Source organism: Rhodococcus sp. I2R (genome assembly GCF_020889545.1).
Classification (GTDB): Bacteria; Actinomycetota; Actinomycetes; order Mycobacteriales; family Mycobacteriaceae; genus Rhodococcoides.
The window spans coordinates 1-56,978 of sequence record NZ_JAHUTG010000023.1; the positions used below are offsets into that span (position 1 = coordinate 1).

The window sequence follows — 56,978 nt, forward strand, 5'->3', positions numbered from 1 at the left end:
GCTCTGGCCAAGCAATGGCGAGCGCTGGCCACCCGCTACGACAAACTCGCGATCACCTACCGCGCCGCCGTCACCCTCTGCGCAATTCTCACCTGGCTACGCCGATTGGGAGACACGCCCTAGTCGGGAGCGGCTGGCGGGAGACGACCCGTGGTCCAATCGGGGTCTCCCAACCCCCTTACCCAACATAGTTAAAGCCCCTACATAATGGCGCTCAGCAACGCCTGGCAGACGGGTGCGCAGCAACTCGACCAGGCCACCAGGGCGAACTTCGCCAACGACCCGCGCAATCTGCAGGCCGTCGACGGCCCCGCCAACCAACAGAAAAGCGACGGCGACGCCGCAACGTGGCTGCCCAGCAACAAGGCCTACCGATGCACCTACGTCGCTCGGCAGGTCGCGGTCAAAGCGGCCTACGGGCTGTGGGTCACCCCGCCCGAGCACGATGCCATCGTTCGAGTCCTCAGAGACTGCGGCGCAACCGCTGCTGTCGAGACCGCGGCACCGTCACCTGTACCGGCGTCGGCAGCACCAGCTCCGAAGCCAGCTCCCGCACCGAACCCGGCTCCGTCGGATGTGGTCTACAAGAATTGCAACGAGGTTCGTGCAGCTGGAGCCGCTCCCATCCGGACCGGAGAACCCGGATTCAGCACCAGGTTCGACGGTGACGGCGACGGCGTCGGCTGCGAATAGCGCCGACGGTGTGCATTGGGTCAAAGCTGTTGAGCGCGCCAGAGATTGCCATCTCGAGGGTGCTCCGGGACTCTCGTGGGCCACAGTCAAAGGTCGTACGATGACGTCATGATCGCGTTGTGGCGTACTTCCCAGCACTATTGTGAACGCGATTCGATTCCGGACATCGCGGCCGATGATGTCGAGGAGCTTGCTGCTGTTCGGCACACAGTGCCCAGGGTCGGACGATTCCCTTGCCTAATGGCGGAGACTCTTGGCGGTGCGAGGAAGACGCTGGGATTGATGGCCCCGTCGACCGGCGAGTTGACGAAACAGCGCAACGACCCCGACAGGTACGACAGTGGGCGCGTCAACGGTGTTCCCGAAGGGTCGTGGCCGGGCACAGTATTGGGCGACAAAGAGCATCCCAATTCAACGCGGTGGGTGGGTAAACAGGCTCCATAAACCTGATGCCAGGCCGTCACAGTCCAGGCAATCGCCGCTGGACTCGACCGCCACGTTGGGTCGGCTCACGGGTCCACCGAATAGTCGATTCCTCCTTCGGGTGTCATCGCCGATCGCCGAAGATTGCGCTGAGGCTTGTGGCGCGCCGACGCCGCCACATCCGGACCGGACAACCGAAATTCAGCACCGGATTCGACGACGTCGGCTGCGATCAGCACTCAGGTCAACACGGTGAGTTCGGTGTCGTCGACCTGGGACACTTCACCGATGACAACACCGAACCCGGCTGGTACACCGACCCCGACCAGTCCAACGCCGGTGGACAACGACACTGGGACGGCGGCCAGTGGACCCAACACTCCGCACCCGGCACGCCCCGCCCGACACGGCAACCCACCCCGGGACAGCCTGCAAGTCAGGGTGGCGGCAACCGAGGACTCAAGATCGTGCTGGCAATCGCGGCCGTTCTGATTCTCGCAGTCGGCTTCGGATCGATATTTGGCTCGGACGAGGGCAATGGCGAGCCTGATCCGGCTTCGGCGACTTCGTCGGACTTGCTGACCGCGACGACAACCACCCGTACCGGCTGTGGTCCCCTCGATCGCGCCGCGCACACCGGTGCGCCCGCTCCGACGACAGCTGAGGCGACGCCGGCGGCCGGCTGTCTCGACGTCCCAGGCGACGTCCTCTCGGCCCTCAACGCATCACTCGAGCCGAGCGGGTACGAGCTGGGATCGCCCGCGGCGTACGACGACGGCGACACCCTCTATATCGCCGGTGAAATCGTCGAGCTGCAGGACGGCGGGATCCGCTCACGCGACGACGTGGTCGCCCAGCAAGGACCGATACTGACTCCGGTGACGGTCACAGCGCGCAACGAATACACTCTGCTCGACAGACATGACCAGCTCGAACTCGAATTTTCGGATCCAGCGTCGCTCTTACATCTGCCCGACGCGTCTCCTGCTCACTCCGGTGCTTCTTTCCCGAGCAGGAGAAACGCTAGAACTGTCATCCTCACCACGATCGACCGCGCCGCCCTCACACTGACTTCGTTGCCGTCGGACCCGGCGCAGTCGCACGAGATGTGGTCCACGCTGTCCCCGGCCGACAAGGATGCGCTGTTCGCTCACGGCAACTACATCGGCAACCGCGACGGCCTACCCGTCATCGATCGTGATCACTACAACCGAATCAAGCTCGACGACGAGTTGTCTCGCGCCGAGGCCTGCGGCCTGACCGTGTCTGATCGGCTCGTGGACCTACAGGCCGTCCGTCGAGAAAGATCCCAACCGGATGCTGATGCTCAGTGTGCGCACAAACCCACGCGGCAGTAGCCGTCGGCAACCCAGACACCGCTGGGACATCGGATCTAGTTTTAGACGTTGACCAAAACCGACCGTCGTGCAGGATCCGGCGGCGAGACTTCCTGCGACAAAGTCAGATTCACACCTAGAGCATGCCCGTTTGAAAGCCTCCGAGCCACTAGATACAAACAGAAATACAGACCAGCTGGTTGCTAGCGCGGCTGTCGACCGTTCGTTACTGTGCCTAGTTACCAAGGGCAGCGAGTTGTGGGAGGCGAGGTTAGATGCCAGGGGAATGGAGAGCGGCGGTCACCGGCGCAGGTTCTGGAGTCGGCCGTGAAATTGCGTTGCAGCTCGCGGGCCAGAACTGGTCACTTGCTCTCGCGGACTACAATTATGATGCACTGCTGGACACACAGTCCCGATGTGCTGCTATGAACGCAGTCGCGCGCGCGACTCAAGTCGACGTGGCCAACCGGGCCGAAATCAGTTCGTGGGCAGCAACTTCTCGCTCAGCATTGGGCGGTATCGATGCAGTCTTCAACGTCGCAGGCGTTCTCTATAGCGGCGATGTCATCAACACTCCCCCAGCTGACTTCGATCTGGTGATGGCGACCAACTTCGAGAGCGTCGTCAACAGCTCTCGCGCCTTTCTACCTGATATCTTGAAGTCACATCGAGGTCGAATCATCAACGTGTCGTCCGCATTTGGGGTCATGTCCGCACCCGGCTATTCGGCGTACAACTCTTCCAAATTTGCCGTTCGCGGCTTCACCGAGGCCCTGAACCAAGAATTGCGCCTAGCGTCACGGACCGCGCGTGCGACATGTGTGATCCCTGGTGGACTCAAAACGTCAATCGCACGGACCGCGAGGGCCGCACCCGGCGTCGATCGTGCGCGGACTGCCGATTTTTTCGACAGCCGCATAGCCCGAACCACCCCTAAAGTGGCCGCCCAAAAGATCATTGCGGGTGCGTGGAAGGGAAAATCACAGGTGACGGTGGGCAACGACGCACGCCTCGTCGACGTGACCGCGCGCGTGCTCGGACCTCATTACCAACATCTACTGCCTGCGCTCCAAGCACTGCGGCGACTCTGACAATCCGAAACCTATAGACAATCCACTCAACAGACCTGCGGGGGTCGGTCAACTATGTCGAATAGCTGGATCCTGATAGAGACGTTCGGAGACGAAGAGCCGTCGGTCATCGGAGTTGGGTCTTCGCCCAAGTCCTTTGTCTCACCTCGTAATGTTCTCCGCAGCTCTGGCAGCCGCAACGAGGCACTGACCGCGGTAGCGGAGGCGCTTTCCACAGGAGCCGTGGTGGATCGGCTGTGCAAAGACCGCTACAGGCGGGTACTGGCCGAACCACTGCGAACCTTCGCGGGTCGCACACATGGTGTGTGGGTGTGGCTCGGCCAGCGCGACGAGACTCCACCTCGACGAGACGCCGCTGGGGCGTGGCAGTTCAACCTCACCAAGAGCACGGCAAGCGGGAGCGGCGATCTACTCGACCTTTACCGCGTTCCGCAAGACGAGCGAGAGACCCAGCGTGCACTCGCCGGAGCGTTCACCCGACTGGTCACCAACCGCGACGAGAGCGAAGCGATGGCCAAGATCGTGCAATCAGCCCCGGGCACCACTCATCAGGCGGTTTGGACCGTGAGGCGGGACGACGGTGAACTTCGAGCAGCGCACTTCTCGTGCCGGATGATTGCCGAAGACGGGGTTTCGGGCACCGAAGTTATCTTGAGGGGTATCACCCACGACATCGGCCCCGCAGGGGACATCAATATCGCTCCCCCACCTACGATTCTCGAACATCGCGTTCTGGAGGCTTCGACCAAGGAGGGCGAGTACCGCGCACTGGTCAACCTCAGAACACTCAACTTGTTGCGCTGGTACAACTCTGACCCCGCACCGAATATCTGCTGGGAAAACCTTCCTGACGAACCGGTACCGGCGATTCATCCGGACGACGTTCCAATTGCGAAACGAATGTCGAACGCACTCGCACGCGAACGCACCCACGGTGTGCTTCGCTTCCGAACTCTCGACGGAAATTGGAAACCGATGACGATCGACGCGGTATTAGTCTCGCTCAATCAGCACACTACGGCCGCACTCGTCACTCTGACCGAATTGTCCGAGGAGTAAATAAGTTCGCGGATCCATACGGATCCACACAGCCCATTGCGGACTGAGTGCAGTTGACGCGCGAACGCTGGAAGTGCGTTTAATAGTTGCGTTGTCTACAAGGACCGCGCGCGTGTCGTGCGGGCATCACGCGTTCGACTCCACGCAGCCGCCACCGTCCGAGTCGATACGCCATACGCTTTGGAAAACGACTCGATGCGCTCCTCGTTCTCGGGCTTGCGCCCACGTTCGATGTCGGCGAGAACGGTGGTCGACATCCCGAGCAGCTGCGCAGCGTCACCCTGGGACAGCGCGGCGTGCACCCTCAAGTCGGACAATTTGAGCTGAGACTCCGGGATCGGAACCAGCGCCGCGACCGACGTATGCAGGGCGTTCGCGATCCGACCAAGCGTCGCAGGCGGTGGCGTTGAGCGCCCCGTCTCCCAGGTCGATACTGCCTGTCTGGTCGCGCCCACTTTCGCCGCGAGGTCGTCAGCACTGAACCCCGCACGTACCCGTAGCTCCCGCAACCGGTCGGCGCGAAACCCACGAACTCCGCTTCGCGGCACTATCCCAACTCCCTGTCGACCCTTCAAGACAGTCCCATCTTCCTCGATCGACGATGCCCATGAACTCTTGTGCGTTTTATAGTTGCGCGCTATTGTTGCACTCATGCGCCAATACGAGTCGAGTTCCGCGAAGCTGAACCGATTGCGCGGTGCACCTAACCTGTTCTACAGTCCTGATGCGCGCCCAAAAGGGAATCCTCGGTGCTTGTCTATCTCGGCACTGCTTGTAGCGCGGGACATCAGGTCGGTCTGTTCACAGGGTCCGTCCGATCATTCCTGTCGGGAGTTCTACATGTTCGCGTCGCTCGCCCTTGCCGCATCGCAGTTGCCGTCGACGACTGAAACCAGCATTTACCACGCTCGAAGTTCAGCGTTGGGCCATCACGGACGGGGTGCGACGGCAGGTGCATTCACCCGACATCGCCGCTTTCGCCTCGGTTACGGGGGCAAATCGAAGTGAGTGCCGCACGGGATGCAATAGCACCAAATCTCCTCTCACTGAATCAGTTCTGCGCATCAATCGTCGTAAATCGGACACATGGTGACTTGATTGCGTGCTCGCTCGACCACGAGCATTCCGGTCGCCACCAATACATCGGTGACGACGGAGCCCTGCTAGCCGAGTGGGGTCCATCCAGTTCCTGTAATGAGCGGTCCATTCTTACCCGCAAGCCGTAGGCCTGGCAGTTCGGACTGCAACCCGACCCGAGTGGGCTGTCGCTGATAGTCCCACTCGTGCGCTGCAGGAGCTCCCCCGCGCGCCCTGCAGCTCGACCGGTGGACCGGTGGACCGGCGCGAGGGTCGCGCAGTGAGCGCATTTCATCATGTTCAGCGCTGCGCGGCCCCGCCGGGACATCACACCTCGGACTCACACCCGTTCGCACAGAAAGGATTCCGATACCCGATGTGGATTTTCCAGCAGCCATGGTTTTGGTCGGTTGCCTTCGGCTGGCTCTGAGCCTCTAGCACGTGATGGGTGCGTGCGACTGGCCCACAACCTATGGATCGCACGCACCCATCCACTTCTGTCGACCGACTTACCTAAAACCAATTGTCGCCAGAACGGTTGCTCCGCAATCGCATTCACCAGCACGACCCGATCGCCGGGTCGCACCAGGAAGGGATCGACACCAATGCCAGCACCACAGGACACAGGACACCACCGCTCATCAAAGAAGCGAGGGCGGGTGATCACATCGCTGCCCGCCGTGGCCGCGGTGACGATCGCCGGCCTGACCATGCAGGCCGCTCCTGCTCAGGCTGCACCATCGCAGCCGGGAGTGACCAGTCCTCGAGGATCACAACCGGGGGTCACGAGCACACCGCAGACGGCACCGGCCACCCTGCCGCCTCCAGCGCCGGAACCGCGCGTGTATTTGGACGGCTACCAGCCCTCACCTCGGGTGCAGCAAACCCCGTCACGTAGCTACGACGACTACCTGGCCGGTAATCAGCAGTCCTCGAATTACCAGAACACCTACTACGAGCCCACTCCCGCGCCGCAGGCCGCTCCGAGCGACGCTCCCCCGGCGTTGCAGGCGACTCCGCCGCCCCCGCCGCCGGTCCCGACGGTGCAGCGCAGGGTCATTGCACCGATCGAGGCACCGCCCGGAACGTTCATCGCCGGCGGCACGTTGGTGCCGGTCGATACCAAGATCGTCGACCAGAATCTGCTCACTCGAATCAACAACACGTTGCAGGCTGTGCAGGCGGATGGCGGAAACTGGCTCGTGGACAACGGGTTCGCCGATTCTCCCCGTGCCGACCGCATCGCAGCGGGTACCGCGACCGGCGTCATCGCAGGCGGAGCGACCGGTCTCGCGGCATCGGTGGTCCCGGCCGCGGTGATCACCGGAACCGCAGCCGCTATCGGCGGCGGACTCGGTGTCGCCGCCTCCACAGGCACCGGTGCTGTCGTCTGGGGAGGACCAGTGGGTTGGGTCTTCATCCCTGGAGCGGCAGCACTCGCGGGAGCCGGCGTCGGCGCAACACTGTCGGCACCGATCGTGCTGGGCCTGACCGGTGCTGGCGCTGTCATCGGCGGCATCCTCTGTGCCACCGTTCTCGGCGGCGAGCAGCAGATCATCGAAGAGCCGGCCCCTGCCCCGGCGGTTGTTCCCCCGGCGGCCGACAGCGTCCCGACGATCCCTCCTGCCGCAACCGTCGATCTCCCCGGACCCGTCGGGCAGGTTCGCGACACTCTCGCGTCCGACCCGAACGGCCGCCAGGTGCTCGCGGCGGCCGACACAGCCGTTCAGAACGCGGCTCCGATCGTCGACAAGGCCGTCAGCGATGCGTCGGTGTGGACCGCACCGGCGGCCTCGGCAGTGCAGGGCTTCACCTCGAAGGCCCTCGAACAGCCGCAGGTGGCGCAGACCGTCGAGACGGTGCAGGCGGCTGCAGCTCCTCTGGTCGATCAGGCCACTGCCGCTCTCGGCGGCTTACAGGCGGCGTTCGCACCCGCCTGAATCGCCCTACAGCCAGCTAGTTGAACCAGCCAGGAAGGACATATCCAAATGATTCGCCGTTCGACGACATCTCCGATTGCCAGTGCCACCGGTCCAGCACGATCAGGGGTGCCGTCGAGCTCTCCCCGTGTGCCGCGATCGCGCCGACGCGCGGTCGCGGCAGCCGGGGCTGCTGTGGTGTCCGTGGCGGTCGCCGCCGCTGTGTTGTTCAGCGGTGGCGACTCCGAGCCGGACACGACAGCCACCGATACGACCGTCTCTTCCTCGGTCGCGCCGACAACTGTTGCCGCCGGGCCGGATTGCTCAATGCCGACCGGTGATCAGAACAGCGGCCCCGGGGTCATTGCCGCGTTCGAGCACGCCTACTACGTCCAGAGATCGGGCGCGGCCGCGCACGCTCTGGTCTCACCGAACGCCCCGGCGAGTGCCCCGTTCACCGTCGAAGCGAACCTCGACGCAGGTATCGCCACCGCGCCGGCCGGCACCACCTACTGCCTCGATATCGACCCGCTGCGCACCGGTTCCTACACCCTCACCCTGACCGAGAGTGGCCCGAACGGGCCTGGGACGCAGTACCGCCAGCGGATCACCACCGATCAGGTCGACGGTCGCTACGTCATCGCCGCCATCGAGCAAGCGTGATCACCCACCGCCGCCACAGCGCGAGATCGCCGCAGCACCGCGGCGAACAGCCACCACGAAAGGAACGCCAGGACATGAGCGATGCAGCGAGCGAATGGGCCGAGGCCGCCACCGCAGTACGACAGGCACGCGAGACCCTCGAGGCGTCGACCGCGAGCGAGATCCGCGCCTGGGCCGAAAAATCGGGGCTGACCGACTGGTCGATGTGGCAAAAGATCAAACGAGAGCTCTACAAGCAGCTCGACCTCGACTACGACGGATTGCGCGCCAACGAAGCCGAGCAGGTCACCGACGCGGTCGCCTCTGCGGCGTCGGCCGCACCACTGGTCGAGCTCTACGCCGCAGGCGATGAGCGCGGCAGCTTCGCCGTGGTCGGCGACGGTGACGAAACAGCCTGGTACGGAACATTTCACGCTAAGGACGCGGTGTTCCGGCAGGGCGATCAGACCTCGGCCGACGACTCGGCGGCCGGCAAGGCAGCCTTTCTCGCCGGCAAGCTACGCGAAGAGCTCGACGCCCCCGCGATCCGGCTGATACTGCATATCTCCAACCCGCACCTCGACGGCGCGCGGCTCGCCGCTCTCGCCGCGCGATACGGAGTGCACCTCGAACGCCTCGACATCGACGACGAGAACCCGGCCACCGTGTGGTGCGAGGTTCCCGGGCACCGTCCGTGGCAGGCCATCCGGCTCTCCGATCTGCTCGTCGACGATCAAGCGGAGGTCGGCTGATGGCCGAACAGCACCCGCGCCCGGACGACGACAACCCCGTCGCGGGCTACGAAGCCGAGGACACCGTCAACCTCCGCGCTCAGCGCCTGCGCCGACCCGAATCCGAACCGGACGAACAGCCTGTAGAGGAGTCGGCCGACGACACCGCACCGGACCCGTACGGGGTCGGGCAGGACGCACTGGCCGCGGTCGAGACACCCGATGTCGACCCCTCAGCGTTCTACCGCGCACGACTGTTCGACCGCCAGGAAGAAGACCCGACCGCCGAGCCCGCCGAAGCAGGCCTGCGGGGCCGGATCAACGCCGCCCTGGGAACTCATCTCAAGCCCAAGCCCACATCGGCCGAAGTCAGACTGCGTCAGTCGATTCGCGTTGTGCAGCAGCCACTTCCTGGATGCTCGGTGGTCTCGGTCATCAATCCGAAGGGCGGAGCGGGCAAAACTCCGACATCGGTGATGCTCGGTTCGACGTTCGGCAAGCACCGTGGCCACGGGGTGACGGTCTTCGACGCGAGCGAATCACTCGGCAGTCTCGGCGATCGCGCCGCCCGCACCACCGATCCGGAGCTCACGGTGTGGGATCTGCTCGACCATGCACACGAGCTGGCGTCCTCGTCGGCGGTGTCGGGATCGCTCACTGCGTTCCTGCGGCGTCAACCGACGATGGAAGACATTCTCGCAGCAGATAATTCGGCCGACCGTGAGCGCAACCTGGGGTGGGACGAATGCGCCGCGGTGATGGCAGTGCTGCGCCGACACCGGGACCTGATCGTCATCGACACCGCCGCCAATCCCTTGGCCGAGAGCTGGCAGTGGGCCGTGCAGCATTCCGATGCCCTGGTCGTTCCGCTCCCGCTACGCCTCGACATCGCCCGGCAGGTCTATCAGATGCTCGAGGGCATCATCGCCCGCGGCTACGGACACTTGCTGGCGTCGACGATCGTCGTGACCTGTGCAACACCGGATTCCAACCCGCAGTTGGCGTCGGCGGTCTTCGAGGACCTGCGCAATCTCGGTGTCCAGGAAAGCAATTTCATTCAGGCCCCGTACGAATCAGCTCTCGCCCGCGGCGATCGGATCGTCTACAGGGGCCTCCCGCCCGCCACGATCGAGGCCTACACCAACGTCACCGCCCTGGTCGCCGACAACATCGCCGCGGCACGAGCCGGCGTCGCCTACCAATTCACCGATCCGTATTCCCCGCAGCCGGTGAACCGCCAGCCCGACAGCGCACCACCCCCACAGCTCTCGCAGTGGGAGCGGCGCAGCCGCGACCGTCGCGGAGCCTGACCCGTCCCCACCCCGCTCGACGCACACGAGGAGAAACACCATGACCGGCCAGAGAACGCACACCACCCCGCGGCGACGACAACGCCGGACACTGTCGGCGCTGACCGTCGTCGTCTCCGCGGTGGTCCTGGCCGCGGGCACCGTCCCCGCACACGCCGCACCGGCAGCGACGGCGGCGACCTCGTGCGCGAAGTACGTCGCGATCATGGCCCCGGGAACGTGGGAGACCAACGCCGCCGCGAACCCGACCGCCCCGGTCGGGATGCTCGCCACCGTCGGCAACGCCCTGAAACAGAAGTACGGCAACGATATCGAGGTCTACTACCCGGCGTACGCGGCGTCGGCGTTCGACAAGGGCCGCACCTACGCCGACAGCAAGGAAACCGGCAAGAGCGCCATCAACAACATCCTCACCTCGGCATGCGCGACGTCGAAGTTCCTGCTCTCGGGCTACTCCCAAGGCGCGGACGCCGCCGGCGACATCGCCGCCGAGATCGGCAACGGTCGCGGCGTCGTTCCCGCGGCCCGGATTCTCGGCGTCGGTCTGGTCGCCGATCCGCACCAGGGCACCGCCGGCGGCACCGTCGTCGGGCCGAAGATCGACGGTCAGGGCATCGGCGGGGTCCGGCCCGAAGGCTTCGGCTCTCTCGCCCCGGTGGTCAGGCAGCTCTGCAATCCCACGGACCTGTACTGCTCGACGAACGCCGGCAAGGACGGTCTGCTCGCGGGCCTGGGCAAGGTCCTGGCGAACAAGCCCGTCGACCCGGGCGAACAGGCCGGAACCGGGTCGACCCCAGCAGCGTCGAATACCGCGGTTCCGTCGACGACCGCGCAGGGCGGCGTCACCGGTGCCGAGACACAGCCCGGCACGACGCCGACACAGGCCGGAGGGGTCAGCGATTTCTCGTCGTCGCTGGTCTCTGACTTCTCCCGCGTCGATCTGGCGGGCGCCGCGAACACCGCATCGACTCTCGGGGAGCGGGTGGCCACCCTGCCCGACTCGGTGGGAACCAACCGCACTCAGTCACAGGTCGCCAGCGTCGGGGCCTCGGCGACATCGCTGCTCAACACCCTCGAACCGGTCGCCGACGTGCAATCGGTGATCGCCGCGAACCCCGGCATCCGCTCGACCCTCGACACCGCACCGGAAGGATCCCCGGAAGCGAAGACGTCCACGGTTCTCGACGCACTCGACCAGATCGACATTCCCGCAGTGCTCAGCACCGCGACCTCGATCGCCGACACCGCATCATCGGTGCTGGGCGGCACCGGCACCACCGCAGGCCTGACCGATACGGCCGCAACGCTCAGCGGGCAGGTCGCACCGCTGCAGTCCGTGTCCCCGGACGCGCTGACCTCGGCAACGCAGGTGCTCTCGCTGCTCAAGCCGAAGACCGTGGTCAACCAGGTCGTCAACGTCGCGACCGGCTTCACGAGCCTGGACTACCAAGGCATCGTCGACAACCTGATCGCGCTGCCGCAGAAGGTCGCCGCACTCGACGTCGCGGGATCGCACAAGATCGCCGGGGACCTCAACAACCAGTTCGAACCGATCGTGAAAATGGCCGCAGGAGTGGACCTGCACACCCTCGCAGCATTGGTGGCGATGATCCCCGACCCCAGCGGATCGGCGCAGATCGCCTCCCTGGTGCTGAGCTTGCTCGGCAACGTCGACGTGATCCGCCTGGCCAACGATGTCGGCGCGATCCAGGAAGTCGCGTGGAAGATCCTCGAAACCGGCAACCTCGCGGCCGCCGCCGAACTGCTACCCATCGGGCTCGACCTCGCCTCGGTCGCGGTCGGAGTGCTCACCGGATCCTCCAAGACCAGCCCCGACCAGCTCGGCGCGCAGACCCAGGTCACCGGACAGTCCGCCGCGATCGGCCAGCAAGCCTCCACCGGCGATTTCGCCGGTCTGGCAGGCAGTCTCATCTCACTGGCCTCGTCACCGAGTGCAGGCGATGCCGCCGAGCTGGTCGGTGCCGGTATCGACGCCGCGACGTTCTTCGCCTCCGGTGCGCACCAGTCCTATGGCGACTTCAAGGTCGACTCCACCGGCCGCAGCGCACTGCAATGGCTCATCGACTTCTTCACCCAGAAGATCGGGGGCTGACCGGCGGCCACCGATCGGGCTCTGCAGCCGGGCGGGCATGACGCAGAGCAGCCGAAAACTACAGCACCACAAACGAACTACGCGTACCACCACAGGTGTCCGGGCGGGCACTGATCATCTTTTCGATTCGTGAGGACATGCACCGATGGCAGCATCACAGCAGGGCACCAAGGGCAGTGCGGGCGCACTGAGCCTGTTGCTGATCGCCGCCGTCGCTGCGATCGGCATGTTCGGTGTCCTCTCGGGCGATCGCACACCGCCGGTCGACGAAGGCACGTGCCTGCCTGCCGGCGCGGCCGTGGTGGCTCCGCACTCGGGCACGGTGGTGATGCCGCTGAGTGAGGGCACATACCAAGCCACGAGCGGTTTCGGTGCCCGCACGAACCCGGTGACCGGCGAGGCCGAGGGACACCAGGGCCAGGACTATTCCGCCCCAATCGGGACCCCGATCTACGCGGCGACCGACGGCACGGTCGTCAAGGCCGAACACGCCAGCGGGTTCGGCAACTGGATCATCATCGACACCACCGTCGACGGACAGTCGCTCTCGACGGTCTACGGCCACATGAACGACGACGGCGTCGGGGTCACCGCTGGCCAGACCGTCAAAGCCGGTGACCCGATCGGTGCCGTCGGCAACGCCGGACAGTCCACCGGGCCGCACCTGCATTTCGAGGTCTGGCCCGGGACTCGTCTCGCGTCCGGATCGAGCCCGGTCGATCCCGTGGCCTGGCTCGCCGCCGCCGGTGCCACCGCCCCAACCGCGAGCGCGGACGTTCTCGCGGCGGGACCGGCCGGCACCTCCGCCGCGATCCCGACCACCAGCACCAGCGGTGTATCGAGTCGATCGGTGAAACTCGCCGCCGCGATCAAACCCGGCTGCGGAGTCCCGGCCGGGTCGACCGGGCTGCGACCGGGGTCGGTGCCGGCGGACTTCGAGCCGTGGATCGTCAAGGCCGGCACCGTGTGCGCTGAGGTCACTGCTCCGGTCGTCGCCGCGCAGCTCGAACAAGAGGGCGGCTTCGACGTCAACGCCCACAACGCAGGATCGGGCGCGGACGGACCGGCACAGTTCATGCCTGCCACGTGGGCGGCGAAAGGCGTCGACGGTGATGGAGACGGCCGCAAGGACACCCGCAGCATCGCCGACGCGGTGATGAGCCAAGCCGCCTACGACTGCGAGCTGGCCGGCATCGCCAAGGACTCCCTCGCCGCCGGCAAGGTCAGCGGCGACCTGACCGAGCTGTACCTGTCGATGTACAACTGCGGCCCCGGCGCGACCCTCTCGCAGGGCCGGGTGTGCCAGAACGCCGAAACCCTCGACTACGTCGCAAAGATTCCCCGCCGCGCAGCAGAAGCGTTCTCCGTCGCCGTCCCCCAGGCCACACCGGGCATCGTCCCCGGTGGCCCCTTCGGGCAGAACGTCGTCGCGGCCGCGATGCGCTGGCTCGGCACCACCTACGCCTGGGGCGGAGGCGACCGCAACGGTCCCACCCGCGGGGTCAGCGACGGCGGCGGCCGCGCGGACATGATCGGCGACTTCGACAAGGTCGGCTTCGACTGCTCCGGACTGGTCCTCTACGCCGTCGCACAAGCCTCCGGCGGCGCGATCGTGCTCCCCCACCAGGATTCGGCGCAGATCGCCGACAGCCGCGGCCGCGTGATCGCCACCCCCGGCGAGCTCGCACCCGGCGACATCATCCAACCCCACTCGGGCCACATCTTCATCTGGCTCGGCGGAAACAAGGTCGTCGAGGCCCCGCAGTCCGGCGACGTGGTGAAGGTATCGGACTGGACCCCGCCCGCGAGTGGACTGACAGCACGGAGATTCGGATGAAAACCAACAGACGTACCGCCGTGGCCATAATCCTGACCGCTGCAACAATTCTCACTGCCTGCGGTGATGAAAGCACCGACAACGGCAGTGACGTCCCGTCGATCCCGGCGCAGCAGTGGACACCGGGTACGCCTCCACCGAGCGGCAGCGATCCCACCCGTACCCCGCCTCCGGCCGCGACCACGCTGCCCGACATCGCTGCAGGGGTGGACCGGCAGGATCCGGACTCGGTGGCCACCGCGGCGTTGACGGTCTGGTTCACCTGGAACACCGCCGTCGACGCCGGACCCAACGATGCCGCAGCCCGCACCGCACCGCTGCTCACCTCCGAGTACGCGCGCGAGATCACCTCCACCACAGCGCAATCGAGTCCCGGTGCGCAGTGGCTGGACTGGGCCGCCGACGGCGCGGTCCTGACCCCCGACCTCGTCGCCGACGACGAACCCGTTCCCCCGCAGACCGATTCGACGGCCTACCGCTCCTACCGCGTCACCCAACGCATCGACGGTGTGCCGGTGAGCGAGAGGGTCGTCGCGATGATCCTGCGGCGCGGCCCCGGCGGCTGGGAGGTGAGCCGCATTCAAGACAAATAGCTCCGCCTCATCTATCCGCTGGCACTGCAGAACACCATGTTTCGGAAAGGAACCCCCGATGGACACAGAATCCGTCACCATACCCACGACCCGCACCGCACGCCGAGCTCGTCGTGTGCTCGGCGTCCTCGCCCTCACCGCCGCGCTGACCGTCCTGGCCGGCGGAGTCGCCTCCGCTCAGGCGGTCAACCCGTTCGACGGGGTCAACCCGGATATCGGATTGTTCGGGCCCGCTCTGAACCAGACGTGGAAGCGCCTGCTCGCGGCGATCTGGGGAGCCAGCATCGCCCTCGCCGGCCTGTGGGTGCTGACCTCGTTCCTCAGCTCCCGGAAGGCGCGTAAACGCAACATGTCCAGCGATCTGAGCGAAGCGGGCGAGGATCTCAAGCTCTCCCTCATCATCTTGGGCGGTGTGGCCGCTGTCTCTCCGATCGTCGGCGCGGTCCTGCTCCTCGTCCAGCCCGGCGCGTAGCCGACCCGGCTCTACCCTCCATTTTCTTTGCCCCGACGCGGCACTGTCCGCAGAATTGAGCACTCATCATGGCCATCGACTACCGCAATGTCGGTTCCGAACCCCCCAGCTCCCCCAACACCGGCACTGTCTCCGGTGATCAGCACTCCGACAGCAAGTCCGGGTCCAAGCGTTGGATCGTCCTCGGTGCCATCGCACTGGCGATCGTCGCCGTCGTCTCGGTGATCGTGGTCGGTCTGTCGGGCGGCTCCGACGAGACCGGCGGCAGCGATGCCATCCGCGCAGTACACGGGCCCACGACGGTGAACAACGGTGTCCCCAGCGGATACACCCGCGACACCCAAGGCGCATCGACGGCCGCGGTGAACGTGCTCCAGGCGTTCGATCAGGCCAGCCAGGGCCGCATCGACATGAACGATGTCCGCTCGACGATGATCGCCGCCGACCCCGGTGCCGAACTGGCCCGCGAGATCGAACTCGGCAGCAACCGGGACGAGAGCAGCGACGTGATGAACACCCTGCCGGCCGCGGTGCACGTGTCCTCGTTCTCCGCCGACGCCGCGCAGATCTCGGTGTGGTCGATGACCACCACCCAGTCCGACATCAACAACACCGGCACCGTCGCTGTGAGCACTCTGTGGGCGACCACCGACATCTCGTTGATCTGGCAGGACGGGGACTGGAAGGCCAAGGACTGGTCCTACCGCCAGGGCCCGCGACCGGAGGACGCCTCCTACCCGGCCGCTGATTCCGCGCTCGGCGGTCAACTGACCGCAGGGTACTACACCTTCTACATCGACTAGGAGAGAACATGATTCGCCGTCTCGTTCTCATCGCGGTCACCGCCGCACTGGTGGCACTGTTCGGATCACCCGCTGTTGCGCTCGCCCAGCCTTCCGCCGTTCCCGCCCCCGCACCGGGTGCGGTCACCGCCCAACAACCGGCATCGAGGCTGCCCGCGCACTTCCCGGACGATCTCAAGAAATTCATCGGCGGCACCGAGGAATTTCGGAGCGGGCCCTGGTTCACGGGGAACTGCGCAGACCACGGCGGCGACCTGGGAACCTATATCTCCCAAGCACTCACGAACGAAAACCGGCTCCTGTACTGGACGGCATCGGACGAGAACAAAGCCGTCATGCTCGGCGATGCGAGCGCAGTCGGCTCCGACCCGCAGGCCCAGGCCACTGCCGAGATCACCCGTCAGGCCGTCGCCGACGGGACCGAACCACCCGCCGACGCTCTGCCGACCGTATTCCCGGCCGGGGACACCAGCTTTCACCCACCGACCGGAACCTGCGCCGAGGACCTCGCCCGGTGGGGCACCAAGGAATGGGGAACGTGGGGCTTCGCCTGGGCGCAGAGCCCGGACGCGGACTCGCTGACCGCGATCAAGGCACTGCCCGGTGCCGACAAGGTGCCCGACGCCGCCTGGTCGGACCCCTGCTCGCAGGGCTCGGGCGACCAGTACTGCATGCACGCCTTCTTCGTCGACTGCTCGAAAGCCGAACGGGCAGATGCCAGCCGCTGCCAGGACTGGAACCTCTCGATCGGACGATTGTTCGCCGGCACCGCAAACTGGATCGACAAGAACACCTCGTTCACCGAACGCCTCGAGGACACCCTCGGCAAAGTCATCGCGGCCACCCCGCAGTACAAGCTCGGCAAGGCCTACCTGCAGGCATTCTCCTGGATCTCGGGGGCCGCGAACGACGTCGTCGACTTCGTCACCGATCCGACCACCGTCATCGACGACTGGGTCAACGCCACCAAGAGCGGGGCCCTCTCCCTCACCGACGCCGTGCTCCGTGGGTTGACCTCGACCGGCGACTTCGATCCCACCCAGCAATGGTTCGTGACCTATTACGCCGGATCGACGGGTCTGGGAATCATGGTCATGTCGCTGGCGGTCCTGCTGGCGATCATGCGATCACGGCACAAGGGCTCACCGTCGGAGCTGGTGGCCAACGTCTTCGGCTACATGCCCGCCGGGGTGGTGATGATGCTGTTCTCCCTCGCCCTGGCCCAACTGGTGATCGAGTTCGCGTCAGTGCTCACCGAGGGCATTGCCAGTTTCAGCGGCTCCACGATCACCGAGATGGTGCAGAACATCTACGCCACGATGGGCACGCTGAACAAGGACACCGTCGTCGGCGGCTCGATCGTCGGCCTGGTCTTCTTCGGCATCCTGCTGCTCGGCGCGATGTCGGTCTACCTGGGGCTGCTCATGCACCAGATCGGGCTTCCGCTGACCGCTTGCGTCGCCGGAATCGGCTACGGCATGTGGGTGCACCCGACGTGGCGGACCAAAGCTCTGCGGCCACTGTTCACGTTCGTCGGCATCGTGCTCAGCAAGCCGATGCTGTTCCTGCTCATCGCGATCGTGCTCGCCGGGGCCAACAACGCTCTGCTCTCGGGCGGCGGCGGCTCGGGAGATCTCACCTCGCTCGGCGCTCTCGTGCTCGTCGGTGCCTCGATGGTCGTCGTCGGCCTGGCACCGTGGGCGATGCTCAAGTGGGCACCGATCCTGCCGACCAAAGCCGACTCCGAAGGATTCGGCGGCGGCGGTGGCTCCGTCGCCGGTGGTGTCATCGGAGGCGTGGGCAGCTCGGCCCTGTTCCGCAGCCGCAGCGGCGGAGGTGGTGGCGGCGGGTCGACCGTCACACCGCGCTCGACCCGCTCCGGCGACGGCGTCGACAAGGCCACCCGATCCACGCATTCGACGCCATCGACCAACTCCACCCCCGGCCACACCAGCGCGGCCGCCCACAGCGGCGGCGCCGACAAGGGCGGGGCGTCGACACCGAAGCGCTCGACCATGGGAATGGCCGGCCGACTCGGCGGAAAGCTCGCGACGGGATCGGCCGCGACGGTCGCCTCGGCCGGGGCAGCGGCGGTGCCGATCGCCGCGCAGTCCGCAGCGGCGGCGATGAACAAAGCCAAATCCAGTGCCGAGTCCGCACCGTCCGAAGCCGAAGGCAGGTAAGCGATGTCGACCGAGACCGTCGAGCACGACAGCGAGCAGAGAACCTCCATCCTGGGCGGTGAGATCGCGCGCCGCGGCATGACCGGGATCTCGGCACCGGTGCTCATCACCTGGACCGCCGCTCTGATCATCGGCATCGTGTACTACTTCGCGGCCGGTGGCGGCGCGATGACCGTCGGGCTCGTGGCCGTGTTCTACGTCGGGGTGTTCGCCTCGACGTACGAATTCGGCGACGCTTCCCTGGCGGCGCGGCAGTTGCACCGGTTGCGGAACTGGTCGCGGATGCGGCGCGGGGAGCACGTCTACCGCAACGCCGACGACTCTGCCTACGGGATCACCGAGCTCGACCCCGGCTGGGAGTACCCGGTGCCGCTCGGGCGGACCGCCCCGCTCGACGTCGCCGGCACCGGCCTGGACGAGATGTTCATCGTCCGCACCGCCAACCCCGGCGAGCGGGCCTATTACACGGTCGTACTGTCCGTGCAGGGCCTGGCAGGGGGGCTGCGCACCGACGCGGCCTGGGCGACGACATCGGAGAAATTCGGTCTGTTCAGCGCCTCGATGGCCCGCAAGACCTCGCTCATCCGCGGAGTGCAGCTGATCCACCGCTCCATTCCCGCGGATCTGACCATGCACGAGGACTGGGTCGAGCGGGAGGTCGAAAAGCTCGGCGACATGCGTCTGCGGGCACCGGTGGAGTCCTACGGCGACCTCATCGACACCATCCGGCCGCACTCGGAAGAGCACCGGGCGTACGTGGTGCTCAAATTCCCCCAGACCGACCACTTCGAGGCCGAAGCCGCGCGGGCTGCAGGCGGGAAAGGTGCCCGATTCGAAGGCGGTGTCGCCCAAGTGATCCGCGACGAGACGATGCGTGCTGTGAGCAAACTCGTCGCCGCCGGCATGGGCCGCGTCCAGGTCCTCGGTGAGCAGCGCACCTGCGCGCTGATCCGCGCGTTCGTCGACCCGTCGAACCCACTCGATCGCCACCAAGGGGCGCGGTGGTCGAACTGCTGGCCCTCCTACGTCGGTGGCCACGACTCGGTGGTGGTGTCCGGCCGCTGGCACACCCGTGTCGGGTTCCTCCCGCCGGCGAGTATCGAACCCATTCCGCTGGGCCCGCTGTGGCTTGCGCCGCTGCTGACCGGGGTCGCCCCCGACATCGGCGACGACGAGAACCCGCCCTCACCGACGATCCGAACAGTCAGTGTCCGAGTCGATTTCGTGCCCGACGCCGTCGCCCGGGAAGCGGCCAGTCAGGACTTCACCCAGGACCGGGCCTCGCAGGAAAGTGCCGCACGCAAAGGCATCACCGGCGACGGCTCGGCCGAAGTGATGGCCACCGCGTCCGGGCGTCGACGCACCGATCTGATGCCGGGCTCGGGCCATCACGGCACCATCTACTCCCTCGCGGTCGCGGTCACCGGCCGCGACGAAGACGACCTCGAGCGGGCCTGCATGCGCGTGGAGGAAGCCGCCGACGAATCGGCAATCAAAACCATCACCTGGCAGGACGACACGCACGACGTCGCCCTGTTCACCACCCTGCCCTTCGCTCGCGGTCTCGCCGTGACGCGCTACACCAAGTAGCCCAGGAGATTTCGATGCCGCAACACACCACCCGTCGTCCGTCCACCCGACCGGCCGCGACCGAGCAACCGGTACGCCCGCGGTTGCTCGGCGGCGATCGCGAACGACTCGGCGACGCCGTCCTCGAGGCCGCGCAGGCGGTCCCGAAGCGGATTGCCCGCCGTAAGCCACCTCGGCGGTTCGCGCTCCTCGACCGCTACGGCTGGTACGAACCCCGCTCTGAAGGCGCGTGGAGCACGACCAGGCAGTCCGAAGCGCTGAACCTGGCCATCAGCCGCCGCAGTGCCCGCCACCAGGGAGCGGTGACCGGCCTGAACCGGATCTCCCAGGATCTGGTGATCACCGATCCGTTCGAGCTCTACGGCACCGACATCTCCAACATCAACGTCTGCGTCGTCGGGGACATCGGCAAGGGCAAGTCCTCGATGATCAAGACCGCATTTCTGTGGCGGCAGATCATCTTCGGCCGACAGGTGGTGGTCATCGACAAGAAACGCCAGGGCAGCGAAGGCGAGTACTCCGTCTTCGCCCGCACCCTCGAGGTGGAATCGGTCCGGTTCAAAACCGGTGGCGGCGGCGCCAGACTGAACCTGCTCGACCCGGCGATCACCACCGGCGGTGAACACGCCGGCGGCCTCGACGGTGTCACCCCAGCCGGTCAGGAAGCCCTCGTGCTCGCCGTCCTCGCCGACACGATGGAACGCCCGCTGACCACCCCGGAGAAGAGCGCCGTCGGCCGAGCGTTGGAGCTGGTCAACGCCGACGCCGCCGCCACCGGTCGCGCACCGGTACTCAAGGATCTCGCCCGCCGCCTCGTCGAGCCGTCCACCGACGACGGCACGTACTTCGGTGACCGCTGGTCCGAGCGCTCCCTCGAATGGGGCTACGAGCCGGGCCTGGCCCTGCTGCGTCTGGTCGACCGGGACCTCAAGGGCCTCGTCGACGCAGAAACCTCCCCGGAGGTCCGCGCCGCGCTCGAGCACCCGTTCGCGCACTTCGACGTCTCCGCGCTGCCGACCGAAGGGCCTGCGCTGCGGGTGGTGATGACCGTGATCAACACCTGGCTGGCGAACCTGCTCGCGGCACGCTCGTCGGTGTCCAAGCAGACCATCCTCATCGTCGAGGAAGGCTGGCACGTCGCCGAAGGATCGACCGGCGCGGTGTTCCGGTCGAACATGAAACTCTCCCGCGGACTGGGCCTGTCGACCGTCTCGGCCTTCCATCACCCCTCCGACATGTCCCACGACTCCCCCGCCCGTGCCCTGATGCAGGAAGCGGGAATCGTGTTCCTGTTCGCGCAGGAACGCTTCGACGACGCCCGCGAGACAGCCGAGATGTATCACCTCCCGCCCGGGTCCATCGACATCATCATGGGCCTGGGACAGGGCGAATGCCTGGTCAAGATCGGCTCGTCCGATCCGATCCTGATGGAACACGTCCGCTCCCCGCAGGAGATCGCCCTCACCGACACCGACGCCGCCGTCAAAGGAGTCAAGCCAGCATGAGCACCTCATCGCCCTCACCGTCAGCGGCCCGGCGTTCCCGCACCATCGACGTGTACGTGAGCTCGCCGGCCCCGATCGGGTACGACGACACCTGCGCGAGCGGGGAGAGGCGGTTCGTATCCCTTTCGGCCGCAACACGATTCGCCGTCAGCCATGCCGCCGCCATCGACGCCGGTGTCCCCGGGATCACCGTCACCATCGCTGCCGAGGGACACGACGACGTCTGTGTGTCCGGCACCCCCCGGCGAGATCACCTGCGCACTCGCCACCATCCCGGCCTACACCGCCGGCGTCCGCACAGCGCGGATACCGGCACCGGGCTACCTGCGTGCCGCCGTCGACGAGGTCACCCTGCCGATCCAGTGGCAGGGCAGCGTGGGAGTGGAGGCCGGCGTCGATGTGCGCGTGCTCTCGACCCGGCCCGACCCGCTGCCGAACTCGACACTGCTGCTCGGACAATGGGCACCGGACCTCGCGCACCGCCTCGCGCACGACCTCGCCCGCTCGATCACCGAGCGCAGTGGCCAACGGAGCCCGGCCACCGTGACATACCTCCCCGACCAGGGGCGGTACGAGATCACCCATCCCGCCCCGATCTCCGATACCGACGCCGCCGCGGTGGCCCGCTACATCCGGATCACCCGACTTCGAGCCAACCTCGCCGCCCTCGACCCGGTCGCCGACGCGGACTGCGCCGTCGGTCTCGCCGCCGAGCTGCACGTGCTCGAAAGCTACTCCCGCCGTGTCCCTTTTACCGACGACAGGACAGTTCGATGAGTGCGATGCAATCCCCTCCCCGTAGGCCCAGCGATCCGTTCGTTCCGTCCGAGGTCTGGGTCGGTGCCGCTCTGATCGTGGGTCTGGTGTTCGCTGTCGCCGGCGGCGGCATGGTCTCCTCGCTGGTCTCGGGCACGGTGATCGCGATGCCCACCAGCTTCGGTGAGCTGTTCTCGATCTTCCGCGGGTTGGCCACGAACCCGTCGGACCCCGCGGCCGCGTGGCCGGCGACCGCGCAGCCGGGTCCGGCGTGGGTGACCTGGGTGTGCATTCTGGTGCTCGGTGCGCTGTATACCGCCGTGGCCCTGTGGATCAGCTCCGAGATCGACGACTGGCAGCACCACCGCGGTCAGGCGCAACGTGGTTTCGCCGGCCGACATGAGCTCGCCCGGGCAGGCATCGACGAGAAGAGTGTCCGCACCGCTGCCGTCGCCACCCGTTCCTCGTTGAAGGGCACGCGGGCCTCGAAGCTGGACGCGAGCGAGGTCGCGATCGCGTTGGGCCGCAACATGGTCGACCCCGACAGGGTCGTCTACATCAAACAGAACGACTGCATGCTCGTCGAGGGCGTCACCGGCTCGGGCAAGACCTGGCGCGTGGCGTATCAGCGCTGCATGGACGCACCCGGTGCACTGCTGGTGACCTCGACGAAAGTGGACCTGATCTCGGCGACGTACGAGCACCGCGCCGCGCTCGGCCGAGTATCGATCTTCGATCCGGACAACATCACCGGATGGCCCGACCCGATCCGCTGGTCGATCCTCTCCGGATGCCAGGATCCGGACGTGGCCATCCGCCGCGCACAGAGCTTGGTGTCGGCAATGCCTATGGGAGACACCAAGAACGGCGGCTACTGGGAAGACAAAGCAGTGGTTCTGCTGCGCTGCTACCTGCACGCGGCCGCGATCAGCGGCGCGAACCTGGCCACGCTGCGCGTGTGGGTGAACTCGCGTAAAGGCCGCGAACCACGCGAGATCCTCATGCGGACGATGCCCGGCTGGGAAGCCGAACTCGGCCAAATCCTCGACTCCGGATCGGACTCCTCCGACGACATGATCGGCGCGGCCAGCAGACTCCTCGCCCCGCTCGCCTCCCCCGCACTGCTTAGAGCCGTCGACGTCCCGATGCGCGAGTCGTTCGACATCGACGAGTTCATTCGATCCGGCACGGACACGCTGTATCTGGTGTCCAAGGGCAAAGACAATTCTGCGGCACCATTCATCGCAGCCCTGGCCAGCGAAGTGCACTACCTAGCCGACCGCCACTCACAGTCCCTGCCCGGTGGCCGCTTCGATCCCCCGATCCGATTCGAGCTCGACGAAGTCAACAACGTCGCCCCGATTCCCGGACTGCCGGATCTCATGTCGGACTCGGGCGGCCGCGGCATCACCATCCACGCCTACGCCCACAACGAAGAGCAGAACAAGCTCCGCTGGGGCGCGGTCGCCGGCAAGATGTTCGCCGACAACTCCCCCGCCCGCCTGATCCTTCCCGGCCTCAAAGGCGACGAGCTGCAAGCGATCTCGAAGATGCTCGGCGACCGATACGAGTGGCAGCCCTCCGGCAACGCCCAGTCCGGCCCGACGCTGCGAGAGGTACCGGTGATGTCGCCGGCGCAGATCCGCCAGATGGACCCCGACCAGGGTCTGTTGATCTACCGGACCGCGCCGCCGATCCTGGTGCATCTACCGACGGTGTGGGACGAAAAACCATCACGTGCCGCGGTGCTGCGCTCGCAGAAGGTGTTCGACGAGATCGTGGCATCGGGCACCGCGCCTTGTACCAAGGTCCGGTCCGGCGCGGTGGTGCTCGACAAGGTCAGTGACGGGACGACGCTATCGTGACCGCACCGGGGGCAGAGCAGGAAGAATTGGTGCCGTCGCGGTTCACCTGGCGCTACCTCGATGCCGAGCAGGCGCGGGCCCTGTGGTCGGAGCTGATCGACTGGACCACGTGGCTGCGCGAGCGCTACGAGCTCGGCACCAAGATCCCGCCGTGCTGGTACCGCCACGATCCCGTCGTCGAGGAACTGAGCGCCCTGATGGCGGCATGGACCGATGCCTACTACCGCGGTGACGAGTACCGGGACGACCTCACCGCCTGGCACACCCAGTGGTTCCGGCCGCTCATGGCGCGTGTCCGTGACATCTCGGACTTCGACAGTTGCACCCACGATCGGTGTGCGCACCGGCCGTCGCCGCCGGCCACGCTCGCCGGCATCGAGGAGTTCGTCGACGCCGACGTCGACGCCCGCCCCGAACCATCACCAGCCCCGCCGGCACCGGTCGTCGACGTCACCGCGGCCGAGGAAGTGCGCACCATCCCCGCCGACGACATGGACATGGCCATCGACTCCGGCCTCGCCGAACCGCTCGACCCCGCCGACCCCGACAGCCCCGTGAGCTTCGAGGGCATCGAATGGACCTTCAACGCCCGCATGGGTGCCTGGGTTCCTTACACCTGACCTCATCCCCTTATGAAGCTGCGGACCTACATCGCTCGATCGGCCACTCGTCCGTACATCCCGCCCGGATACGGCAGGGTCGGTGCACGATCACTGTGGGTCTGCCGAGCCCGACCACCGATTACACGTCAACCCGCCCGGCGTGTAGTCGGTGGTCAGGGTGAGTGGTTCCGGTTCAGGCGAGAGAACTCGGATTGTCCGCTCGCTCCGAGCGTCAGGTCGCGCACTTCTTGTCGACCGAGACGTTAATTCGACGAATAGCACTGTCCATGAGCGGGGCGTTACGCATGTGAAGACTCGCTTCAATCTTAAGTTCACTGAGGCCACACGGAAGCAGATACGTTCGGATACCCAGTTCCGTCCCGGCTTCTGCGACGGTGTCTCCGTGCGCCCAGCCGACCTTCATGTTGGCGCCGAACTTCCACGGCTGGATGGGCCCCGAGTTCTCGACTACTGGCGAGACCCACCACCCTTTTTTGGTCGGCAGGTCCCAGATCCTCTCCACGTCACGGTCGGCCTCAAGGGCATAGACCGTCTGCGGAGGGTCGCCCGGCTTCCTCTGAAAGACCTCCACATTGGCGCTGAGTTCGATCGGTGGGAGCCCTGGGTTCTCTTCAACTGCCGTCGCCGATGCTGGTGGCGCGTGAAAGATGATGCGGATTGGAACGATGCCGCCCTCGTGTCCGTCCTGGGTGAGGTTCGCACTGGCGTCGACCTGAAGATTGAGGACAGGAGCTTCATCGTCCTGGTCGGCGATGACCGAGAAGCCGATGTCGTCCACCGTGAACGGATCCGTCGCGGGATCGTCGCCCTCCCTCGGAAACGCGACCAAAGCGACGTTACCGAGGCCGGGGTCGTAAAGCCCCGGGCCGGGTGCCGAGGCGGCGGTGCGAGAGGACCCTAGTTCAGTCCATGTGTACTGCGCCAGCGCTACGGCCAGCACCAGCACCATCGCAATGAACATCGCCGCGATGACCCGCGGCGGACCGCCAAAACCGAAAATAGAGACACTGAAGGTTGGTCCCTCGGGCTCGATGATGTCCGGCTCGCGGGCTTCCCGGAGTCGCGCGTAGATAGCGTCTGTACCAGCTTCCGTCGCTTTACTTCCGGACGCCCCGGTGAGGCCCATCATGAACGATGTCTGCGCCTCGTCGGCCCGGAGTCCGGTACAGAGGTCGCGCATGAGACTGGGCTCCATCGCTTCGATCCCGTCGATGTAGGCCCCGATCTGTGCCGATGTCTTTTCGAGCGTTCGATAACCGGCCGACTTACTGGTGGTCTCCTTGAGTGCGTCGGCGAGGGTGGAGCCCTCGGGCATGTGCGCTAGGTACCACCAGACCGCCATATGCTTGGGGCCGGGATATCTCCTGTGCGCTAATGCCTTCGAGTCCGTGAAATTGTACGGCGAACGCCTTTTGTCCGCGAATCCCTCCTGAAGAGTCGAGTGAAATTCCAATCGGAGATATGCAAGAAATAGCTCATTATTCTTATCCACCCGAACCTCCTGGCAAATACGCCGCTGTCGGCGCATTGTCGATAGAGCGATTATGCCAGTGTTTCGATCGCTAGTCACGAAAGGGCAGGTTGGAACAGTCCGGTAGTCCCATCTACCGCCAGTATCAGGCACTACCGGCCACCATCCGGCAGTGCCGATCATTTCGGTAGTTCCCGACAGTGCCAGTAGCCGCCTATACCGAGCACTTACAACCCCTGAAATCCTTTCGCTGCAATTACTCGATCCACTACAAAGGAATAAGGCAACCAACGGCGGTCAGCCTGAAATCCTCTTCGAACGAGCCTCGACTTTCGGACCTATCGGAATATCGGGAAAGTACGGAGAATAATTCGCACTCGAAAGGACATTTCCATGGAGAACACGCCTGTGAACCGTCACGACAATTGCAGTGCATGTGGCGGTGGTGGTGGTGAGATCGCCCTGTCGCCGGCGCAGACGGCTGAGGTAGTCGACCGACGTACGTTGGCCATCGACGAGGCACTTCGCCTCCGTCTCGTCAAGCGAGTCGAACAGGACTACGAGTTCAACGCTCGCGTATCCTCGGAGATCCAGGGTGAGCACCGGACCGCGGTGGCGGAACGGATCGTGCACCAGACGATCGGATTCCTGACGCTGGTTGCGAAGAACCCCGGAATCGGGTTCTCGCCCAGTTCGCTCGTCGACATCGGTTGGCACAACTTCATCCTGTACACACGTGAATACACCGCGTGGTGCCAGGAGACCGGTGGCCGCTATATCCATCACGCGCCGTTCGACGAGGCCGGAGTCGACTACGGCACCGGTCATTCGCACCGGACAGTCGATGCTCTGCGTGAGTTCGGATGGCTCGTGGACGAGGAGTTGTGGGCGAGCAAGTTCGTCTACGACTGCGGTACCTGCAACGTCGGCGGCTACGACTGCACGTCGACCGATGGCGGGAATGTCCCCCCACACGCCCCGCATTCGGTGGCGCTGCGAGCACCGAACAACGGCAATTGCGGTAGCCAGGACTGCAGCGACGCGTGCGGAGGTCCCGACGGTCTCGTTGGGCGCGCGCGGGCTGCCCTGGCCGCGCCGAACAACGGCAGCTGCGGTAGCCAGGACTGCAGCGATGCGTGTGGAGGGGGCAGCACGGACTGACCGCGCGACGTCGGCTCCGCTGCTGGACGGCCCTGACCACCATTCCTATGGAGTGGTGGTCAGGGCCATCTTCTGTTCGGACAACCTATTCAGATGCGTGGGCCGCGGGTCGGTCCGGGTCGCCGGGCCTGTTGTCGTAGTTGTTCGCGGCGTTGGGCTTTGTGTTGCTCGGCGAGGCGGCGTTGTTCTGCCGCGCGTTGCTCGGCGGCCTCTCGTCGCGCGCGGTCCGTGTCGACGATCGGATCGGGCCTCGCGGGTTGCAGGGACGGTGCCGGCTGCTGTCCGGGGCCTGCGTGTGCGGGCACCGCTACGGGCGCGGTGACTGTCTTGATGCGGGCGTTGACCTGATCCCACGCGCGGGCCGCTTCCCCGTGTTCGGGTCGGTCTCCGATAAGAGTGCGATCGGTGTCGATGCCGAATTGTTCTCGATAGGCCCCGACTTGACCGGCAGTGACCTGCCAGCGCAGTCGGGCACCGCCGGAGTCGGGAACCTCGCCGAGGTGGCGGGTCCAGGCGGGTTGTTCGTCGATGGCGTGCTGTCCGAGCTCGCGGGTGCGTTCGGCGATCTCGGTGTAGCGGCGGCGGCTCCAAGCGACGAGTTCGGGGTCGATTCCCTCGCGGTCCTGCATCGGCGGCAGCACCCAGCTCGGGGCACTGTGGTCGCGTGCCTCTCGGCCGAAGGGCCAGCGCCGTTCGGCTTCGTCGAGCAGATCCGCTGCACTCGGGTCGGGGTCGGTGACACCGCGCCGCAGTTCCACGATCGCGGCGTGGGGGTCTTTGCCTGCGCGTTCGGCATTGCGTAGATGGGCGGCGAGGTCGGGCCACGCCCCATCGTCGCCGAGGATGGTCTCGGCGTGCTCACCGAACTGTGTCCGCAGCGCCGGTTCGATGCTCTGCGTCCACGCGTGCATCTCGTCCGCGCCGTTCTCGATGTGCTTTTCGAGTCGCCAGTGCATGACGGCGGAGACGGAGTCTGCGCTGGCGAGTTCTCGCTCCGAGCGTGCGGCGGCGAGGGTGTGGGCGGCGCCGAGGCCGAGCTGCTCGGCGCGGCGGTATTGGTGGACGAAGGTGTCCCATTCGGCTTCGGCGATCATCGTGTTCGCCAACTCCGGACCCATGTTCTCGCGGACGATCGCTTCGATGCGGTGCGCGTCGATGAGCTCTCCCGCGTACTCGTATCCGCCTACGTTGTAGTCGAGCTTGCGGTGCGCGACTGCGGCGTCGCGTTGCTGTTCGGTCGCCGAGACGTCCGCGCCGTCGCGGCCGATGATGGTCCGCACGACTTCGTCGGCGATCTTTTTGTCCGGATGCACGTGGATCAGGTGCGGGTCGACGATCCGGTCGATGGGCACGTACAGCTGACTCCTCTCGCGGCCGCGGGTGAGGGCGACGTAGAGGGCTTGACGGTTCATGGTGTCGTCGACGAGAACATGGACCTGGTCGACGGTCATGCCTTGCGACCGGTGGATGGTGGCGGCGTAACCGAGCTCGCAGTGCTCTTTGACGTAGTCTGCCGGCAGTCGGATGCGCCCGCCGTGTTCGAGGTGGCGCACGGTCAGCGATCCGTCGCGGTGCGCGGTCTTGACCGTCCACAGGTCGCCGTTGCGCACGCGTTCCCCGCGGGTTCCGGTCACGCGCAGGCTGGTGTCGTTGCGGCGGGTGACGATGAGATCCCCTGCGCTGGCGCGAAGTCCGTCGGAGAGGTCGTTACCGCCTTTCTTGACCAGTCCCTTGGCGAGTCGTTCGGTGCGGGCCCGGTCGTTGAGGTCGCGGACGGCGTGGTTGCTGTTGGCGATCATCAGCGACGTCGTGTCGGTGTCCGAGGTCTTCGCCCAGGCGATGAAGACTTTCTCGGCGAGGTCGTCGGCCATGCCGTGCTGCACGCGGTCTTTCGCGGCGTACCAGGCGGCGACGGAGGTGTCACCGTCACGTAGACGCAGGGAGATCTCGGCTTCTTCCTTGTCGCGGAAGCGGTGGACGTCGACCAGCTCCGGTGCCGCGCTCGATCGGGCGACCAGGCGCAGTGCGCCGCCCGTATCGACGGCGGCGAGCTGCTGTGGGTCGCCGAGCAGGCGGACCACTGCGCCGTGCTCGGCGGCGATATAGGTCAGCCGGTCCAAAATGTGTGTCGAGGCCATGCCTGCTTCGTCGACGAGGATCATCGCGCCCGGGGTGATGCCGGTGTCGAGTTCGTTCTCGTAGCGGGTGAGGACGTCGTCGATGGTGCGGCCGGTGACCCCGAGTTCGGTGCCCAGGACGTCGGCGGCTTTCGCGGACGGTCCGAGGGCGATCACGTCGTATCCGGTACTACGCCAAGCGTCGACGACGACGCGCATGGCGGTGGTCTTGCCGGTTCCGGCCGGACCGACGCCGGCGGCCAGGAGGGCCCCGGAGAACAGGAAGTGCTCCACGAGTGCCTTCTTGTCCGCGCCGACGTCCCAGCCCTTGCGTTGGGTGTGCGCGGCGAGGGCTGCGGTGTAGGCGTGGGCGGGTGCCAGCACCGCGGTCGGGGTGCGGGCGGCACCGACGAGGCGGTGTTCGGCGGCGAGGATCGCTGCGCTGGTGTACGTTTCGTTGCCGTGAACGGTCAGGATCGACGCACCGTCGCTGCGCTGCAGCGCTGCCGGGATCGCGTCGACCTGGCGAGTCAATCGGATGGACTCTGCGCCGAGGGCGGCTTCGGTGACCTTCTCGGCGACCGCGTCACGCTCGGCCGCGGTGCCGAACACCAGTGGCCGCAGTTGTCGTTGGACTTCGGCTTGGATGTGCCAGCGGTTCCAGCTCGAGCGTTGCTGTGCGATGCGTGCGACTGCGGTGCGGGCGATCTCGCGGTGGTCGATCGAGGCGGCTTCGGTGACGGTGATCGTGTTCCCGGTGCTCTTCTTCAGGGCGGAGTTCAGGGCGCGTCGGCCGACGACGTCGAGTGCGCGTACGCGCCATTCCGCGCGTTGGGCACCGAGCGATTTCGGGGGTGCTTTCTCGTTGCGGGTTTCCAGAGTCGCTTGGTCGGCGAGTCGCATCTGCGTCGCGGTCGAGGGGTCTTTGCCGTGGGTCTTGCGGTAGTCCGAGACGAGCTTTTCCATGCGTGACTCGATGGCGTCGCGGCGGGAGAACTCGCTGAGCAGTGCAGTGGGGATGCCTTCTATTTCGCGGACGGCGCGTTTGTTGATTCCGGTGCCGGGCCGGTTGGCGAACACGGTGCCGAGCTCGCGGGTGACGTACTCCTCGATGAGGGTGTTGTAGCGCTCGGATGCGGCGACGGCGAGCTTGTGCAGCACGCGGCCATCCAGGCTGCGCCATTTGCCGTCGACGCCGTGCACTTTGGTGGAGATCGCGACGTGGGTGTGCAGGTTCGGGTCACCGTTGCGATTGTCGCGGTGATCGAACCGGGTGTACATCAGGCCGGTCGATTCGATCTGTCCGACACCGGCTTTGCCGACCCGGGTGTAGGAGGCGTTGTCCTCGACCCAGCCGATGGCGTCGCTCACCGCGGCGCTGTGTGCGCGCTCGATCGCGACGCGGGTGTCGTCGTCGCCCAGGCCCCAGAGAACGGACACCGATTTCTGTGGAGTGAACACGCAGTCGTAGCCGGCGACGGGTTGGCGTTCGCGGCGCTGCTGCGAGGCGATGTAGCGGACGAGCTCTGCTTCGCTGGCCGGTGATCGCCCGACTTCGCGGTGGAATTCGTCGGCTCCGACGCGGTAGCGGATCTGCTGGCACTGGTCGGCGGTGAGCGGTTTTCCGCCGGCGGCGCGGTCGTTGTCGATCTCGGCGCGGATGCGTTTCATCAGCGGCACCTCGTTGCGGAAGCTCGCGAACTTGCGGCCGAGCCGCACGCTCTCGATGGCCGCGTTCGCCTTCGTGCCGTCGAGGACGGCGGCCTCGATCAACGCTTGGGCTTCAGGGTGCAGGCCCTCACCGAACAGCGCTTTCATCTGGTCCTCGCGGACGTACCCGGACACCCCGAGCTCGGCCGAGGCCCGCCCTCCCCAGATGCCCGGCTCGGTGCCTTCGGCCGCGTAGTAGTCGGTGAGGTCCTGGCCGCGTTCGCGGCGAATGTCATCGCTGGCGACCTCGCGGGTGAGGTAGGTGTAGCCGTCGCCCGCGTGCAGCGCGTGAACAGTCATCATCGCGGGCACTGCCGACGAAGAGGTGGTGTGCGACGAGATCTCACGGGCCGATCTCGCTCGAAATCTGCTTCTGAATCGCGCGGCACAGTCGCGATAGTACGCAGATTCCGCCCATGGACACTAATAGTGCAAGAGGTGTGTAGCGTTTAGTTTGTTATTTCGCAAACGGTTACAGAAAATCCGAAGTTGACAGCATCTGCATTCCGGACGAATTAGAACGTGCATGGACGGTGAGGGACGAAAGTTGTAGCGAGACAGCTCGATCAGGGCGACGCTGGGTGCGTATGACCCTTTCGCCGGCCATCATGTTGGCAGTAGCCTGTCTCGTATGACTCCCTCGAACAATGGACCGGTCAGTGCTCGGGAACGGGCTCGGCGAGCGAATGCGCAGCGGCTGTCAGAGGCACAGTTGTGTTTGAAGAATCAGGAGCAAGATTTGATTTCATATTTCGATGCCACCCGCGACGAACAAAGGATCAACGACGATGTGACCTCGAGGATCGAGCGGTTGCAGCGGGACGCGGAAGCCAAACTTGCTGCGGCGTATGAGAGACGCGCTGGAGCACTCGCGAAGCTCAAGAACCGCGGTGAAACATACGCCAGTATCGCTGCCTTGGTGGATCTCTCGGTGCCGGAGGCGACGCGGTTGGTCAAGTCGACGATGGTGTCACGTGCGACCGCCATGCCCGATGTTCATCCGGATGCAGAGGATGACGCGAGTGGATCGCGTAGCACCGAGGAGAATGTCGAAGGCCGTCGCGATTCTGCACCAACTGCGACTGTAGAGCTGTCGGTGGATGGAGACGCGGGGGCGGATGGAGAGGGCGCGCGCAGCATCGCCTGACAAACGAGCGGAGCTCACGCCGCAGGCTTCACGCCTGCACACATCGAAGGTTCTAACTCAGTGCCACACAACGGTTGTTCGAGAACGCCATGAGAACGCGCGCCCACTGCACATCGTTACGGCGGAATATTTATGTCGTTGTCTTGGTGTTGAAATCGACTCGAGGTAGGAGGTGAACGATCGTGATCGCACTTATTATCATCGGCTTGATCGTCGTAGGAGCGCTGTGGCGCGCTGGGAAGTCCGAGTCAGGTTGGCGGTTCGCTCCCCTGCGGGCAACGGGAGTCATCGCCAGCGGCGTGTTTCGCATCGGCTTGTTTATTGCGTCGATCATGTTTGCCGTAGTCGTTACTGTTGCCATCGGCGTGTTGCGCAGCACCTCCCAATAGATCGTCGAAGCTTCATCACGTGGCGAGCTTGCGGCATGATCTGACTGTTTCTCGACCCGCCTTCAAAGCTCCGCGCCATCTCAGCCTCGTAGCGTCTGCGCAGATGCGCGTTTGGTGTTCTACGGTCGAGCTGTGGCGTGCGTGTCAGCTCGGAAGGCCATCCGTTCAGGCGCACGCCAAGCGAAGCAACGCAGGTGCGCGAAACGGTGCCGTAGCCAATTGCCGTGTCGCTGAAGAGCGCGGATATCGGCGCTGGTTACGCTCATAGATAAGAATGCGGTTGCGCATTGCGAATGTGTCGATGAAAGGTTTTTCGGCTGTGGCAAGACGAGTGACAACCCAATTGGTGGACGATATCGACGGGTCGGTCATCGACGACGAGTCCGGCGAAACGATCGAATTCGCGATCAACGGCGTCGAGTACTCGATCGACCTGAAGGCGAAGAACGCGAACGAGTTTCACAGGAAGCTCGACTACTACGTCGGACACGCGACGCGAGTCGGTGGCCGCAAGCGCAAGCCCACCCCCGCTGCCGCGTCGGCCGCGACAGCGGCCGGCGGATCGGGCAAGCGTGATCCGGAGCAGACGCGGGCGATTCGGCAGTGGGCATTCGATCAGGGCTACGAGATCAGCGAACGCGGCCGCATCCCGGCCGACATCGAAGAGGCGTACAACGCCGCACACTGACAGGCGGGTGAGCCGCCTGCGTCGACGTGAGCGGGCGGCTCCCTGTTCGCTCTGATTTGCCGCGAGTGCGGCGCGCTGCGCAGCACCCGTTGACAACTCGTCGAAGTTTCGGCGAGAGGCCGAGTTTGCGGCGCGGGCCGAACGTTGCTCGGTGCACGGGTGCGCTCTGCTTCAGCGACGTAGCAAGTTCGCTTCGATCTGTGCCGGTCGATCTATACCCTGAATTCAGACCAGCAGTTCATGTGCCCACTCGTACACCCAGTGCGGCAACGCGGGTGCGTCGAACGGTGCGGTAGCGAATTCTGATTCGGTGCGAACTGCGCACTCGGGAATCGCGTCGACGGTGCGGGAGCCGAAGGATCGAGCAGCGACGATCCACTGTCCACGGTGATGCACTCGGATTGCAGTCGACACTGTGCACCGCCCGCCGGAGTATCCGGCGGTCAGCTTGTGGCAGTCCCATTCGACGTGCTGGTTCTGTCCGAAGAAGTGTGTCAACGTCTCGGCGAAGGATGGCCCGTAGAGGGTCCCTCGGTCTGTGTCGATGCGGATGAAGTTCATGGTGGCGGCCTCTTCGAGTCATAGCGGCAATGCGAGGTGTGCGTGGAAAGTTGCTCAGAACAGGGGATTCTGGTTGCGCGCCGCGAGAATCTCGCGGAACGCTCGGAACTTGCCTAAAAGGTCTGAGGCGACGGCCTCGGTGTAACCGATGGACAGCGCGACGTCACTCAGTGTGTTGCCGGCGGCCAGCGCGTCCTCTACCTCACGCCCGACAGCGAGGTCCTCGACTGCGTCTGGATCCAGATGCTCGACATCGACGGCGGCCAATCGTGCAGAAGCGACAGCAGCTCGACGCCGCTCTTCGCCCGACTCTGGCCCTTCCCGCGCGGTCATCGTGTGCTGCCGCTGCGGAAGGCGTTCAGGCGGTTCGTCGCTTCACGTTGCGCCCTTCCGATTTCGACGAGCTGGTCGAACAGGAATTCCTCCGGCGCTTCCTCGGCGAGCTGCTGAATTCTGATTCCGGCGTCGAAGAAGCTACGTCGGTAGCTTTCCGACAGGACCATGCCGGCGTATTCGTTTGCCGATGCTCCGCATGCGTTCGCTGCGGTGACGTCGGTCAGTGTTCGACGCAGCCGTGCACCGCGGTGTCCGCTGGCACCTGACCGGACAAGGACGCCCAGAACACTCGCGGGGTCGTGTGGGAGGTTGTCGATGATCAGCTCCTGCACGATGCCGTACAGCTCGCGATAGACGGGATCGTGGAAATCGTTGGCCTGCAATGTTGCTGAAATGCGGGCAGCCTCTTCGGTGTCCTGCAGCCACATCAGTGCGCAGATGACCAGTGCTTCCGGTGCCGTCTCCGGATGGTCCGTCAGATCAGCGTGATCTTCGTCGTCGGCGGGTTCGACTGCTCTCAACGGGGTCATCTGTTTGCCTCGTTTCTCTTTGCGGGTCTGTTGCGGGAGAACTGGATTCGATAGTCCGGTGGCGCTTTGCTTGGTCCTGCCGCGTTCATCGTCATTTTGCGGAGGTGTAGGTCAGATGTAGAGAAGGTTCGGTGGCGCAGAGCCGTCGAACTGCTCGAGGCTGTCGAGGACGGCGTTGTAGTTCTCGGGCCTGCAGCTTCCGAGTCCGATGATGAGGGCACAGGTTCCGTCGAGTGTGACGAGGTAGGACGGCGGGCTGCCGTTGTCGGACGATGCGTGCTCGCGTGCGTCGAGGAGGGCGATACGGACGGCATCGGCGGCGGCGCGTTTCGCAACTTCGAGGTTGGGTTCCGCTCCGGTTGCGGTAAGGATCTCGGGGTTGTCCTCGGGGTGTGTGGTGACTGTCCAGGTGATCATCGTTGGTTCCTTGTCGCTCGTGCCGGCCCAGTTGCTTGTCGTCGAGCGTCACACGAGGTCCGCAACGATTCGTTCGATGCGGAGACCGATCAGGCGAGGCTGTGGATAACTGTGGCGTCGAGTCAGCCTGTGGATAAACGACGTTCGGCCCCGGGGTTGGGGCCGAACGTGTGGTATCAGACGTCGTCGAAGACATCGAGGAGTTTGGCGGGGTCGCGGCGGTAGCGTCCGCCGTCGAGAAAGACACCAACGGCAGCACGGTGAACGCGTCGGAGTTCGGCCATCAGGGTGTCGTAGCCGACGCGGTCGGTGATGCGCCAGGTCACAGGTCCCATATGCAGGTCTACCCAGTGGATGGTACGACGTTGTTCGGAGCTGTAGCGGTGGTGCGGCACCGCAGTGTGTTCGGGGCTGTCGAGCCACAGGACAGAGATCGCGGCGGCGCCGAATTCTGCGCCTGGTTGGGCGGGATGGGGGGCTTGTCCATCGGCTCCGGCAAGTGCGGCGCGGACGGTGGCGAACCCGGTGATGACCGCGGAAACTGTTTCGGCACTTCGGAAAGTCATCATGACGTGACCGAGTGCGACGATCATCTGCGCTTCGTCGGTGGCCGCGGAGGTAGCGGTGATAGTGGCCTGCTGGGGTCCGGCGACCAAAACCGTGGTGTGGGTGACAATTCCGGTAGTCCGGGCATTGTGTGCGGCAGTGGTCCGTCGTCCTGTGCTGGAAGCGTTCTGCGGCATGTCGGGCTCACTTTCTGTTGCGGGACCGGCTCCCCCGGCCTTTTCGCTCTGCCAATTTCTTTCGCCGTCATCTGGCTCGAAGGAGAGAAGGCGGCGCACTGGACCGGCGTCCTGGCCCTGATCCGCAAAGTTTTCAGCCGCAGGCGCTTTGAAAAGTTTTCGGAGCCCACCGGGCCGGAGCAACGCGGAGTCAGGGTTGGGTAAGACGGGTCAGGGTGTTGCAAGCTCGACCGGAGCCAGATGTGCGAAAGAAATAGTTCTTTCTGCAGGGCGAAGCGCAGCAAAGCTCAATCCGGAGACCGCCGGAGGTGGTCCCAGGGCAGCACACGTTTCGACGCACGCTGAACCACCCGAGGCGACAACCTCCCAGCCATCAACAGTCTGGGGCGATTGTGCGGGAGCAACGGAGAGCAACAAGGCTCGATGTCGCGGCAGCACTTCTATTCTGCAAACATGCGATCACGCTCGCTGGCTGGCTTGTCACCCAGCTCGGATTCCCCGTCCTGGCGGCCCTCGACGATCCCGGCGGTGACTTCTTCCCACTTCCGATATCGGCGCATCGCGGTCGATGCAACGGAGCCGTCGGTTTCTCTACCGATTCGTGCCCACGACCATTCACGGTGTGCGTGTCGAAGCCGCGCTGTCTCTGCAACTTCCGGGGTGAGGGCGTCTACTGGTCGTCGGTGCGTGTCCGCCGCGTCGACCTGTTCTCCCCACGAGCCGTCTTCGCCCTCTGAATTATCCCCGCTCAGGCTGTGGCCTTCGTGACTGAACTCTGCATCTGTCCAATCCACCACTTCTGTTGCAGCACTTAGCCCGGACTCCTCCCCTGCGGCCCCGCGAGGCGCACGAAGGATGACAGCCAACACTTCAGTCATGGCAAGGAGCGCGATAGGTGCAATGGTGGCAATACCCGCCGAGACCACGGCCGGAAGCAATGTCGCAGTCAACACCGCGTGGTACGAGTTACCCGCAATCGACGCCGATGCGGCAACACGCAAGATCGTGACGACGAAGCGACGGCCCTTGATCGTGCGGTGGTCCGTGTGATTCGACAGCGCAATGGCTGTCACTGTTGTCGAGACGATTGCGCCGTCCAGCACGATCGGAATCACCCAGGCTTCACCGGGACCTATCCCTGCCATCACCGCGAGATCACGCAACACAGCGAAACTGAGCCAGAAGGACGCCCCGGCGATGCCAACTGTCAACGCAACGGCTGTTGCGAGAGCCCACTGCAGAATCGCTGGATGTAGCGCAACGACCTCTGACGGCTTCGTTGTCAACGGGGTTGCCGCGGAGTGTGATCGGCTCATCGGATTCTCGGTCCTCGTGCGAGGGGGCCCGTTCGTTGCGGGAACGGCGCACCGTCGTTGAATCTGTTGCGCAACGACTCCAAGTAGTCTTCGATTGCCGCATTGACGAGATCCGACGGGCCCCGCGGCGCGCCGGGCGTTGCGGACAGCGCTTCGGCCGCGTTGAGAAGATCGTCGACGGTGGACTGGTAGAGGTAGTACGAGCGCTTCTGTTTTGTGTTGTCCGGTGACGGTTGCGCACCGGTCTCGGCCGACGAAACAGTGTCGTGGGGCTGCCGCGAGTTCTCCGGCGGATCGACCGGGCTCGATCCGGCGAGTGCGCTCTTCATACGTTCGGGCCGGGCCATCACAGGTGTCCCTTCGTGAGCAGCGTAAGAGTGTCGCGATAGATCGTGGACAGGCTGCGAGATTGTGTGGTCCCCCAGTCGAACAGGCTGGTTTGGGCCTCCATCGAGTCTTTGATGACAACCCGCTTGGGAACGGCGTCACCGAGGACGTTGATGCTCGCGGCGATCTCGACCAATTGTTCTCGGCCGCTGATCGTCGCGATCTCGTGGAGGTTGACGATCGCACCGAGCATGTCGAGGTCCGGGTTGTAGCTGCGCTTGACTGAATCGATGGTGCGCAGTAACCGCGCGAGTCCATTGGCTGAGAACAGCGCGGACTGAGTCACGACGACGGCTGCGCGCGCCGCAACAAGGGCGTTGATGGTCAGCAGATCGAGGCTGGGTGGGTAATCGATGAGGACCACGTCGTACACGCCCCGTACGACGTCGATTGCGTCGCGAAGCCGCCGTTCTCGGCCAGCGCCGGCGACGACCAATTGATCGCGGACATAGGCCAGGGACTCGTTTCCAGGCACCGTGGGTACCAGGTCTACGCCAGGCCAGATGGTGGGGACGACAGCGTCGGCGATGGTCGCGTTCGACGACTCGGCGAGAACGTCGGCAACACCGACATCGTCGCTCTCGAGCTCGGTCCTGGTCAGGACTGTGCTGGCGTTGCCTTGCGGATCCACGTCGACAACGAGCGCGCGCTTCCCCGCTTGGGCGACGGCGTAGGCGAGGTGAAAGACGGTGGTGGTCTTGCCCACCCCGCCTTTCTGGTTGCAGAACGCAAAGATGTCAGCGGGCATGGTGGGTCTCACTTTCCATGGATGAATAGGACGAACTGGCGGTATAGCGGGAATGGGATGCAATGCACGCCTTGGAACCGAGGGATGAGTCGCACCCTGTAAAAGTGTTGGGTGAATTACAGGTAAGGGGCGCGATGCGTGAGTCGCGTGCCATAAGCGAAAGACGCTCCATAGTGGCATGAAAAGCATTTACCAACAACACATCCCGAGCTTGACTCTCATCCTTTGCAGGCATTGGAGGTATGGCCACTGCGGGATGTTTGACGCCCGTCGCCAGCGAGTCATCTGAGGCACTCTTTGCGGGTAATTCAGGCATGGGACTGGCGGGCAACGCCGCCGTACCGCTAGCGGGAGCGGCCTGCACCGGCGGGCTGTTGCGCTCGTGCCCAAGCAACCAAGTGTGTTGCTGTGGTTGCATCTTCGAGCATTTTGCGTACACAACGGATACGAGCAAGAGCGCGGCAAGGATTGAAAAATCGAGGTCTGAATGACGGTTCGCCATGCCAGGCAACTCAGTGATGTCAGCATTGCAGATGGATCGAAAGCTCAACTGATACCTCCATAGTGGTGACGTATGAAAGACAAGGGACTTCGTTCGTTCCCTTCGGACCCCCCATGGCCCCTGAGCCAATTTCCGCACCCACGTTGTCCGCTCCACGCCCGATAGCCCCGCGCCTCGGCGGGCGCGTGGCTAATCGGTATCGCCACCTGTTCGATGATCAGTCGAGCTGGTGGTGCCTCGGGGCCGGTCTCCGAGGATTTACAAAGGGTGCACAGGCCGGCGGCAGGCTGGTGTTACGTCGGGCTCTGCCAGAAAACGACGCTGCTTCGGCACATCAGGCCTTGCTAGGAAGCTCCGTAGCCAAGGTTTATGCGGCGCGAGCAGAAGAACTCGACCGCGCTGTCGCGGGTCGAGACATGCGTCATCGCCCGCTTGGCCCCTGACCGAAATCGAGGGCGGAGAACGGTGACTCGGCGAAATGTCTTGAATGACTTATCAAGACGCTCTATGATCGGTGACGAAGCTCCTTCCTCACGGGTTGTGGTTTCGACGCCCTCGGCCTCAGTGCTGGTAACACTGAGATCTTCCGGGGGCGTTTCATTTTCCTGAGGGACAATTGGCTCTGGGCCTCACGCGACGCCTGAGCTGGCATCGGATTGTGCCTCGAGACCTTCGATGTACTCGTCGATGGCCGTATCCGGGATCAGCCGGCGCTTGCCGACCTTCACGCTCCGGATTTCTCCCGACGCGATCTTGTTGAAGAAGTTGGAACGTCCAAGTCCCGTGCAAGCCATAGCCTCCGGGACAGACAGCAACCGTCTGGGCATCTTCAGCACCTCCACTGAATTGTGTAGTAGAGCCACATTATGCAGGACATTTCTGGTCAGTCCACGTGGTTCCACCACAGAGTAACAAGTACGTAGCCATCCCACAACGGGGAGCCATTCTCCGCTAGACTGCGTAACCATGACGCAGTCGTGGGCGGAATCGATCGTTGCCCGGGTCGCCTCGGAAGTGCGCCGACTTCGAGGTAAAGACCACTCCGCTCTGTCCGCAGCAAAGCTTGCCGACAGGACGGTTGACTTCGGGTGGGGGATCTCGCGATCTGTAGTCGCGGACTTGGAGACCGGACGCAAGAAGAGCTTGGACGTCTCGGAACTCTTGATTTTGGCTGCGGCACTGGGAGTCTCACCAGCACAACTGGTCTATCCGGACCTCCCCAAGGGAAGAGTCGAAGTACTCCCAGGGCTCCAGCAGGAGTCTCACGATGCCCTTCGCTGGTTCAGCGGGGAGGCTGGGCTGATGCGGCCGAGCTCCGAGTGGACCGAGGAGGAATCCGACGCTCCTTTCGGGATGTGGGTACGTGACACCTTCGACCCGAAGAACGATCGCGTTGGGATCACTCGTGAATGGCTTGATGCGTTGAAGGCGATGCGGCGTGCTCGGGTGCAGCTCCGAAACGGCCTTTCCAAGAATGAATCAGCTGAGCACATCGAGTCGATGCAATACCTGTACGAGGATGCTCGACGGCGTTCGGAAGAGCTCTTTAGACGGATGACCGAACTGGGCATGAACACGCAGGACGAAGAGGATGGCTAGGCAGCAACTGCCGCCACAGATCAAGAAGATCTACGTCACCAATCGGTCTACAGGCAGTACCGAGTTGCGGTATCAAATGACCGTCGACGCTGGTGGTGCCGACGCCACCGGCACCCGGGCGTCGAAGCGGACGCAGTTGCGTCGTCGATTTCTTACGGAGAAGGACGCTCGCGCAGCCCTGTCCAAGGTGCTCGAGGAAGTCTCGAAGGGGACATTCGTTCCCTCCTCGACCACCACGGTCGAGGAGGCTTGCGCTGAGTGGCTTGCCGGACGACGCGTACGAGAGTCCACTAAAGCCGCGTACACCCATGCCCTTCAACCGCTGCGCGATACTTACGGCGCGCTAGCGGTGCAGAAGTTGACCAAAGGTCACTTGGACGCTCTGGTGAACGATCTGTTAGCCGGCAGCTCGGTCAAGCCCGATGGCCAACTGCGACGTCCGTGGAAGGCCACTTCGATCAATCCGATGCTTAACCTTGTAAGCGCAGTCCTCACCGGGCTGATGCGAGAAGGGCGATTGGTACGAGACGTTGCCGCGCTCGTCGACCGCGCGCCCCGTGTGCACGTCGAGATGCAGACATTCACGGAGGACGAAGTGCAACGCCTCCTGGAAGCATCGGCGTGCGATCGGAACGGCCACGCTTGGCTGCTTGCTCTGAGCGGCCTCCGACGCGGTGAGCTATGCGGGCTTCGATGGAACGATGTCGATCTTCACGCCGGCAGCCTGACAATCAACAACACGCGAGTCTCGGTCAATGGACGTGTCGTGGAGGGCCCTCCGAAGACAGAAAAGTCCAAGCGCACGCTTCCCCTCACACCAGCCCTAAAATCCGCACTCGAAACTGCACACCGCTTGCAGGGTGTGGAACGAAAGAGCTTGACCTACGTCGGCCCCGGCACCTACGTCGTGTCCGACGCTGTTGGGCGACCTTTTCATCCCGATACGGTCAGCGACTATTGGCGCAGGCTATGCATCAACAGCAAGGTGTCCGACATCCGCCTCCACGACGCCCGCCACACGTGTGGGACTCTGCTGCACCTTCAGGGCGTGCCGATTGCCGTCATCTCGGCATGGCTCGGGCACTCGGACAATGCATTCACAATGCGCACCTACGTCCATTCTCAGAACCATGCGCTACTGGGCGCAGCCGACACTTTGCAGTCACTCGTCCGGCGTCGCGACGAGCCATCCGACGATGCGCGTTGACCGGCGTTTGTCCGCAACCGTCCACATAGGAGCAGGCAGTCTCACCAGCCGCTGTTCCGGCGAGTTCTGCGGCACTTGTGACATTCTGTGACACTGAGCTCGCCTCATCGGCAACGAATCCCATTATAGATAATACAAAAGGCCAGTTCAGGCCCTATTTTCAGTGGAGCCTCCTAACGGGATTGAACCGTTGACCGCTCGCTTACAAGGCGAGTGCTCTACCGCTGAGCTAAGGAGGCGTAGTTGCTCGGCCAGCATATCCGCTCACGATCCGCACAGCGAAAACAGGTACCTTGTCCGAGGATCACCCCTGCTGAAGAAGACGGACATGACTTTCCTGCAAGACTTGACGGCCTCCCTCGGCCGTCTTACCGGCGAACGTCGCGCCACCATCGACACGCCCACGGCGGCACCGTCACCGCTGCGTCCCATCGACCTCACCGACGACGCCGTCGTAGCCGAAGTTCTGGATCTCGCGGTTCGCGCCGGCGAGGTTCTGCTCGCGTCGGGGACGTCGGCGATCGACACCGCCGCACAGATCGAGTACATCGCCGCCACCTACGGCCTCGCGCGCTGTGACGTCGACGTCACTTACAACTCGATCACCATCAGCGCGCACCGCGGTCCGACGAGACCGCCGTCCACGACGATGCGCATCGTGCGCTACCGCTCGATGGACTACGCGCGCCTCGCTGCGGTGGACAGGCTCATTCGCGGTGTCCGTCGGCACATGATTCCGCCGTGGAAGGCACTCGCGACTCTAGAGAGCATCACCACCGCCCCGCACCCGTACAACCGCTGGACCGCGACGTTGGCGTGGTCCGGCATGGCTGCGTCCGTCGGCGTCCTGGTCGGCGGCGGTCTGCTGGTGGCCGTCGTGAGCTTCTTGACGACAATGGTCATCGACCGTCTCGGCCGCGTCCTCAATCGCGCCGGCCTGCCGTTCTTCTTTCAGCAGTTCGTCGGTGGATTCGTGGCGGCCACACCTGCCATCACCCTGTTCAACTTCCAGGACCAGCTGAACATCAGCATCTCGCCGTCACTGGTGATCGCGGCGGGGGTGACGGTATTGCTGTCGGGGCTTTCGCTTGTCGGCTCCGTCCAGGACGCGATCACCGGCGCCCCGATCACGGCGTCGGCCAGGTTTTTCGAAGTCCTGATGATGACGGGCGGCATCATCGGCGGTGTCGCGACCTCGCTCAAGATGGCGGCGATCATCGGATACGACCTGCCGTTGATCAGCAACAGCCCGCCGCCAGACATCGCAGAAGTGCCCACGAAGGTATTAGCAGGGGCGATGGCCTCGCTGTTCTACGGGCTCGCTTGCTACGCCGAACGCCGCGCACTGACTGCTGCGTTCTTCGGCGGCTTCGCCGGCGCCCTGGTCTACCTGCTCGTGCAGACACTCTCCACCGGGCCGGTCATCGCATCCGCGTTCGCGGCGACCGTCGTCGGTTTCGCCGGTGGTCTCATGGCGCGTCGCGCCCTCATCCCGCCGCTCATCGTCGCCGTCGCCGGCATTACGCCGCTGCTCCCTGGTTATTCGCTGTACCGCGGTTTGTACGCAATTATCAACGACCAACTGTTGATCGGCATCAGCGCACTATTCGCCGCGTTCGGCATCGGCGTGGCTCTCGCGGCAGGCGTCACGCTCGGTGAGTGGGGCGCCCGCACGCTGCGACGGCCCCGGATTCTGGCGCGCACCGAGGAACTACTGCGCCCGACACTTCGACGCAGAGAAGAACCGCGCCGACCGACTGTTCGTCGGCGGCGCGGTCCTGTGGAGCTGAAGAAGAAGGTCGAGCTCAGGAAGAAGAACTAAGCCTCGGTGCTTCCCTCAGCCGACTGACGTGCGGCTGCGTCTGCTTCCATAGCTTCGCGGAGGCTGCGTGGCCGCATGTCGGTCCAGTTCTTCTCGACGTACTCCAAGCATGCTGCGCGGGTGTCTTCACCGAAGACAACACGCCAACCCTGCGGGACGTCGGAGAACGTCGGCCAGAGCGAGTGCTGGTCTTCGTCGTTGACCAGCACGAAGAAGCGTCCGTCTTCGTCATCGAATGGATTGGTACTCATCTCGCCTCACTCGTCGCATACGTTTGTAGTGGATCGGCAGACTTCACTTCCGAAGCGCTTCCCGACCCTAGCAACGCACAGTATCTCACCGGTGCGTGCCGTTGGGTCACTCCGCCAACGCGGTCAACTGCCGATGAACTCGAGGAGCGCGGCGTTGACCGCGTCGGGACGCTCGAGGTAGCCGTAGTGGCCGACGTCGGAAATTTCCACGTACTGAGCGTCGGGGATCGATTTCGCCAGTTCGGCGCTGAGGTACGCGGGGATCATGCGGTCGTGTTCGAAGCCCACCGACAGGCACGGCACAGCGATCTTGCCGTAGGCAGCGGCGCGGTCGAAGGTCTCGTCCATGCCCAGCTGAGCGCGCACACCCGGCGCAGTCGGCGCCACGGAGAATTCGAAGAGATCGAGCCAATCGCGGGCAGCCCGGGAGTCGGCGAGGGTCGTCGGCGACAGATTCATCACCGCAGTGACGGCGGCCGCATATTTGGGTGGCAACGCCGTCTTCGCATCGGCGAGGGCCCGCTCGCCCTCGCCGAGGGTCTTTTGAAACTGGTCGAGCCGGGCGTGACCCGCCAGGAACACGGCCTTACGGACCAGTTCGGGGCGTCGGAGAGTCAGTTCCTGGGCTACCCGCGACCCCATCGACGTTCCGACCACGACGGCCTTCTCGTCGTCCTCGCGAACCAGCTCGATCAGGGCGGCGGTGTCCGCGACGAGATCGTCGATGGTGATACCGCCGATGCTCTCGGACGACGGGGCGATACCGCGGTTGTCGAAATAGCAGACGCGGTAGCCGGCTTGCAGCAGGGCAGGAACCTGATGCAGCTCCCACACCCTGCCCGGACTGCCTGTACCCATGATGAGAACGACAAGATCGCCGGCACCCTTGACCTGGTAGTTCAGCGAAATCCCGTTGACTGACGCAATGGGCATGTAACTCCTCTTCTCGTGCCGGTACTCGCTGAGAGCTTACGACCGACCTCCGACGAGGGTCGACCTGCGGGTTTCCCGATGTCGTTACCGGGTAGTTACCAGTGAGCACATCGCCGTTCGGCGGACCCGAGAAATGAATGCGCTAGGAGTAACCCAGATGAGTGACGACAACGCATCGGAACAGGCCCGCAAGGGACTGCTCGACGCCGCCAAAGGCAAGGCGAAAGAGATGGTCGGCGCCGTGACGGGCAATGATTCGCTCACCAGCGAGGGCCAGTTGCAGAGCGCGCAGGCCCGCGAACGCAAAGAGGCGAAGGCGACGGAAATGGCCGCCGAGTCCCAGGCCGCTGAAGCCGGCGAAGACCTGGCTGCAGTGAAGAACAGTGCGGATCAGCAGCGGGACGCAGCCGAGGAGAGCGCCCGCGCATCCGCTGACGAAGCGCGCCGGGAGCAGCAGGCTCAGCGCATCGCGGCGGAGAAGGACAAGGACCGCCGGGTCGCTGCCGAAACCGCCGAAGCCGAGGTCGACGCCCGCGCCGAGCAGATCGAAGCCGTCGTCGAGGCCCAGTCGGATGTTGCCGAGGCGACCGCAGAAAAGATCGACGCAGCACGCGAGTACAGCGAGGACATCAGCGGGGCCGAGGCAGCGCGAGCTGAGGCCGAACGCGCCCGCCGTAACGCCTGACACTCGCACGAATCACCGAACAGGAGCACCTACATGAACGTTCTCGACATACCGTTGACCATTCTCAGATTCCAGTACAAGCTCGTCCGGATTCCGTTGGGATTGTTCGAGGCCAACGTCGTCAACTCCCTGGGCACCGAGGCACCGGCGCGGCTGGTCTACGAGCGGACTGTCGGCACGCTCGACAAGAAGGTCGGATGCATGCTCGGCGACGACGAAGCCGTTCAACAGGGTGATGCGCAGATTCATCACGTCAACGAGATCGCGCGGGCCAAGAAGCTCGAGGCCGAGGCGGACGCCAAGGAAGCCGAGGCCAAGCAGAGGCTCGAGGCCAAGCGCGAGGCAGCGGAGAACGAACGCAAGGCCGCCGTCGACGCCGCCAAGGAATCGACCCAGCAGGCCAGCGAGGACGCCGAGCAGCGTAAGCAGAAGGCCGCGAAAGAGGCTGACCAGAAGGCCGAAGCCGAGAAGAAGCAGGCCGACGCGGTCGCTGCCTCACGCACAGCGAACGCCCGGAACGCGGAAAAAGTACAGAAGAAGCAGATCGACAAGTCGGCCAAGGTTGCCGCAGCGCCCGCCGAGGCCGAACTAACCGAAGCCGCCGAACACCAGGAAGACGCCGAGGGCAAGAAAGCCGAGGCCGACCGCATCGAGAAGCTCTTCAAGGCCGAAAAAGAGTCCTGACCGGTTCCGATTGCGCCGCCTGTGGATTCATGGGCGGCGCAATCGTGTGCGCAGCGAACGTCGCACGATATGCGCTGGGCGAGACGCCGATCTCGGCCATCAGGTGTTGACGCATCGAGGTCGCCGTCCCGAAGCCTGCTTCGGCGGCGACCTTGTCGATGGTGTGATCGGTGTTCTCGAGCAGTTCGCGAGCACGGTGCAGCCGCTGCTGCACAATCCATTTCGCGGGCGACATCCCCACATCGGCGGTGAACTTACGTGCGAATGTCCGCACACTCATCGCCTGCTTCGAGGCAAGAACCCGCAGCGACAGCGGCTGGTCCAGGTTCTCGATCGCCCAGGCCTGCGCCGCCGATGTCGAACCCGTCGTCGACCGGGGTACCGGCGTGTCGATGTACTGAGCCTGACCACCGCTTCGATGCGGCGGCACCACCGTTCCCCGGGCCACCCGGTTGGCGACGGCCGAGCCGAAGTCACTGCGAATCATGTGCAGGCACAGATCGATTCCCGACGCCTCCCCCGCGGCAGTCAGGATGTTGCCGTCGTGTGTGTAGAGCACGTTCGGTTCGAGTTGCACCCGCGGATAGAGCGCACGGAAAGCGTCGGCGGACTTCCAGTGTGTGGTCGCTCGGCGACCGTCGAGTAGTCCTGCTGCCGCGAGAACGAACGACCCCGTGCAGATCGAAGCGATACGAACCCCCGGCGGAATGAGTCCCAATACGCCATCGGCGCCGTCCGGCTCCGATCGATAGTCCAGATCGGAGGCCGGCACGATCACGGTGTCGGCATCTCTGAGGGCGCCCAGCCCACGTGAGACCTCGATACGTACATCGGTATCGGTCCGAACTGGGCCGGGCACCGTGGTGGCTGTGGTGACCTCGTACAACGGCGTTCCGTCCTCGGACGTCGCCTGCCCGAACAACCGATGCACGGAGCCGAACTCCATCGCCAGCAGTCCATCGCGAACGAAGACGACTACCCGATGCGCACCCATGGCCGAATTTTTTCACATATTGTCTTTTCAGCCACTATCTTGGCATCTCCCCTGCTGACAGGCTTGCATCCATGAACATTCTGTGGGTATTCGCTCATCCAGACCATCGCTCACTCAACGGATCACTACGCGATGCCGCCCTGAAACACCTCGCAGACCTGGGCCACCTGGTCGAGGAATCCGATCTCTATCGGATGGGCTGGAACCCCGTCGTCGACGCCGCCGACTACGACCACGACCCATCCGACCGACTTCACGTGGCAACGGCGTCGTCGACGGCGCTGCGCGCGGGCAAATTGAGCCCGGAGGTCGTAGCCGAGCAGCACAAGCTGCGACGAGCAGATGCCGTCGTACTGCAGTTTCCGCTGTGGTGGTTCTCGATGCCCGCCATCCTCAAAGGCTGGGTGGATCGGGTGTTCGTCGAGGGCTTCGGCTACGGCATCAGGTGCACGACCGGCGGCACCCAGCGCTACGGGGACGGCCTGATGGCGGGCAAGCGCGCGATGATCGTCACGAGCATGGGCGGCAGTGAGCACACCGTGTCACCTCGCGGTATCAACGGCGAACTCGGCGAACTGCTGTTTCCCATTCAACACGGGTTCTTCTGGTACACAGGCATGTCCGTCCTCGACCCGGTCTTGATTCCCAGCGCCGACAGGATGACCGAATCCGACTACGACGCCAGCAAATCCAAGCTGCTGCATCGACTGGACGGGCTGTTCACCGAACCGCCGATCCCCTACCGGCACCAGCACGGCGGCGAGTACGACGCGCAGTTCGTGTTACGTCCCGAGTTCGCCACCGGGGAAGTCGGTGTGAGGGTGCACATTCGGTGACCTCTCAGCTCACTTCGATCACGGCCTTGCCGGAGATGACGCCGTTTGCCAGGTCTTCGAGAGCCGTCGCGGTCTCGCTCAGCGGGTAGGTGCGGGTGACGATGTTCTCGAAGGTCCCGGCGGTGGCCATCCGGCCGAGTTCTTCGATATCACTGCGGGCTTCTTTCGCGAACTGCATGATCAGGCGTTGCTTCACGAAGGGAGACAGCATAGTTGCACGAAGCTGACGGTCGATCCCGCCGAATATCGGTCCGCCCGTCTCGGCCCCCACGATCACGAGGACACCCGATCGGGTGAGCATGCGCCGCAACACCGACAGGGCGTTACCTCCGCCGATGTCGAGGATGGCGTCGAATCCGGATACACCTGTCCAGGGTTTGCGGTAGTCGAGAACTTCCTTGGCTCCGAGCTTTTCGACGTAGGCGGCTTTGGCTTCGCTGCACACAGCGGTTACGACTGCGCCTGCGTCCACTGCGATCCGAACAGCGATGGAGCCGACCCCGCCGGACGCACCGATGATGAGAACCTTTTGTCCCGCTGCAATTTTGGCATGATCGCGAATAGCCTGCAGCGCGGTGACCCCGGAGATGGGGAGCGCCGCGGCATCGACGAAGGACAGCGCCGACGGCATGGGAACGTATTTCTTCGGCGAGGCGCACAGGTACTCGGCGAAGGCTCCGCCGGCGATCCCGTAGACCCGATCACCCACGTTTGCAGTCGATTCCGGGCCGACTTGCTCCACGACGCCGGCGAACTCTCGTCCGCGAACCGGCGTCCGGGGCTTGCGTAGGCCGAACGCCAATTTCAGCAGGCGTGGCTCACCGGTCATCAGATGCAGGGCACCGCGGTCGACACCGGCCGCGTGCACCTTCACCAACACCTGGTCTCCGTCGGGCGTCGAGCGATCCATGTCACCGAGATGCATGACGTCGCGGGCGCGTCCGTATCGATCCTGAATGATTGCTTTCATGACAGACCTCCGATGACTCACCGCGTAGGCTTACACCGTAAGAGTGAGCCTTACAGTGTAAGAATGTCAAGAGGAAGGCGACTGACATGGCGAAACCGCGTCTGAATCGAGAGACCATCCTCGACGCCGCATTCGAATTGGCCGAGGCCGAGGGCGTCGCCGCATTGACGATGCGCAAGCTGGGCCAGGCCCTCGACGTGCAGGCAATGTCGCTGTACCACCACCTCGCCAACAAGGACGAGCTGATCGACGAGATGGTCGACCGCGTGTTCGCCGAGATCGACCTCCCGTCGATGAACGCAGCGGAGTGGAAGCCCGCAATCAGAGCGAGATCGGTATCGGTGCGTCAGGCGCTGCTACGCCACCGCTGGGCCGGCGATCTCATGCACTCGAGGTTGCGGCCGGGCCCGGCATCGTTGCGACACCACGATGCCGTCATCGGGACCTTCCGCTCGGCCGGATTCAGCGTCGAACTGACGGCGCACGCATTCTCCGTCGTCGACAGCTACGTCTACGGCTTCGCCGCCCAGGAGTCGAGTCTGCCGTTCACAGTGGAGGACTCGGCCGTCGTCGCGCAGTCGATCCTCGAACAGGCCGCCGAGCAATACCCGAACCTGACCGAATTGACCGTCGAACACGTCCTGAAACCGGGGTACGACTACGCGGCGGAGTTCGAGTTCGGCCTCGATCTGATCCTCGACGCCCTCGATTCCTTGCGATGACCACCCACCTGCCCGTGTGTGCATAGTTACCGCCCGCGGTAACTATGCACACACGGGCGGCGAAGCCGCACTACCGCCCCTCCCACGCCGCCCAGAGCTGGGCGTACCTGCCGCCTGCGGAGACGAGTTCGTCGTGCGGGCCCTGTTCGAGGATTCTGCCGTGTTCGAGAACCACGACGCGGTCGGCGGCGGCCGCCTGCGTCAACCGGTGCGCGACGACGAGGGTGCTGCGGCCCTTCGTGGCGGCCCGGGCGGCGAGTTCGAGGTCGCGGGCGCCGGAGCTACCGGCCTCGGCGGTCGCTTCGTCAAGCACGGCCACGGACGGATCCGCAAGCACCAGTCTGGCCAGGGCGAGCTGCTGCGACTGCGCCGATGTGAGCTCGTGCCCACCCTCCCCGACGACGGTGTCGAGACCGTTGGGCAGCGCGTCCACCCACTCCTGCGCCCCGACGGTTGCCAACGCGGCCCGCACTTCCTCGCGGCCGGCCTGGAGGGCGGCGAGCCGAAGGTCCTCGATGAGCGGCCCGGCGAACACGTGCACTTCTTGGCTGACGATCGCAATGTGGCGACGCAGACCATCGGCGCCCAGCTCTGCCAGCGTCGCGCCGCCGATGCGCACCTGCCCCGATGTGGGCTCGATCGAGCCGGCGGCGATGGCGGCGATCGTCGACTTGCCTGCGCCCGTGGACCCGACGAGGGCCACGGTCTCACCGGCAGCCACCGTCAAGTCGATCCCGTGCAGCACCTCGTGCCCGGTGTCGTAAGAGTGCCGCAGATCGGTGACCTCGAGGGTCGTATCTGCCGGCCTCGCTCCGGTTCCCGGCGATCGCTCGTCGGGGATGTCGATGACGCCGACCAGACGCGCGAGGCTCGCTCCAGCCGATTGCACGTCGTCGAAGGAGAACATCAGCATGCCAATGGGATTGAACAGCCGGTGAAACAGCAGAGCTGCCGCGGTGGTCTCGCCGACGGTGACGTGTCCCTGCTGCACGAACACGAATCCCGCCGCCAGAATGACCGACAGCCCAACGCATTCGGCTCGATTGCTGCGCGATCCGAAGCGGGTGAAGAGCCGGAAGACGTCGATGCCGATGTCTCGTGCCTTGCCCGACGCCGTGTCGATCTCTGTCAGGTGCGCATCCTCGAGCCCGTAGGCGCGAACGGTGCGGGCGCCCTGCATGCTGCTGATGAGCGCCTGCGACCGCGCACCCATCGCGACACGTTCCGCTGCATAGAGCGGCGCCGACCTCGGCAGATACCAACGCAGCGCGGCCACGTACATGGGAATCGCGACCATCCCGGCGAGGCCGAGTCGCCAGTCGAGACTGAGCATCGCCACCACACTGAGCGAGACGAGCAGCAGCGCCGAGACGATGTTGGGGATGACCTCGCCGATCGATTTGGCCATCACTGCCACGTCGTCGCCGACGCGAGAGAGCAGGTCCCCCTTGCCCACCCGCTCGAGTGTGCTGATGGGTAAGTGCAGGGCGCGGCCCAGTACGCGCTCGCGCAGCGCGGCCAGCAGTCCCTCGCCGACCTTGCTGATCAGGTAGGTACTGATCGCGGTGAAGACACCGCCGATGACCGCCGCGACCGTGATGACCGCGACGACGACCACGATGGTCGAGGTGGGTGCACCGTCGATGACGCGGTCGACGAGCACACCGAACACATAGACGGGGATCAGCGACATCGCAGCGGCGACGGCGCTGACTGCGAGAGTGATTGCGGTCATCCGCCGTCGGGAACGCAGTTCGTTCGACAGGAAGGACCAGCACCGGGATCCGGTTGCGATGGGAAGGATCTCGCTCATCGCAGCACTGCTTCCTCGTAGCGGTCGTCACCGGTGGCGAGCTCGTGGTGGGTGCCTTCCGCGACGACCCGGCCGTCGTCGACGAGGAGAACGCGATCGGTCACAGCCAGCAGCGCGGGGCTGGTGGTGATCAGCACAGTCGTCTGCCCGCCCACACCCGAGTGCCGCAGCTCGGTGATCCCCGCGGCAATGGCATGTTCGGTGACGGCGTCGACCGCGGTGGTCGGGTCGTGCAACACCAGAACCGGGGCGCAGACCGCGAGAGCCCGTGCGAGAGCGACTCGTTGGCGTTGGCCACCGGAGAGCGACGCCCCGCGGTCGGTGACTGCGTGGTCGAGTCCGCTCTCGTGCATTTCGACCACGTCAGTGGCGGCCGAGGCGGCGAGCACCGGAGCGAGCTCGTCGTCCCCGCGATCGCGTCCGGCAGTGATGTTGGTGCGCACGGTACCGGCGAAAAGGTCGGTGTTGTGCGGTTCGACCAGCACCGTCCGGCGCAGCTCGGTCAGCCCGAGCTCGTCCACGCCGAGGCCGCCGACGGTGACGGTGCCGAGATAGTCGTCGGGAGAAATTTGACCGGACAGCAGGGCGGCGAGCGCTTCGCCGTCCTGTGCGCGCAACGCGACGACGCCGAGCATCTCGCCGGGAGCCGCCGTCATGAAGAAACCGTCGAGCGAGCGGTACCTGGCGCCGTCGACGACGAGGCGGGTGGTGGGAGGCGCGGCCGACCCACCCTCGGGCAGCACGTGATCCGCGCCGAGCACGAGCGCGAGACGGTCGGCCGAACCGCGGACCACGGCCGCCATACCCGGTAGCCGCGACATCGTCGTCAACGGTTCGATGACGAACTGGGACAGTCCGATGACGGTGATGAGTTCACCCACCGAGATGCGGCCCTGCAGCGCGAACAGACCTACAGCGCCGGCGATCCCCACAGAGAGTAGCGCGCTGACAGTCGTCGAGAAGCCTCGGTAGATGCTGTTGGCGCGGGCCATCTTCATGGTCGCGTTCAGTGCGGCTGCGCTCGAGGCGGCGAATCGGGCCGAGGCCGCGTTCTCGGCACCGATGCCGCGAAGCGGTCGCACACCACTGACGAGGTCGGTGGCCATGCCGGACACCCGCGCGACCTCGGCTTGCTGCGCCGTCGCAGTCCGGGTCAGCAGCGGCGCGGCTCGCTGGAGGACGAACATGATGAGGGGCGTGCCGACGAGCACGGCGATGCCCAGTGGAATGTCGATGACGAGCAATGCGACCGCGCAGACGACCGTCGCGGTGATCGCGGCCGCGGTACGGGCGATGACGTCGAGAATCCATGACGTCTTCTCGGCGTCGGAGGTGGAGACGGACAATAACTCGCCGGAGACGAGCTCGGTGCGCACTCCCCTCGGATGCAGCGCGCGAGCGGCGACCTCCACGCGCATCATGTGCGCCTCCCGCTCGATGGCGACGATGATGATGCGGGCGCCGAACCGGTAGGCGTAGGTGAGCACGACGAACAGCGCAGCCAGACCGAAGAGGGAGACGATCATCGCGGAGCCGTCGCCGGTGTCGATCGCGCGGGCGACGATGAGGCCGATCGCGACGGGAACCATCGTTTCGCAGAACTGATGCGTGCAGAAGAACAGCGACGAGAAGATCATCCGCGCTCGTTGGCGCCGGACGGTTCTGCGAAGAATGGCGCTGCCGGTCATCGGAGATTGTGTGGGCACCACGATCACGCCACCGAAGAAGAAAAGAGCATCAGGCGACCCTAATCCATGACGCCCGCGATGTGGCTGCGCCCGGAAGTGGCGAGAAGGCGCCGAATTTACATAGAGTCGTGCACGACCAGCCCCTGCCGACGAACATGGAGAAGAACATGCCTGCCAAGACGTCCACCGACAACGACATCGCCGACGAGGACATCGTCCCTTTGGCCGACGAGACCGCAAGCCAGGCGCAGCGCGTCGTCGCCGCATATGCCATCGATGCCGACGAATGCCGCATGCTTCTGTCGATGTTGGGTATCGAACCCACTGCAAAGGTCGAATGACTCGCTTCATCGGGTCACGACAAAGCTGATCGACAACGCAAAGGACAGTAGTGGCTGACGCCTCGCAGGGCTCCGATTTTGTCGTCGTAGCGAACCGGCTTCCCGTCGACCTGGAGACACTTCCCGACGGCGCCACCCGGTGGAAACGCAGCCCAGGCGGGCTGGTGACGGCGCTCGAACCGATCCTTCGCGCCAACAACGGCGCCTGGGTCGGATGGCCGGGGGTTCCCGACGTCGACGTCGAGCCATTCGTCGAGGACGGGCTCGAGCTGTGCCCGGTCAAGCTTTCCGAGCAAGAGGTCGCCGACTACTACGAGGGCTTCTCCAACGCGACCCTCTGGCCGCTGTACCACGACGTCATTGTCAAACCTGTGTACGACCGCGCCTGGTGGAACGTGTACGTCGAGATCAACCGACGCTTCGCCGAAACCACCTCCGCAGCGGCAGCCGAGGGCGCGACGGTCTGGATTCAGGACTACCAGCTTCAGCTCGTCCCCAAGATGCTGCGCATGCTGCGTCCCGATCTCACCATCGGATTCTTCCTGCACATCCCGTTTCCGCCGGTCGAGCTGTTCATGCAGATGCCCTGGCGTACCGAGATCGTCGAAGGGCTCCTCGGCGCCGACCTCATCGGCTTCCACCTCGCCGGGGGCGCGCAGAACTTTCTCTTCCTGGCCCGACGGCTGGCTGGCCAGGTCACCTCACGCGGCGCCGTCGGAGTTCGGTCGAAGCTCGGTTCGGTGCAGGTCGGTTTCCGCACCGTCCGCGTCGGCGCCTTCCCCATCTCCATCGACTCCGGTGACCTCGACGAGAAATCGCGCAGCAAGGCCGTCCGCGACCGCGCCAAGCAGCTGCGCAAGGAACTCGGCAATCCCAAGCGCATCATGCTCGGGGTCGATCGCCTCGACTACACCAAGGGCATCGACGTTCGGCTCAACGCCTTCCGTGAACTGCTGGAGGAGGATCGCGTCGATCCGGCGGAGAACGTCATCGTTCAGCTCGCCACCCCGAGCCGTGAACGCGTCGAGAGCTACAAAGCGATGCGCGGCGAGATCGAGCAGCAGGTCGGCCGCATCAACGGCGAGTACGGGCAGGTCGGCCATCCGGTGGTTCACTACATCCACCGACCGATCCCCCGCGACGACCTCATCGCGTACTTCATGGCCGCCGACGTGATGCTCGTGACGCCGCTACGCGACGGTATGAACCTCGTCGCCAAGGAGTACGTGGCCTCGCGGAGCGATCTCGGCGGCGCCCTCGTGCTCAGCGAGTTCACCGGTGCTGCAGCCGAGCTTCGGCAGGCGTACCTGTGCAACCCGCACGACCTCGACAGCGTCAAGGACGCGATCATCTCGGCGCTCGAGCAGGACCCCGAAGCGGGTCGACGGCACATGCGCGCGATGCGCCGACAGGTGTTGGCTCACGACGTCGACCGGTGGGCGCGGGCGTTCCTGAGTGCGCTGTCCGATCCGCCGGACCAGGGCCAGAACGGCGCAGCTCTCAGGTGAGTGGAAATACCAGGTGAGTGGAAATACATAGCCTGCAGGAGCGCAGCCTGCGGAGTGACCCAGGTTCACAGCGTATTTCCACTCACCTGTGCCGAAGGCGCCTAGATCGGTTCAAGGTTGTTGGTCAACCAGCGACCGTCCGCCTTCTCCACACTCATGCGTACGCGGCTACCGCTGCTGGCGGCTTCCGGGGCGTCCGAGCTGGTGGTGATCTGGTTGAGGAACAGCAGCACCGTCGCGGTGTCGGGTTCGGCAGAGACGATCGCTGCGCCCAGCACCGTCACCTGTACCGTCAGCGACTTCTCTTTCGCGGCCGGCGCGATGACGTCCCCGACGAGTGCGGTGTATTCGTCCTTGAAGTCGCCGGTCAAGCCGTCGGCTGCGGCCGCGAGTTGCTCGTCGACACCGGTGTAGTCGTACGCGAGCATCGCCAGGGCCTGCTCGCTCGCCGCATCGACGGCCTCGGTGCGTGCCTGCTCGATTTCCGCGTTCTGCCGGTGCTGATGAAAGAGCACACCGACTCCGGCTGCAAGTACGAGCACAATCAGCGCTGCGAGGATCATTCGAATTCTCGTCATGGGACGAACTCCACTCGTGAGGCGGTCATGACGCCACCGTCGTCGGCGACGCGCACCCGCAGCCGAAAGTCTCTCGGCTCGGGCTCGGCCGCATCGGAGTTCTGCACCATGGCCCGAGCGGCAACCAGGACATCACCGTAATCGTCCCCACTGCTCTCGAGCCCGGCCTCGATGATCTCCCCGACGGAGTCCACCCGGGCCTGCTGCACGACCTCGACGAACGGGCCCTCGCGGCCCTCGAACTCGGCCTTGAAATCACCACTCGCGCCCGCAAGGAGCCGATCGACGTCCTCCTGCGCGGTGTCCGGACTGATGGTCGTCAAATTCAGGACCGTCTGGCGTGCGGTTTGCACGTACCGTTCCGCTCTCGCGTTGTCGGCATCGACCGATCTGTTCTCGACGAACAGGTACACACCGGTGGCGACGAGGGCCAGGACCACCAAGACGAAGGCGCCGGTCAGCAGAACACCACGTCGACGTGGAGCCGGGTCGGCCTCAGCAGCGTCGTCCTCCCGGGTCACGGATTCGGATATCACTGCCTCGGGTGTCACTGCCTCGGGAGGCGCTGCCTCGGGCGGGGTCTTCTCGAGCGATAGTGCCTCTGTCTCGGGCTCCGGGGCGGCTGCACCCGCGACCGGGCCAGCAGGACGGACCGCGCGACGGCGTTGGCGCTTGCGCGCCGTGCCCTCGTCGTCTTCCATAAGTTCCTTCCTCAGGTTGGTCGCCATGGGTGACTAGAACCAGTTTCGCGGACAGACGATTGACGATAGACCATGAAAACCGCCACAACAGCTACCCCAACTGCAACTCGTTCCTCCGACTGCTAGCGTCGATCGGTCGGGGTAGTACTGCGAGAGGATCTGCCGAACATGACATTCACGCTCACGTGGCATGACGACGTCAGCCGTCAGGCCAGGGTTCTGGCATACGCGTTCCGGTTCACCCTGAAGCCGACGCTCAGCGTGTGGCCGCTCACCGACGGCGGCATCAGAGTCATCGCCAAGCTGGACCGTGCCGTGGACATGCTGCCCAAACCGAAGCGGGTGAGCATCGAACAGGTCACGCTGGGAGGCGTGCCGTGTGAGATGACGACGCATCCGCGCGTCGCGACCGGCTCGCTCGAGGGCGCGACGGTTCTGTACTTCCATGGCGGCGGATTCGTGTTCTGTGGTCTGGCGACGCACCGAAGCGCCTGCGCGACGATGGCTGCCCGCGCCGGCATACCGGTCTACTCCGTCGAGTACCGCCAAATCCCGAACGGCGGCATCGGCACCTCCATCGCCGACGCCATGGCGTCCTACCGGGCCGCGCTCGAGACCGTCGCCGATCCGAAGAAGATCATCGTCGCGGGAGATTCGGCGGGCGGTTACCTCGCGATGAAGGTCGCCGAGATCGCGGCTCTCGAGGGATTGACGCCGCCGGCCGCTGTGCTGGGTTTCTCGCCGCTGCTCAGTCTCGATCTCAAGCGTCATCCGCGGCACTTCATGCAAAAGGACGCGTAC

Annotated in this window: 53 protein-coding genes, 1 tRNA gene and 1 pseudogene (1 of these 55 running past the window's edge); 33 read left to right on the forward strand and 22 right to left on the reverse strand. The window is 64.8% G+C overall.

Going from position 1 to position 56,978, the window contains the following annotated elements:
- Window positions 1–201: 201 nt before the first annotated feature.
- The 4 genes and pseudogenes from KVY23_RS20035 to KVY23_RS20050 form a co-directional block, all read left to right on the forward strand.
- Window positions 202–693 (forward strand): annotated as a pseudogene (locus tag KVY23_RS20035) (excalibur calcium-binding domain-containing protein); the annotation flags it as partial.
- 581 nt (window positions 694–1,274) lie between these two features.
- Window positions 1,275–2,474, forward strand: coding sequence for a DUF2510 domain-containing protein (locus KVY23_RS20040; protein WP_008709938.1), 1,200 nt, complete (start codon window positions 1,275–1,277; stop codon window positions 2,472–2,474).
- A gap of 254 nt (window positions 2,475–2,728) precedes the next feature.
- Window positions 2,729–3,544, forward strand: coding sequence for an SDR family oxidoreductase (locus KVY23_RS20045; protein ID WP_008709940.1), 816 nt, complete (start codon window positions 2,729–2,731; stop codon window positions 3,542–3,544).
- A 54-nt stretch (window positions 3,545–3,598) separates the two neighbouring features.
- Entirely contained in the window at window positions 3,599–4,603 is a 1,005-nt protein-coding gene (locus KVY23_RS20050) for a GAF domain-containing protein (RefSeq protein WP_008709943.1), read from the forward strand.
- Between the two features lie 95 nt (window positions 4,604–4,698).
- Here the strand turns inward: KVY23_RS20050 and KVY23_RS20055 are convergent, their stop codons facing one another.
- A complete protein-coding gene (locus KVY23_RS20055; RefSeq protein ID WP_008709945.1) occupies window positions 4,699–5,151 on the reverse strand; it encodes a helix-turn-helix transcriptional regulator in 453 nt (150 codons plus the stop codon).
- 1,188 nt (window positions 5,152–6,339) lie between these two features.
- On the opposite strand from KVY23_RS20055, the gene KVY23_RS20060 reads away from it, so the two are divergent.
- From KVY23_RS20060 to KVY23_RS20115, 12 genes are all read left to right on the forward strand, one after another.
- Window positions 6,340–7,620, forward strand: a complete 1,281-nt coding sequence (locus KVY23_RS20060) for a hypothetical protein (RefSeq protein ID WP_008709946.1) — start codon at window positions 6,340–6,342, stop codon at window positions 7,618–7,620.
- 48 nt (window positions 7,621–7,668) lie between these two features.
- Window positions 7,669–8,262 (forward strand): hypothetical protein, encoded by a 594-nt coding sequence (locus KVY23_RS20065; RefSeq protein WP_198289363.1) that lies wholly within the window; start codon window positions 7,669–7,671, stop codon window positions 8,260–8,262.
- A 74-nt stretch (window positions 8,263–8,336) separates the two neighbouring features.
- Entirely contained in the window at window positions 8,337–8,993 is a 657-nt protein-coding gene (locus KVY23_RS20070) for a hypothetical protein (protein ID WP_008709948.1), read from the forward strand.
- Window positions 8,993–10,282, forward strand: coding sequence for a ParA family protein (locus tag KVY23_RS20075; protein ID WP_008709949.1), 1,290 nt, complete (start codon window positions 8,993–8,995; stop codon window positions 10,280–10,282). The genes KVY23_RS20070 and KVY23_RS20075 overlap by 1 nt, the downstream gene beginning before the upstream one ends.
- Before the next feature lie 40 nt (window positions 10,283–10,322).
- Window positions 10,323–12,395, forward strand: coding sequence for a cutinase family protein (locus KVY23_RS20080; RefSeq protein ID WP_008709950.1), 2,073 nt, complete (start codon window positions 10,323–10,325; stop codon window positions 12,393–12,395).
- Window positions 12,396–12,540: 145 nt separating this feature from the next.
- Window positions 12,541–14,232 (forward strand): peptidoglycan DD-metalloendopeptidase family protein, encoded by a 1,692-nt coding sequence (locus tag KVY23_RS20085; RefSeq protein ID WP_008709951.1) that lies wholly within the window; start codon window positions 12,541–12,543, stop codon window positions 14,230–14,232.
- Window positions 14,229–14,825, forward strand: a complete 597-nt coding sequence (locus KVY23_RS20090) for a hypothetical protein (RefSeq protein WP_008709952.1) — start codon at window positions 14,229–14,231, stop codon at window positions 14,823–14,825. Before KVY23_RS20085 ends, KVY23_RS20090 begins: the two co-directional genes overlap by 4 nt.
- A gap of 58 nt (window positions 14,826–14,883) precedes the next feature.
- Entirely contained in the window at window positions 14,884–15,297 is a 414-nt protein-coding gene (locus tag KVY23_RS20095) for a hypothetical protein (RefSeq protein WP_008709953.1), read from the forward strand.
- A 68-nt stretch (window positions 15,298–15,365) separates the two neighbouring features.
- Entirely contained in the window at window positions 15,366–16,100 is a 735-nt protein-coding gene (locus KVY23_RS20100; protein WP_008709954.1) for a hypothetical protein, read from the forward strand.
- A gap of 8 nt (window positions 16,101–16,108) precedes the next feature.
- Window positions 16,109–18,283, forward strand: a complete 2,175-nt coding sequence (locus KVY23_RS20105; protein WP_206497690.1) for a hypothetical protein — start codon at window positions 16,109–16,111, stop codon at window positions 18,281–18,283.
- A gap of 3 nt (window positions 18,284–18,286) precedes the next feature.
- The gene (locus tag KVY23_RS20110; protein ID WP_008709956.1) at window positions 18,287–19,873 is read left to right on the forward strand and encodes an SCO6880 family protein; all 1,587 of its coding nucleotides are present in this window, start codon (window positions 18,287–18,289) and stop codon (window positions 19,871–19,873) included.
- Window positions 19,874–19,887: 14 nt separating this feature from the next.
- A complete protein-coding gene (locus KVY23_RS20115; protein WP_008709957.1) occupies window positions 19,888–21,378 on the forward strand; it encodes a putative ATP/GTP-binding protein in 1,491 nt (496 codons plus the stop codon).
- On the opposite strand, the gene KVY23_RS20120 is transcribed toward KVY23_RS20115, so the two are convergent.
- The gene (locus KVY23_RS20120) at window positions 21,365–21,616 is read right to left on the reverse strand and encodes a hypothetical protein (RefSeq protein ID WP_230557976.1); all 252 of its coding nucleotides are present in this window, start codon (window positions 21,614–21,616) and stop codon (window positions 21,365–21,367) included. The genes KVY23_RS20115 and KVY23_RS20120 overlap by 14 nt on opposite strands.
- Between KVY23_RS20120 and KVY23_RS20125 the strand changes: the two genes are divergently transcribed.
- From KVY23_RS20125 to KVY23_RS20135, 3 genes are read left to right on the forward strand one after another with little or no spacing between them, the layout of a single operon-like run.
- Complete coding sequence (locus KVY23_RS20125) at window positions 21,604–22,155, forward strand: hypothetical protein (protein ID WP_230557977.1); 552 nt, start codon at window positions 21,604–21,606, stop codon at window positions 22,153–22,155. The genes KVY23_RS20120 and KVY23_RS20125 overlap by 13 nt on opposite strands.
- Window positions 22,152–23,999 (forward strand): type IV secretory system conjugative DNA transfer family protein, encoded by a 1,848-nt coding sequence (locus tag KVY23_RS20130; RefSeq protein ID WP_008709959.1) that lies wholly within the window; start codon window positions 22,152–22,154, stop codon window positions 23,997–23,999. The genes KVY23_RS20125 and KVY23_RS20130 overlap by 4 nt, the downstream gene beginning before the upstream one ends.
- Complete coding sequence (locus KVY23_RS20135; protein ID WP_008709960.1) at window positions 23,996–24,619, forward strand: DUF4913 domain-containing protein; 624 nt, start codon at window positions 23,996–23,998, stop codon at window positions 24,617–24,619. Before KVY23_RS20130 ends, KVY23_RS20135 begins: the two co-directional genes overlap by 4 nt.
- 214 nt (window positions 24,620–24,833) lie before the next feature.
- Here the strand turns inward: KVY23_RS20135 and KVY23_RS20140 are convergent, their stop codons facing one another.
- Window positions 24,834–26,114, reverse strand: coding sequence for a hypothetical protein (locus KVY23_RS20140; RefSeq protein ID WP_206497691.1), 1,281 nt, complete (start codon window positions 26,112–26,114; stop codon window positions 24,834–24,836).
- A gap of 372 nt (window positions 26,115–26,486) precedes the next feature.
- Between KVY23_RS20140 and KVY23_RS20145 the strand changes: the two genes are divergently transcribed.
- Window positions 26,487–27,254 (forward strand): hypothetical protein, encoded by a 768-nt coding sequence (locus tag KVY23_RS20145; RefSeq protein WP_008709962.1) that lies wholly within the window; start codon window positions 26,487–26,489, stop codon window positions 27,252–27,254.
- A gap of 89 nt (window positions 27,255–27,343) precedes the next feature.
- On the opposite strand, the gene mobF is transcribed toward KVY23_RS20145, so the two are convergent.
- Window positions 27,344–31,384, reverse strand: a complete 4,041-nt coding sequence (mobF, locus tag KVY23_RS20150) for a MobF family relaxase (RefSeq protein ID WP_008709963.1) — start codon at window positions 31,382–31,384, stop codon at window positions 27,344–27,346.
- A 436-nt stretch (window positions 31,385–31,820) separates the two neighbouring features.
- Between mobF and KVY23_RS20155 the strand changes: the two genes are divergently transcribed.
- From KVY23_RS20155 to KVY23_RS20165, 3 genes are all read left to right on the forward strand, one after another.
- Complete coding sequence (locus tag KVY23_RS20155; protein ID WP_230557978.1) at window positions 31,821–32,228, forward strand: hypothetical protein; 408 nt, start codon at window positions 31,821–31,823, stop codon at window positions 32,226–32,228.
- Window positions 32,229–32,410: 182 nt separating this feature from the next.
- Window positions 32,411–32,617 (forward strand): hypothetical protein, encoded by a 207-nt coding sequence (locus KVY23_RS20160; protein ID WP_008709965.1) that lies wholly within the window; start codon window positions 32,411–32,413, stop codon window positions 32,615–32,617.
- Window positions 32,618–32,936: 319 nt separating this feature from the next.
- Entirely contained in the window at window positions 32,937–33,305 is a 369-nt protein-coding gene (locus KVY23_RS20165; protein WP_042937345.1) for an Lsr2 family protein, read from the forward strand.
- 225 nt (window positions 33,306–33,530) lie between these two features.
- On the opposite strand, the gene KVY23_RS20170 is transcribed toward KVY23_RS20165, so the two are convergent.
- From KVY23_RS20170 to KVY23_RS20210, 9 genes are all read right to left on the reverse strand, one after another.
- Entirely contained in the window at window positions 33,531–33,866 is a 336-nt protein-coding gene (locus KVY23_RS20170; RefSeq protein WP_008709967.1) for a hypothetical protein, read from the reverse strand.
- A gap of 54 nt (window positions 33,867–33,920) precedes the next feature.
- Complete coding sequence (locus KVY23_RS20175) at window positions 33,921–34,199, reverse strand: hypothetical protein (RefSeq protein ID WP_008709970.1); 279 nt, start codon at window positions 34,197–34,199, stop codon at window positions 33,921–33,923.
- A complete protein-coding gene (locus tag KVY23_RS20180; protein ID WP_008709972.1) occupies window positions 34,196–34,732 on the reverse strand; it encodes a DnaB-like helicase N-terminal domain-containing protein in 537 nt (178 codons plus the stop codon). Before KVY23_RS20180 ends, KVY23_RS20175 begins: the two co-directional genes overlap by 4 nt.
- Before the next feature lie 111 nt (window positions 34,733–34,843).
- Entirely contained in the window at window positions 34,844–35,149 is a 306-nt protein-coding gene (locus KVY23_RS20185) for a hypothetical protein (RefSeq protein WP_008709973.1), read from the reverse strand.
- A 176-nt stretch (window positions 35,150–35,325) separates the two neighbouring features.
- Window positions 35,326–35,892 (reverse strand): hypothetical protein, encoded by a 567-nt coding sequence (locus KVY23_RS20190; protein WP_042937347.1) that lies wholly within the window; start codon window positions 35,890–35,892, stop codon window positions 35,326–35,328.
- 440 nt (window positions 35,893–36,332) lie between these two features.
- Complete coding sequence (locus KVY23_RS20195) at window positions 36,333–37,208, reverse strand: DUF2637 domain-containing protein (RefSeq protein ID WP_008709977.1); 876 nt, start codon at window positions 37,206–37,208, stop codon at window positions 36,333–36,335.
- A complete protein-coding gene (locus KVY23_RS20200) occupies window positions 37,205–37,555 on the reverse strand; it encodes a hypothetical protein (RefSeq protein WP_008709979.1) in 351 nt (116 codons plus the stop codon). Before KVY23_RS20200 ends, KVY23_RS20195 begins: the two co-directional genes overlap by 4 nt.
- The gene (locus KVY23_RS20205; RefSeq protein ID WP_230557979.1) at window positions 37,555–38,343 is read right to left on the reverse strand and encodes a ParA family protein; all 789 of its coding nucleotides are present in this window, start codon (window positions 38,341–38,343) and stop codon (window positions 37,555–37,557) included. The genes KVY23_RS20200 and KVY23_RS20205 overlap by 1 nt, the downstream gene beginning before the upstream one ends.
- Window positions 38,344–39,474: 1,131 nt before the next feature.
- On the reverse strand, window positions 39,475–39,672 hold the full coding sequence (locus tag KVY23_RS20210) for an AlpA family transcriptional regulator (protein WP_008709982.1): 198 nt from the start codon (window positions 39,670–39,672) through the stop codon (window positions 39,475–39,477).
- Window positions 39,673–39,811: 139 nt separating this feature from the next.
- Between KVY23_RS20210 and KVY23_RS20215 the strand changes: the two genes are divergently transcribed.
- The gene (locus KVY23_RS20215) at window positions 39,812–40,444 is read left to right on the forward strand and encodes a helix-turn-helix transcriptional regulator (protein ID WP_008709984.1); all 633 of its coding nucleotides are present in this window, start codon (window positions 39,812–39,814) and stop codon (window positions 40,442–40,444) included.
- Complete coding sequence (locus tag KVY23_RS20220) at window positions 40,437–41,651, forward strand: site-specific integrase (RefSeq protein WP_008709987.1); 1,215 nt, start codon at window positions 40,437–40,439, stop codon at window positions 41,649–41,651. The genes KVY23_RS20215 and KVY23_RS20220 overlap by 8 nt, the downstream gene beginning before the upstream one ends.
- Window positions 41,652–41,815: 164 nt before the next feature.
- On the opposite strand, the gene KVY23_RS20225 is transcribed toward KVY23_RS20220, so the two are convergent.
- A tRNA-Thr gene (locus tag KVY23_RS20225) sits at window positions 41,816–41,890 on the reverse strand.
- A gap of 89 nt (window positions 41,891–41,979) precedes the next feature.
- On the opposite strand from KVY23_RS20225, the gene KVY23_RS20230 reads away from it, so the two are divergent.
- A complete protein-coding gene (locus tag KVY23_RS20230; protein ID WP_230557980.1) occupies window positions 41,980–43,473 on the forward strand; it encodes a threonine/serine exporter ThrE family protein in 1,494 nt (497 codons plus the stop codon).
- On the opposite strand, the gene KVY23_RS20235 is transcribed toward KVY23_RS20230, so the two are convergent.
- Together KVY23_RS20235 and KVY23_RS20240 are read right to left on the reverse strand one after the other, a co-directional pair.
- Window positions 43,470–43,724 (reverse strand): MbtH family protein, encoded by a 255-nt coding sequence (locus KVY23_RS20235; protein ID WP_206510586.1) that lies wholly within the window; start codon window positions 43,722–43,724, stop codon window positions 43,470–43,472. The genes KVY23_RS20230 and KVY23_RS20235 overlap by 4 nt on opposite strands.
- 123 nt (window positions 43,725–43,847) lie before the next feature.
- Window positions 43,848–44,657, reverse strand: a complete 810-nt coding sequence (locus KVY23_RS20240) for an alpha/beta fold hydrolase (RefSeq protein ID WP_230557981.1) — start codon at window positions 44,655–44,657, stop codon at window positions 43,848–43,850.
- A 157-nt stretch (window positions 44,658–44,814) separates the two neighbouring features.
- Between KVY23_RS20240 and KVY23_RS20245 the strand changes: the two genes are divergently transcribed.
- Window positions 44,815–45,342: a general stress protein CsbD gene (locus tag KVY23_RS20245; protein ID WP_230557982.1), complete on the forward strand. Its 528-nt coding sequence runs from the start codon at window positions 44,815–44,817 to the stop codon at window positions 45,340–45,342.
- A gap of 33 nt (window positions 45,343–45,375) precedes the next feature.
- On the forward strand, window positions 45,376–46,026 hold the full coding sequence (locus KVY23_RS20250; protein WP_230557983.1) for a hypothetical protein: 651 nt from the start codon (window positions 45,376–45,378) through the stop codon (window positions 46,024–46,026).
- Here the strand turns inward: KVY23_RS20250 and KVY23_RS20255 are convergent.
- Window positions 46,004–47,020 (reverse strand): GlxA family transcriptional regulator, encoded by a 1,017-nt coding sequence (locus tag KVY23_RS20255; RefSeq protein WP_230557984.1) that lies wholly within the window; start codon window positions 47,018–47,020, stop codon window positions 46,004–46,006. The genes KVY23_RS20250 and KVY23_RS20255 overlap by 23 nt on opposite strands.
- 71 nt (window positions 47,021–47,091) lie before the next feature.
- Between KVY23_RS20255 and KVY23_RS20260 the strand changes: the two genes are divergently transcribed.
- Entirely contained in the window at window positions 47,092–47,856 is a 765-nt protein-coding gene (locus KVY23_RS20260; RefSeq protein ID WP_230557985.1) for an NAD(P)H-dependent oxidoreductase, read from the forward strand.
- Window positions 47,857–47,860: 4 nt separating this feature from the next.
- On the opposite strand, the gene KVY23_RS20265 is transcribed toward KVY23_RS20260, so the two are convergent.
- Window positions 47,861–48,826: an NAD(P)-dependent alcohol dehydrogenase gene (locus tag KVY23_RS20265; RefSeq protein WP_230557986.1), complete on the reverse strand. Its 966-nt coding sequence runs from the start codon at window positions 48,824–48,826 to the stop codon at window positions 47,861–47,863.
- A gap of 86 nt (window positions 48,827–48,912) precedes the next feature.
- Between KVY23_RS20265 and KVY23_RS20270 the strand changes: the two genes are divergently transcribed.
- Entirely contained in the window at window positions 48,913–49,548 is a 636-nt protein-coding gene (locus tag KVY23_RS20270; protein ID WP_230557987.1) for a TetR/AcrR family transcriptional regulator, read from the forward strand.
- A 70-nt stretch (window positions 49,549–49,618) separates the two neighbouring features.
- Here the strand turns inward: KVY23_RS20270 and KVY23_RS20275 are convergent, their stop codons facing one another.
- Window positions 49,619–51,361 carry an ABC transporter ATP-binding protein gene (locus tag KVY23_RS20275; protein WP_230557988.1) on the reverse strand — a complete coding sequence of 581 codons (1,743 nt, stop codon included), beginning with the start codon at window positions 51,359–51,361 and terminating at the stop codon, window positions 49,619–49,621.
- Window positions 51,358–53,049: an ABC transporter ATP-binding protein gene (locus KVY23_RS20280; RefSeq protein ID WP_363324713.1), complete on the reverse strand. Its 1,692-nt coding sequence runs from the start codon at window positions 53,047–53,049 to the stop codon at window positions 51,358–51,360. The genes KVY23_RS20275 and KVY23_RS20280 overlap by 4 nt, the downstream gene beginning before the upstream one ends.
- Window positions 53,050–53,216: 167 nt before the next feature.
- On the opposite strand from KVY23_RS20280, the gene KVY23_RS20285 reads away from it, so the two are divergent.
- Both KVY23_RS20285 and KVY23_RS20290 read left to right on the forward strand, forming a co-directional pair.
- On the forward strand, window positions 53,217–53,390 hold the full coding sequence (locus tag KVY23_RS20285; protein ID WP_230557989.1) for a hypothetical protein: 174 nt from the start codon (window positions 53,217–53,219) through the stop codon (window positions 53,388–53,390).
- 50 nt (window positions 53,391–53,440) lie between these two features.
- Window positions 53,441–54,898 (forward strand): trehalose-6-phosphate synthase, encoded by a 1,458-nt coding sequence (locus KVY23_RS20290; protein WP_206510579.1) that lies wholly within the window; start codon window positions 53,441–53,443, stop codon window positions 54,896–54,898.
- 101 nt (window positions 54,899–54,999) lie between these two features.
- Here the strand turns inward: KVY23_RS20290 and KVY23_RS20295 are convergent, their stop codons facing one another.
- Both KVY23_RS20295 and KVY23_RS20300 read right to left on the reverse strand, forming a co-directional pair.
- Entirely contained in the window at window positions 55,000–55,476 is a 477-nt protein-coding gene (locus tag KVY23_RS20295) for a h domain protein (protein WP_230557990.1), read from the reverse strand.
- Window positions 55,473–56,177, reverse strand: coding sequence for a hypothetical protein (locus KVY23_RS20300; RefSeq protein WP_230557991.1), 705 nt, complete (start codon window positions 56,175–56,177; stop codon window positions 55,473–55,475). Before KVY23_RS20300 ends, KVY23_RS20295 begins: the two co-directional genes overlap by 4 nt.
- 168 nt (window positions 56,178–56,345) lie before the next feature.
- Here KVY23_RS20300 and KVY23_RS20305 point away from each other — a divergent pair, with 168 nt between their 5' ends.
- A protein-coding gene (locus tag KVY23_RS20305; RefSeq protein ID WP_230557992.1) for an alpha/beta hydrolase crosses the window boundary here: on the forward strand, window positions 56,346–56,978 show its 5' portion. The gene runs 309 nt beyond the window's last position; only the first 633 of its 942 coding nucleotides appear in the window; the start codon lies at window positions 56,346–56,348; its stop codon lies beyond the right edge, outside the window.

What these genes read in the sequence shown, in the direction of transcription:
- KVY23_RS20045 (WP_008709940.1), top strand. Translation starts at nt 2,729, where the DNA reads ATGCCAGGGGAATGGAGAGCGGCGGTCACCGGCGCAGGTTCTGGAGTC.
- KVY23_RS20050 (WP_008709943.1), top strand. Translation starts at nt 3,599, where the DNA reads ATGTCGAATAGCTGGATCCTGATAGAGACGTTCGGAGACGAAGAGCCG.
- KVY23_RS20065 (WP_198289363.1), top strand. Translation starts at nt 7,669, where the DNA reads ATGATTCGCCGTTCGACGACATCTCCGATTGCCAGTGCCACCGGTCCA.
- KVY23_RS20070 (WP_008709948.1), top strand. Translation starts at nt 8,337, where the DNA reads ATGAGCGATGCAGCGAGCGAATGGGCCGAGGCCGCCACCGCAGTACGA.
- KVY23_RS20075 (WP_008709949.1), top strand. Translation starts at nt 8,993, where the DNA reads ATGGCCGAACAGCACCCGCGCCCGGACGACGACAACCCCGTCGCGGGC.
- KVY23_RS20080 (WP_008709950.1), top strand. Translation starts at nt 10,323, where the DNA reads ATGACCGGCCAGAGAACGCACACCACCCCGCGGCGACGACAACGCCGG.
- KVY23_RS20085 (WP_008709951.1), top strand. Translation starts at nt 12,541, where the DNA reads ATGGCAGCATCACAGCAGGGCACCAAGGGCAGTGCGGGCGCACTGAGC.
- KVY23_RS20090 (WP_008709952.1), top strand. Translation starts at nt 14,229, where the DNA reads ATGAAAACCAACAGACGTACCGCCGTGGCCATAATCCTGACCGCTGCA.
- KVY23_RS20095 (WP_008709953.1), top strand. Translation starts at nt 14,884, where the DNA reads ATGGACACAGAATCCGTCACCATACCCACGACCCGCACCGCACGCCGA.
- KVY23_RS20100 (WP_008709954.1), top strand. Translation starts at nt 15,366, where the DNA reads ATGGCCATCGACTACCGCAATGTCGGTTCCGAACCCCCCAGCTCCCCC.
- KVY23_RS20105 (WP_206497690.1), top strand. Translation starts at nt 16,109, where the DNA reads ATGATTCGCCGTCTCGTTCTCATCGCGGTCACCGCCGCACTGGTGGCA.
- KVY23_RS20110 (WP_008709956.1), top strand. Translation starts at nt 18,287, where the DNA reads ATGTCGACCGAGACCGTCGAGCACGACAGCGAGCAGAGAACCTCCATC.
- KVY23_RS20115 (WP_008709957.1), top strand. Translation starts at nt 19,888, where the DNA reads ATGCCGCAACACACCACCCGTCGTCCGTCCACCCGACCGGCCGCGACC.
- KVY23_RS20130 (WP_008709959.1), top strand. Translation starts at nt 22,152, where the DNA reads ATGAGTGCGATGCAATCCCCTCCCCGTAGGCCCAGCGATCCGTTCGTT.
- KVY23_RS20145 (WP_008709962.1), top strand. Translation starts at nt 26,487, where the DNA reads ATGGAGAACACGCCTGTGAACCGTCACGACAATTGCAGTGCATGTGGC.
- mobF (WP_008709963.1), bottom strand. Translation starts at nt 31,384, where the DNA reads ATGATGACTGTTCACGCGCTGCACGCGGGCGACGGCTACACCTACCTC.
- KVY23_RS20170 (WP_008709967.1), bottom strand. Translation starts at nt 33,866, where the DNA reads ATGAACTTCATCCGCATCGACACAGACCGAGGGACCCTCTACGGGCCA.
- KVY23_RS20175 (WP_008709970.1), bottom strand. Translation starts at nt 34,199, where the DNA reads ATGACCGCGCGGGAAGGGCCAGAGTCGGGCGAAGAGCGGCGTCGAGCT.
- KVY23_RS20180 (WP_008709972.1), bottom strand. Translation starts at nt 34,732, where the DNA reads ATGACCCCGTTGAGAGCAGTCGAACCCGCCGACGACGAAGATCACGCT.
- KVY23_RS20185 (WP_008709973.1), bottom strand. Translation starts at nt 35,149, where the DNA reads ATGATCACCTGGACAGTCACCACACACCCCGAGGACAACCCCGAGATC.
- KVY23_RS20190 (WP_042937347.1), bottom strand. Translation starts at nt 35,892, where the DNA reads ATGCCGCAGAACGCTTCCAGCACAGGACGACGGACCACTGCCGCACAC.
- KVY23_RS20195 (WP_008709977.1), bottom strand. Translation starts at nt 37,208, where the DNA reads ATGAGCCGATCACACTCCGCGGCAACCCCGTTGACAACGAAGCCGTCA.
- KVY23_RS20200 (WP_008709979.1), bottom strand. Translation starts at nt 37,555, where the DNA reads ATGGCCCGGCCCGAACGTATGAAGAGCGCACTCGCCGGATCGAGCCCG.
- KVY23_RS20205 (WP_230557979.1), bottom strand. Translation starts at nt 38,343, where the DNA reads ATGCCCGCTGACATCTTTGCGTTCTGCAACCAGAAAGGCGGGGTGGGC.
- KVY23_RS20210 (WP_008709982.1), bottom strand. Translation starts at nt 39,672, where the DNA reads ATGCCCAGACGGTTGCTGTCTGTCCCGGAGGCTATGGCTTGCACGGGA.
- KVY23_RS20215 (WP_008709984.1), top strand. Translation starts at nt 39,812, where the DNA reads ATGACGCAGTCGTGGGCGGAATCGATCGTTGCCCGGGTCGCCTCGGAA.
- KVY23_RS20220 (WP_008709987.1), top strand. Translation starts at nt 40,437, where the DNA reads ATGGCTAGGCAGCAACTGCCGCCACAGATCAAGAAGATCTACGTCACC.
- KVY23_RS20230 (WP_230557980.1), top strand. Translation starts at nt 41,980, where the DNA reads ATGACTTTCCTGCAAGACTTGACGGCCTCCCTCGGCCGTCTTACCGGC.
- KVY23_RS20235 (WP_206510586.1), bottom strand. Translation starts at nt 43,724, where the DNA reads ATGAGTACCAATCCATTCGATGACGAAGACGGACGCTTCTTCGTGCTG.
- KVY23_RS20240 (WP_230557981.1), bottom strand. Translation starts at nt 44,657, where the DNA reads ATGCCCATTGCGTCAGTCAACGGGATTTCGCTGAACTACCAGGTCAAG.
- KVY23_RS20245 (WP_230557982.1), top strand. Translation starts at nt 44,815, where the DNA reads ATGAGTGACGACAACGCATCGGAACAGGCCCGCAAGGGACTGCTCGAC.
- KVY23_RS20250 (WP_230557983.1), top strand. Translation starts at nt 45,376, where the DNA reads ATGAACGTTCTCGACATACCGTTGACCATTCTCAGATTCCAGTACAAG.
- KVY23_RS20255 (WP_230557984.1), bottom strand. Translation starts at nt 47,020, where the DNA reads ATGGGTGCGCATCGGGTAGTCGTCTTCGTTCGCGATGGACTGCTGGCG.
- KVY23_RS20260 (WP_230557985.1), top strand. Translation starts at nt 47,092, where the DNA reads ATGAACATTCTGTGGGTATTCGCTCATCCAGACCATCGCTCACTCAAC.
- KVY23_RS20265 (WP_230557986.1), bottom strand. Translation starts at nt 48,826, where the DNA reads ATGAAAGCAATCATTCAGGATCGATACGGACGCGCCCGCGACGTCATG.
- KVY23_RS20270 (WP_230557987.1), top strand. Translation starts at nt 48,913, where the DNA reads ATGGCGAAACCGCGTCTGAATCGAGAGACCATCCTCGACGCCGCATTC.
- KVY23_RS20275 (WP_230557988.1), bottom strand. Translation starts at nt 51,361, where the DNA reads ATGAGCGAGATCCTTCCCATCGCAACCGGATCCCGGTGCTGGTCCTTC.
- KVY23_RS20280 (WP_363324713.1), bottom strand. Translation starts at nt 53,049, where the DNA reads ATGACCGGCAGCGCCATTCTTCGCAGAACCGTCCGGCGCCAACGAGCG.
- KVY23_RS20285 (WP_230557989.1), top strand. Translation starts at nt 53,217, where the DNA reads ATGCCTGCCAAGACGTCCACCGACAACGACATCGCCGACGAGGACATC.
- KVY23_RS20295 (WP_230557990.1), bottom strand. Translation starts at nt 55,476, where the DNA reads ATGACGAGAATTCGAATGATCCTCGCAGCGCTGATTGTGCTCGTACTT.
- KVY23_RS20300 (WP_230557991.1), bottom strand. Translation starts at nt 56,177, where the DNA reads ATGGAAGACGACGAGGGCACGGCGCGCAAGCGCCAACGCCGTCGCGCG.